This window comes from Dyadobacter alkalitolerans DSM 23607 (assembly GCF_000428845.1).
In the GTDB taxonomy this organism is placed as follows: domain Bacteria; phylum Bacteroidota; class Bacteroidia; order Cytophagales; family Spirosomataceae; genus Dyadobacter; species Dyadobacter alkalitolerans.
Genome location: NZ_AUAS01000002.1, coordinates 1 through 57,671, shown reverse-complemented (window position 1 = coordinate 57,671; position 57,671 = coordinate 1). Strand labels below are relative to the sequence as shown.

Below are 57,671 nucleotides of genomic sequence, written 5' to 3'. Positions count from 1 at the left end.
CAGTCAGACAGTCGCTTTGGGCCGGACTTCGTCTCCGCTCAGTCAGACAGTCGCTTTGGGGCAGAACTTTTGGCTGTGCGCAGTCGGGTAATAGCATTACGCTACTGTCAGACTGAGCGGAGCCGAAGTCAGAACGGCGGTTCGCTATCGGGGCCTTTGTAATCGAAATTACTCAGATCATTCGCTCTGCTTCTCAGCGTTCCGCCTGCGGGAGCGGGTTTTCCCTGGCTTTCGAATGAGGCGATGGGGTTTGTGGTTGGGATAGGACGGTCTACAGAAAATGGTGCCGGGGTGAATTGGGAGTCGAGGTCGGTGAATTTGGTGTATTTTCCAATGAACCTTAACTGAACCGTATCCAGTGATCCTGCACGGTTTTTGGCAACGATCACTTCACCGATCCCGGCAACGGAATTTCCTGATTCGTCTTCTGTAATACCATAATATTCAGGACGATATAAGAAAAGAACCATATCCGCATCCTGCTCGATCGATCCTGATTCCCTTAAATCCGAGAGCTGAGGCCTTTTTTCACCGCCACGCGTTTCAACGGCCCGGCTAAGCTGTGATAGTGCGATCACCGGCACATCCAGCTCTTTTGCCAGGTTTTTGAGCGAACGCGAGATCATGGCAATTTCCTGTTCCCTGTTTCCTGCACCTTTGCCACCCGTATCTCCCGTCATCAACTGAAGATAGTCAATCACGATCATTTGAATGTCGTGCTGGGCTTTCAGACGGCGGCATTTTGCACGGAGTTCGAGAATGGACAGGGCAGGGGTATCGTCAATGTAAATGGGTGCATTGGTGAGCCGGTGAATGCGGTGGTGCAATTGCTCCCACTCGTGTGGCGCAAGGCTCCCTTTCCTGATTTTTTCGCTGTCAATCTCTGCCTCAGCCGATATCAGACGATTAACGAGCTGAACCGAGGACATTTCGAGTGAGAAAATGGCAACAGGCATATTGAAATCCACGGCAGCATTACGGAGTGAAGAAACGACGAATGCCGTTTTTCCCATACCCGGACGGGCCGCAAGGATCATTAGTTCCGTCTTCTGCCAGCCAGAGGTGAGCCTGTCGAGGGCGCTGAAACCGGATGGCACACCGGTAAGACCATCCTTATTATTCTTTTTCTGATCGAGTTCTGCTAATGCCTGTCGCATCAGCGCGCCCATATCAGCGTAATTTTTCTTGATGTTGGATTCGGAGATCTGGAAAAGGCTCTGCTCGGTTTTGTCCAAAAGCCTGAAAACGTCTGTGGTGTCTTCAAAAGCCTCGCGCTGGATTTCCGAAGCCACCTTGATCAGCTCTCGCTTGATAAAAGCCTGGGAAATAATGCGCGCATGAAATTCAATGTTGGCGGCGGAGTTCACTTTTGAAGTCAGCTCCATGATATAAGGCGCACCGCCTACCAGTTCGAGCTCTCCGGTGCTGCGCAATTTCGAAGTCACCGTCAGCATGTCAATTGGCTCCGAATCAGCGAAAAGCGTGATGATGGCGGTGTAGATCCGGACGTGTGCTTCCTTATAAAAACTGTCTGGCCGGAGAATGTCCGCAACAGCTGTCAGCGCATCCTTTTCAATCATTAATGCACCCAAAACAGCCTCTTCCAAGTCTACCGCCTGAGGAGGTAACTTGCTGAAAGTCTGATCAGTACCGGGCGTTCTGGCGCCCATTGGCTTGCGCCCCTGATTGTTCTGTTTTGAGCCTGATTTCGAGAAATTGCCGGATGCCTTGTCGTTTTCCATGTTACTACAAAGTTAAGGAAAGCAGCACCGGTAAGAAAGCAGGAAAGGTTAAGTTCAGTCAAAAATTTTTTTTCAGGAATTGATCCATTTTGTCCGGCTCTGATAATGAAAGAGTTGATTAAAATAAGGTCATTTTTCGTTTTCAAATATCAAATCATAATTGTATTTCTCATGTTTTGTATTACAATTGTTCGTTATTATTACTAAATTTTAGAACAAATAGAGAAACACTAAACTTTAATTCATTTGCTGGAAAAAATCATCACGCTCGAGGACGTTTCAATGGTTGATTTTTTGGGTATTCACAATGCGAATATCAAGGAAGTTGCAGCCGCTTTCCCTGGAAGCAAAATTATTTCACGCGGAAACGAGATCCGCATTCAGGGCACCGCTCCTGAGATTATCCGTATCACCGATGTAATGGATTCACTAATAGCCCATTATCAAAAATACGGCAAGGTTACCAATGACAATGTGAAAGGTTATTTAAATGGCGTTGTTAAATCGCCCGTTGCCAGTGCAGAAGATGATGCGGATGTGATCATTTATGGCAATAAGGGGCTGGTTGTGAAGGCCAAAACGCCAAACCAGAAACTGCTGGTGGAGCAGGCGGAAAAATTCGACCTGGTGTTCGCGGTAGGACCAGCCGGAACGGGAAAAACATACACCGCTGTGGCCATTGCCGTGCGGGCTTTGAAAAATAAGGAAGTCAGAAAAATCATTATAACACGTCCAGCCGTTGAGGCAGGCGAAAACCTGGGTTTTTTGCCGGGTGATTTGAAAGAAAAAATTGATCCTTACCTGCGCCCGATCTACGACGCGCTGGATGATATGATCGCACCGGAAAAGCTGAAACTGTATCTGGAAAGTCGCACGATTGAGATTGCGCCGCTGGCTTACATGCGCGGACGGACATTGAACAATGCATTCATTTTGCTGGACGAAGCACAAAACACGACGCCCATGCAGATGAAAATGTTCCTGACCAGGATGGGCCCCAGTTCCAAAGCCATCATTACCGGTGATAAATCTCAGATTGATTTACCTAAAAACCTGAAATCAGGGTTAATTGATTCATTAGCAGTCCTGAAAGGGATCAAAGGGATCAGTTTTGTTGAGCTGGATGGGTCCGATGTGGTAAGACACCGTTTGGTAAAAGATATCCTTGCAGCTTATGATAAATCCGAGCAGTAAGCTTCTGCTGACCTTTTTACTATTCATTATCTCAAAAGCGTTCGTGCTGGCGCAGGATAGCGATTCGTTGCTGAAACGCTGTGCCAGCACAGAACTGGACGCTTTGACCATTTCCAGATTTCCGGCTTTACAGCAACTCAGAATCAAGTCTGAACAAGCCATCCAGAAAAGAATTCAGGCCAACCGCACTTCGCTAAGGACAAATGCGGACGAGATCATAACGATTCCGGTCGCGGTGCATGTCGTTCATAGTGAAGAAGATATGACCATCGGCGGGGCGAATAACGAAAACATTACTGATGCCCAGATCCTGAGCCAGATAGATGTTTTGAACGAAGATTATGGCAACAGTTCCGGTTACAAAGGTTTTTACACTGATTCCCTGGGGGTTGACACGCGCATCCGCTTCAAACTGGTAACCGTTTTGCGGACTTACAATGAAAAGAACCAGTTCAGTCCCATTACCGAAGCGGACGATCTGGCTGAAATTTCGCCTGCATGGGCAACCAGCCGTTATCTCAATATATGGGTCTGCCGCCTTTCTGACCGTTATTTGGGAACTTCCCAATTTCCGGTTGTCACTGAGTTGAATGATCTTACCAGGGGACTTTCTACTTCCGAAGATGAGGCAGTCAGGGCATTAACAGACGGCGTAATTATCGATTTCCGCTACTTTGGCAGAAACTCACCGGCCATCACCAGTTCCATTTATAATCTGGGCCGCACCACCACGCATGAAGTGGGACATTGGCTGGGACTGATCCACATCTGGGGAGACCGGAACTGCGGGACCGACCACTGCGATGACACACCGATTGCTTTTACCAAAAATGAAACGACCGATATTTCCTGCACACCCGTATTTTCTGAATGTCGGGGCGTTACGACGCGGAATATGATTGAGAATTACATGGATTATTCTCCTGACGGGTGCATGAGTGTGTTTACCAATGATCAGAAAGAGCGGATGCATGCCGTCCTCGAACTCAGTCCCAGGAGGGCCAAACTGGTGGAATTTTCAAAGATTAGCGGTGAAGATCTCCTGGTTGAACTGTCTCCAAATCCGGTAAGCGAGACATTAACGGCCAGCGTTTTTACGCCAAATTTCCAACTTTTCACGGTTGAAGTTTTCAATCAGCGGGGTCAGCTCATCACTTCCGGTGCCACTAACCTCAGTTATCTCGACGTTCAAAAATTCCCAAGCGGACTCTATTATTACCGGGTTTCATCCGGCGGACAAACGGTCACCAAACGGTTTGTAGTTCGTTAATATGCTGACACGGTCGCCATTTGTCGGGATTGTATTGTCTTACATTACCGGCATTTTCCTGAGCGAAATCATTCCTCATTCTGGAGGAACACCAGCGTTGCTTCTGTCGCTGGCGCTTTTTCTTCTAGCCGTCTGTTTTATTTTTTATATCAAAATCCTGAAACCAGCATTCGGGATTGCATTGGCGTTGTTTTTTGTTTCGCTGGGCGCATGGACGATGCAGACTTTCGAGCAACATAATGAAGCGAACATTAAAGTGCTTGCAAATGCTGGATATGGTGCGTATGAAGCGGAAATTAAGAGCTTACCAGAGAAACGCACGAAAACGCTTCGCTATGAAGCGCATATCACGGGCATAAAGGTGCGAGAAAAGTGGAGTGAGGTTGATTTGAAAGCATTGATCAACATTAGCCACGACGCGAGCAACATTCCGGAACCCGGCAACACGATCGTAGTCCATGGCACGTTAGAACGCCCGATGGAAGCCGGAAATCCAATGCAGTTTGATTACCGGCAATATCTGCGAAACAAAGGAATTGTGTGGACCGATTACCTGACGGAGCGTTCGTTTCAAATCATGCCCATTGCTGACCATTCCTTTTTTCTCAACCAATGGAGCGACGGCATTTCAAAATGGGCTGCGCAAACGTTCAGGAAAAATGTGGACGACGACGAAGCCTATGGATTAATTAAAGCCATGTTATTAGGCAGGAGAGACGATCTCCGCTCTGACCAGATCAGCGATTACACGACATCCGGGACCGTTCACATTCTTTCAGTTTCGGGCATGCATGTTGCGATCATTTTCCTGGTTATCAGTCACTTGTTGGGCTGGATGAAGCGCTGGCGGGTCGGGAAGATTGCTTATTTATCGCTAATGATCGGGTTGCTTGGCTTTTATGCATTGGTAACAGGCTTGCCGCCGTCGGTGCAGCGGGCAACGCTCATGTGCATTGTGTTTGTTGTTGCGGAGGTTTCTGGCCGGAAACAAAACGCCATGAATACGCTTGCATTGTCTGCATTGTTGATCTTGCTCATGGATCCGGCTGCCCTTTACGATGTAGGGTTTCAACTTTCTTACCTGGCCATGAGCGGAATATTCTTGCTCTATGAGCCTTTGGACGCCATTTTTGCACCGCAGAATAGGATTCTGAAATTTGTCTGGCAGATCTCAGCATTGTCTTTTGCGGCACAGTTGGCCACCTTCCCGCTGAGCTTATTTTACTTTCATCAATTTCCGACTTATTTCTGGCTGGTTAATCCGTTCGTGATCGCCTTTACAAACGTCTTGTTGCCGGCTGCGCTGATACTCTTGCTGGTGTCGCCGTTGAATATCCTTTGGCTTCAAATAGTTATCAATAAAGTCGTTTGGCTTTCGGCTTACCTGACGAACGTGGCCGTTTCTGTGCCTAAATCCTTGCCCGGATATTTATTGGAGAACCTTAATCTGGATAAAATAGAAGTGGTTTTGTTATATGCGCTCCTGTTCACAATCTGGTACGCATATCAGTCGAGAGCATATCAATATGTAAAAGTTTCCTACTTGCTGGTCATGCTTTTCTCAACCTATTCTGTTTCTAAAAGCATTCAGATGCGCGATTCGGACCGAATGGTCATGCATCGGATTCCTAAGCACGAGGTCGTAAGCATTAAGCAGGGTAAATCGCTTTATATCGTGAGTGACAGGAATTTTGCGAAGGATTTGGACGCATACAATTTTTGTGTTAAAAATTATGCGACGAGCCAGGAAGTGGAAGAAACGGTGTTTATTACTGCGCAGTAATGCGTTATTGAACGGCGTAGACTGCCGAAATCTCGCCAGCTATTTTCCGGTCCCAGGCTGCTTGCGCCCTGGCATTGAGGCCGTGTCCCGTTTCGCCGTCATAGCGTTCCTGATCCGTGTTCATTTCACGGAATGCTTCCAGGAACTGATACTGGATCTCGCTATCGTAGTCTTCAATCGTGAGGTCGGCTTTAATTAGTCGGGCTTTAAATTTCTCAACTACGAGCCTGGTAATGTCAAAATGGATTTGTTCGTGGCGTAATGTGCTTGCATTCCTGTATTCTGGTCGGCCCCATGACATGCTTTTTACCATGAATGTTTTCAGCCCGATTTCCACCACCAGATCATCGTCCTTCGGGTAGGAGCGTCCTTCGTAGCCAAAACTGGTAAACACCGCCGCCGCATACCGGCTGCCCGGCTTTGCATTCCGGACTTTAAAATCGTCCCATATCAGCGGCCTTTTGGGAGAATAAAATACCGTATCAGGGTCATTATTACTGATTTCCTTAAAAACCAACTGAATGTTCCTGGCCAGCGCTGGATTTTTTCCAGCATTCAGCGTCATCCACTTTTGAAAGTGCGCAATGGATTGGTCTAGCAGTTGCTTCACGAGCTTTTCATACACAAAGTCCCTTTCAGGTCGTGTGTAGTTTGCTGCAGTTTGATAATTCGTGAGCTCCACAGGCTGCATGTTCCGGTACCAGCGGAATTTCACAGACAGCTTCACTTCGCCGGTCACCTTGTTGGGGCCAACACGCTTTTCGTTTAGCGAAAGCTCTTTGATGCTGATATAAAGCGGAAGGTAAGTCTGCTGATTTTTTGGTGCGGCGAAGGACCAATAACTAAACAGCTCTTTATCCACCTTGCCCGGCAATGCAACAGGCGTTTCCTTACCCAGCACAATCACCTTTCCCAGTCCTGACCCTGAAATAACGCGCTGATCTTCAACTTCCTGGACAAAAAATTTATAGCTCTTGACTAATGATGCCTGATCCATTGCAAGTTTCAACACAACCTTTTCCTGTTGTGAAAAAGCAGGCAGGCATGTGAAAAACAGTGAAAGGACAAGCAAAAAACTTCTGATCATACTTCGAAATCTTATGTTGAATCCCGTTTTCAATTCGATAAGTTTGTATAAAAATTATTGAAGAAACGAATGACATTATCTACAACGAAATTGCGCCCGGAATTTGATGATATCTACATGGAATTAGCAAAAAATCTGGCGTTGCGTTCACATTGTATCAAAGCACAGGTGGGTGCGGTATTAACAAAGGACACCCGCATTATTTCAATCGGTTACAATGGTCCTCCTGCCGGCACGCACAACTGTGATGAAGAATTTCCGGAAGTGGGTTGCCCGAGAGATGCAAAAGGAAGCTGCTCACTCGCATTACATGCAGAACAGAACGCTATCTTATTTGCAGTAAAAAATGGCTCAAATATCGAAGGATCGACGCTTTTCGTAACATTAGCGCCATGCATTGCCTGCGCCAGGGTTATTTATACAATGAAAATCAAAAAAGTAATTTTCCTGCATTCATACGCCGCTTACAAGGGAATCGCAGTGGAGGAGGGAGTGGAGTTTCTGAAGCGTTTCGGCGTTGAAGTGGAGCAGTATGTTATTAATGAATAAAGACCGGGCTTGTAAGCCCGGTCTTTATTCATTAATGATGATGCACTCCTCCAGCACCATGCACATGCCCGTGGCTGATTTCTTCTGCTGTCGCTGGACGGATTGAGATGATTTGTCCTTTGAAATGCATTTCTTTTCCTGCCAATGGGTGATTGAAGTTCATGACAACGATGTCGTCTTTGATCTCAACAACCTGACCATGCATTCTTTCGCCGTCTTCGTTGGTCATCGGAATAATGTTACCGATCTGCAATAATTCGTCCTGGTTAACGTCTTCCATCTGGAAAACTGCCTTTGGCAATTCGACAATGGCTTCTTCATCAAACTCGCCGTAACCTTCTTCCGGGGCCACCGTGAATTCGAATATATCACCGGCAACAAGTCCCTCGATCTGGTTTTCGAAACCCTCGGGAAGGCCGCTGATGCCTTGTATGAAGTACATTGGATCTTCTTCCGTAACCACTTCAACGACATCTGTTTCGCCGTCTGTGTCAGGAATTCTCAGGCTGTATGTTAACGCTATCACGTTATTTTTTTCGACTTTCATTTGCTAGTTTGATTAAAATAATTGTTGTTGTAAAAAATTGTTCCAAGTAGAGCAGGGAAAACAAACGTACGGCAAATTTGCCAAAATGCCATTTAGATGAATTTTTTAGCACACATTTTGCTATCAGGAAATAAGGAACGCGTGATGATGGGCAATTATGTGGGCGATTTCATAAAGGGCCGTCTGACAGATGAAAAGACAGCCGAATGGGACCCGGATTTTGTCACCGGCTTGAAGCTCCACCGGCACATTGATTTTTTCACAGACCAGCACGAAATTGTACGCGAGGCCACGCACAAGGCCGCATTGTCGCAGGGAAAGCTGGCAGGAATTGTGATGGATATCTATTTTGATTATTTTCTTGCCCAGCATTTCGATCAGTTTCAGGCTGGGTCGCTCTTTACCTACACCCGCAACATTTATGCGCTGATCAGGAAGAATGAGCACCTTATTCCCGAGCATATGACGCGTATGGTGCAGGCCATGATCCATGAGGACTGGCTTACAAGCTACGCCACCCTGGAAGGCGTGGAGCTTACCTTTCACAGGATGTCCAGGCGGGCAACTTATCTTGCGCCGCTGCGGAATGCGATGTTGGAGTTGCGCGAGAATGAGGAGTTTTACAGGGATAAATTTTTACGCTTCTTTCCGGAACTTCAAAAACAGTCCGAGGAGTTTATATTAACACATTAACATTATTGCTTACCGGCGCACCCTATGGCCCAAACACCGGACATTGTCCTGAAAGAGATCAGAAGTAAGAAATTCAGGCCTATTTATTTTCTGCACGGCGACGAGCCTTACCACATCGATTCCATTGCCGAAGAACTGGAAAAACGCGTTGTTCCTGAATCTGAAAAGGGTTTTAATCAATTCGTTTTGTATGGAAAGGATACGGATGTGGCTGGTGTGCTTAGCTATGCCCGGCGGTTTCCTTTCATGGCGGAAAGGCAGTTGATCCTCGTGAAAGATGCCAATAAGCTGGGCGGCATAGAGCAGAAGGAGCAGCAGGCCAGGTTGGAGGATTATGCACTCAATCCGCTGAACAGCACGGTGCTGGTTTTTTGTTTTCATGCCAATGCTGATGAGCGTAAGACATTCATCAAATCCATCAATACCAATGGGGTTGTGGTGCAGTCTAAAAAGATGTATGACAACAAGTTACCCGAATGGGTAGCTTCATTTTGTCAGCATGAGGGCGTCAAAATAAGTCCTAAGGCTGTGCAGATGTTGGTCGATAACATTGGAAACGATCTGAAACGATTGTCGAACGAGATCCGGAAAATCCTGGTTAATCTCCGTTTGGACGAGGGCATAGATGCTGCTGCGATTGAACGGTTTGTGGGCATTAGTAAAGAATATAATGTGTTTGAATTCCAGAAAGCATTGATGACGCGTGATGTCATGAAAGCCAATCAGATCGCAACCTATTTCTCTCAAAATTCGAAGGACAATCCGCTGGCTCCCATCCTGATCATTCTTTTCGGGTTTTATACAAAAGTGCTGCTTGCGCACGCCAGCAAAGATAAATCAGAGAAAGGGCTTGCGACCGAATTGGGGGTTAACCCTTATTTTGTAAAAGATTACCTGCTGGCTATCCGCAATTATCCGCTTCCCAAAGTGGCCAACATCATACATTATCTTCGCGAATGTGATGCACGGCTGAAAGGGCTCGACGGTGTGAGCGTTCCGGAAGGTGAACTGCTTAAAGAATTGGTTTTCAAAATTGTACATTAAAGTCATCATGCAGCAAGAAACAGGTTTTGGCTTGTTTGCAGTTGCGGTATATTTGGTAAATGAATAGTGAGCATAAGGTCTTAATCCCCGTTCCGGCGCTTTTTAGCTTTGAAGAATGTCTGTGGTTTCTTAACAGGAATTATGATGACTGTCTGCATATCATCAAAGGCGATACCATCTTTAAGGCATTGGAAGTGGGAGCGGAAATGCTGCTGGTGTCCATCCGCGAGCATTCGGATTTCCTCGAACTGGAAATTCTCAAAGGAGAAGCGACGCATGAAAATAAATCCTATCTCATTGGTTATGTGTGTGAATGGTTTGATATGGATACCAACATTCAGCCGTTTTACGACTTGCTGAAAGCCGATGGACGCATTGCCTACATGGCCGAAGATTATAAAGGCCTGCGGATGATTGGCATTTCAAATCTTTTCGAAGCCATTTGCTGGTGCATTATCGGTCAGCAGATTAATTTGTCCTTTGCCTATAAAGTGAAGCGGAGGCTGGTGGAACATTATGGTAAGCGCATTGACCATGAAAATGAATCCTACTACGTTTTTCCTGAGCCCGAAGTGCTCGCAGCAGCTGATCCGGACCTTTTGAAGGATATGCAGTTCTCGAAGCAAAAATCGGATTACGTGATTGGCATTGCCAGGGCGTTTGCAAACGGAAGCTTAGATAAAGAAGCAATTCGCGCATTACCCGACTTTGCAGCACGTAAAAAAGCATTGACGGATCACAAGGGAATCGGTGTATGGACGGCTAATTATGTTTTAATGAAGTCGTTGCAGGAACCAGGCGGCATTCCGCACGGTGATATCGGTTTGTTGAATGCACTTTCCAATCACAACATTATCCAGGACAGAAGTGAAACAGGCAAGATCGATGCACTTTTTCAGCAGTTTGCAGGCTGGGAGAGTTACCTGGTCTTTTATCTCTGGCGGAGCCTCACTTTCAAGGTTTTAGCGTAATGTGCTGTTTTGGTTTCCACTTCAAGTAAGCTTCCCGCATACAATGTCCGCATGGTCGGAAACCTTGCGCCAGTGCCTCTTTCTCTGAATTGAAAAACACCCGGTTCTTCATTTTCATGCGCTTTCCCGAATTACATTGAAATGTTCCGTAAATTTTGAGACGAGCATTTCCGCCATAACAGATTACGTGATCGTCAATTATTTTCTTCAACCTTCTGCTCGTTTGAAACGACGGAGGTCCGAGGTCCGAGTGCCTGATCATCGCTTTCAGCTTAATGCGTCGTGAAAAATGATTCCCAGCGTGAAGCGGTTGCCGTAAGTCACTTCGGAAACCCCATGCTTCATATTGACGCGATAGTAACCCTTCGTTCCCTTCACAGGTTTGAAATTGGTTGTGAAGACCAGTATGTCTCCTTTCTTGGGTTTCAAAACGATGGCTTTCGACTGAGCGCGCGGCGTTTGTTGAGTCAACACAAATTCTCCTCCTGTATAATCCTTCTCAGGATCGCTAAGGAAAATAATCAGCTGAATAGGAAAGAACAGATCTCCGTACAAGTCCTGATGCAACGTATTGTGCCCGCCTTCGTCGTATTTCAGGATCAAAACCGTAGGTTTGGTTTGTTGCTGCTCGTGACACTTTGTCTGAAAGTCTTGGAAATCAGCCGGGTAATGTTGGTCAATGTTAAGGACTTGCATCCACTTATTGGCAACCGGGGCGAGTTTGGAATAAAAGCTTTCGCGTAATAGCTGGATAATGTCCGGCAGCGGATATTGAAAATATTTATATTCTCCTAACCCAAACCGATAACGCTCCATCACGATCGTCTTTCGATAATGTGCTGGTTCATTGTAAGATGCAATCAGTTCATCGCATTCCGAAGGCGAAAGGACCTGTTCTATTAGTCCGTATCCTTTACTGTGCAGCTCTTCGGTGATGCGTAACCAATCTGATGTTTCAATGTTCTTCATTCGTCTGACTTCTGTTTGATCCGATCTAATATTGATAGGACAAAAATAGATGCCGAGGGACCGCTGAAAAACCTGAATCTTGCTAGCTTTTAGTTATCATATACATTAGGAAGAAAGCACCGACTCGTCCTTGCGCTCACCGATCTGCTGGCGCCACATGGCATAATACAAGCCTTTTTCATCCAGCAACGCATGATGGCTTCCAGTTTCCACTACATGTCCTTTTTCCAGCACGTAAATGCGATCCGCATGCATAATGGTCGACAACCTGTGCGCGATCATGACCGTAATGTGCTGACGCTGATCGGTAATGTTGCGGATTGTGTTGGAAATTTCTTCTTCGGTCAACGAATCCAATGCAGAGGTTGCTTCATCGAAAATCAGCAAATGCGGCTCACGCAGCAGCGCACGGGCAATGGATAAACGCTGGCGCTCACCACCCGAAAGTTTTAATCCGCCTTCGCCGATCACCGTATCAATGCCGCTTTCAGCTCTCGACAGCAAGTTATAACAAGCCGCTTTCAGCAACACATCGTTGATCATTTCATCCGTTGCACCGGGGTTTACAAAAAGCAGGTTTTCTTTGATTGTGCCTGAAAACAGTTGTGTATCCTGCGTTACAAAGCCAATTTTATTCCTGATTTCATCAAAATCAATGTTGTTACCATCTATGCCATTGTAATATACAGCTCCTAAAATGGGATGATAAAGGCCCACGAGAAGCTTAACCAATGTCGTCTTTCCCGAGCCGGACGGTCCAACGAATGCAATGGTCTCGCCCCGTTTAACGTCAAAAGAAATATCTTCCAAAGCGGGCCGGTTAGCAGATTGATGCTGAAACCTGACCTGTTCAAATCGCAGCTCTTCTATGTCTGTAATCACCTCGGGATTTACAGGCTTGCGTTCAACGGGCCTGGCCAGCAATGTTTGCAGATTATTCAGTGACGCTTCGGCCTCGCGATAGGAGAGGATCACATTGCCCAGTTCTTGCAAAGGCCCGAAAATGAAGAACGAATAAAACTGCATCATCATCATTTGCCCTACGGTAATCCGGTCCCGGAAGACGAAGAACAGCAATGCGAACATGATACATTGTTGAAGGAAATTCACGAATGTGCCTTGTATAAAGCTTATAGAGCGGATGCTTTTTACCTTTCTGAGTTCCAGTTTGAGGATTTTGAACGTCGTCGTGTTCAGGCGGGTTATTTCCTGATTGGTCAGGCCGAGGCTTTTGACCAGTTCAATGTTCCGCAGCGATTCGGTCGTGGACCCAGCCAGCGCTGTAGTTTCTTTGACGATGTTCTTCTGGATTGACTTGATTTTTTTGCTCAAAACACTCGTCAGAACGGCCAGTATCACCGAGCCAACCAGGTAAATAAGCGGCAATGAAGGACTGAGCTTAAAGGCAACGACAACCACAAACACGATTCCTACCAATGTGGCAAAGAGCACGTTAACGAAGCTGGTAATGAATTTTTCACAATCCGCCCTAACCTTTTGCAGCACCGAGAGTGTTTCACCGCTGCGCTGGTCTTCAAAATCCTGGAACGGGAGGCGTAATGCATGGCGTAACCCATCTGTATAAAGGTTCGCGCCAAACTTCTGGATCACGACATTGACGACATAATCCTGAAATGCTTTGGCGATCCTTGAAACCATGGCTACGCCAATGATCATGAGCAGGCCGATGAGGATGCCCTTGAAAAAAGCGTCGTCCAGGCCATTATCACGGTAATATTGTGCTTTGTTGGCGTAAGGGTCGATGAGGTAATTACCGAGAATGTAGGGGTTCAGGAGCGAAAAGACCTGATTGATGGCTGCGAGTACAAGCGCCAGGAAAATGAGGGCTTTGTACCGGCTAAGGTATTGTATTAATAATTTCATGGTGAATGAGAGGCGAACCAGCGATAGACTATTATGGGAAACCGAAAATCCGGTAATTTAATTCTCGAAGAACGCAGAAGAATGCAGACAGGGCAATAAAAAAGACATCCGTTCGGGATGTCTGATCTTTGGTAGCGGGGAGCAGAATCGAACTGCCGACCTTAGGGTTATGAATCCTACGCTCTAACCATCTGAGCTACCCCGCCGTGTTATTGTGGTGCAAAAGTATGTTAAAAAAAATTAAAGTCCAATGCGTTTTTTCAATTTTCGCCCTAAATTTTCGTTTGGATAAAAGAGCAAAAATTAACTTTGATGACATTTATTGTTGAATTATGCTATATTACAGCTTTTAAAATCAGCATATAAGGCGGTACTGTTGTGGTTAACCCTTTTTAATTTTAGTTCATATGGAAAAATATAAATTTGTTACTGAATTTGAATTGCGATCCTCTCCAAAAGTACTCTTTCCATATATATCGACGCCCTCGGGACTGGAACAATGGTTTGCTGAAAAAGTCACTGTACTGCCCGATCACCGGTTTGACTTCCAGTGGGACGGCGACAGCCACATTGCCAGACAGACCGGTTTGCGTATCAATAAAGCAGTAAGATTTGATTTTGAAAATACAAGTGATGATAATCTGGACAACAATCATGTGGAACTAAAACTTGAAGTTAGCGAGTTAACCCAGACAACATTCCTGCGCGTGACCGACTATTCGTCCAACCGCGATGAGCGCGAGATGGCTTCGCTTTGGGATGGCTTTATTGATAATTTGAAAGATATCGTTGGTAGTTGATGAAAAAGCTTGATAAGCTTATATTGATGTCCTTTTGGGGGCCGTTTGTAATAACAATGTCCGTCGTGGTTTTCGTCTTTCTGATGCGGATCATGATTTTTTACATAGATGATTTCGTTTCCAAAGACCTTGGGATAACGGATTACGCGCAATTATTCTTCTTTTTCAGCCTGATCACGGTTCCTACCGCGCTTCCGCTGGCCATGCTGCTTTCATCGCTGATGGCATTCGGTAACCTGGGTGAATTCTTCGAGCTGACCGCTATAAAGAGTGCGGGAATATCAGTTGTGCGTGCTATGGCGCCGCTTTTCATTGTCGCAGTTTCCGTAAGTGCATTCTCATTTTATTTCAATGATCGAATTTCTCCGTGGGCTAATTTGAAGGGTTACAGCCTTTTATATGACATCAAGACCACGAAAGCCACATTGAAGATAAAGGAAGGGATTTTTTACAACGATCTCCCTGGGTTTAGCATTAAGGTCGATAAGAAGGAAGAGAATGGTAAGTTGAAGGGAATGGTGATCTATAAGCATAGCAATCGTTCGTATGAAGTGGGGAATACCGAAATCATACTGGCGGACTCGGGCCGGATGTATTCCATCAATGATAACCGTTACCTGGTGATCGAGCTTTATAACGGAACGCGTTACACGGATGAGGTGAGTTCGGGCACTGCGCGGCCTGCGTATATATCTTCACCGATAGGTGGCGGCAGCATGCCGAATTACTCCAATTTCAGTCGCAATTCGTTCAAGCACTTCCGTTTGACGGAAAGCCTTTCGTCGTTTGGTATGAAGCGCACGGATGAAGGACAGTTCAAATACCACGAGTTCATGAAGAACATCAGCGACCTGACTTCAACGGCTGATTCGCTCCGTAATTCCTATAATGAGACGCGGAAAAACCTCGTAGCCGGCAGCCAGCAATATTATTCCTACAATTATCGAGAAGGAACCGATAAAACGCTGAAAAAAGGCCCCTGGATTGATTCTTTGCTGAATAAACCTGTTTCGGACAGCTTGAAAAAGGAGATTTTAATGAATACAAAAAGCGCGGCGAACAGTATGCTGAGCTACACCAAATCACAGAAGGATTACTTGCAGACGAAGCTGAAAGATGCAACCAAGTACGAATTGGAAAAACACCATAAATATACCAATGCATTATCCTGCCTGATCATGTTCCTGATTGGCGCGCCGCTGGGTGCCATCATTAAAAAAGGCGGGTTTGGGGTGCCGGTCCTGGTATCCATTATTTTCTTTATCCTGCTTTATGTCCTGACCAACCAGGGAGACAAATGGGTAAGGGAAGGGATGCTCGCTGTGCCCGTAGGCGCGTGGATGGCTAATACAGTGCTCCTTTTGACCGGATTATACTTCATCGACCGGGCCCGGAGTGACTCGCGGTTGTTTGAAAAAGATGTCTATTTGATGTTTGTCAAAAGAATAAAAGAAAGATGGGTAAGTAGATTTGGAAAAAGGACGCTTATTCAATCATAGTAAAATTATATTTTTATTTCAGGCCGAAAATCGTAATTTTGCGTCCTTATTTACAGCAGGGTGCTGTGAAAAGTCCAAAAATAATTAATCTGTTGTTACAATTATGTATTTAACCGCGGAAAAGAAGACCGAGATCTTCGAATCAAAAGGTTTTAAGAAAGAAGGCGGAGACACTGGATCTGCTGAATCACAAATTGCTTTATTTACGTATCGTATCAATTATTTGAACGAGCACTTAAAAACGCACAAAAAAGATAACGATACAAGACTTGGTCTACTCAAAATGGTAGGTAAGCGCCGTAGATTGTTGGATTATCTGTACAAAAAGGACATTAACCGCTACCGTGCGATTATTGCCGAACTGAACATACGTAAGTAATTTAAAATCAGGGAACTTCATCTACATGAAAGTTCCCTGATTTTTTGCGGAATTAACAAATTTGGAACGTCAGGATGGCGTTTCGCAGCTACAAAAAACAATATTTTATGCTCTTTAATATAGTTACCAAGACTATACCCTTGCCAGACGGAAGGGAAATCACCATTGAAACAGGGAAATTAGCAAAGCAGGCCGACGGTTCGGTTGTAGTTCGTTTGGGCAACACCATGTTGCTGGCGACAGTCGTGGCTAATAAAGATATTAAAGAAGGTCTTGACTTCTTACCATTATCAGTTGATTATCAAGAAAAATTCGCATCTGCGGGACGTATTCCCGGAAGCTTCCAGCGTCGTGAAGGCAAGTTGTCTGATCCGGAGGTTTTGACAAGCCGCCTGGTGGACCGCGTTTTGCGTCCGTTGTTCCCGGATGATTATCACGCAGAAGTTCAGGTTAACCTTATGCTGATGTCGGCTGATGCAACTGCATTGCCTGATGCATTGGCAGCTTTGGCAGCTTCTGCTGCACTTGCCGCTTCGGATATTCCTTTCGGCGGACCGGTTTCAGAAGTTCGCGTTGCGAAAATTGATGGCCAGTATGTTGTTAACCCAGGTTCAGTGGAGCTGGAACGTGCAACATTGGAGCTGATGGTAGGCGCAACCTACAATGATATCGCGATGGTAGAAGGCGAAATGAGCGAAGTGTCTGAGGAAGAGGTTGTGGAAGCATTGAAAGTAGCTCATGAGGTTATCAAGCAGCAATGCCTTGCTTTGAAAGAGTTCGAAGCGGCAGTTGGCAAAACAGAAAAGAGAGAATACGTAGGTGATGCAGCAGACGAAGTGCTTGAAGCTCGTTTGAGAACATTTGCTTATGATAAAATATACAAGGTAACCCAGTTGGGCTCTACCAACAAAACAGTTAGGAAAGAAGGTTTCAAAGCAGTTTGGGAAGAATTCATTGCTTCGGTTCCTGAGGATGAAGAAGGTTTTGACAAATCCCTAGCAAAACGTTATTTCAATGACCTGGTTTGGGAAGCGTCACGTCGCCTGGTTTTGGATGAAAGGATCCGTCTTGACGGTCGTAAACTGGATGAAGTTCGTCCTATTGCTTCTGAAATCGACTTCTTGCCAAATGCACACGGTTCTGCCTTGTTTACAAGAGGAGAAACGCAGTCATTGACAACGGTAACATTGGGTACGAAAAATGACGAGCAGATTGTTGATACGCCGATGAAATACGGTTACAGCAAATTCATGCTGCATTATAACTTCCCTGGATTTTCAACTGGTGAAGTGAAACCGAACCGTGGTCCTGGCCGTCGCGAGGTGGGTCATGGTAACCTGGCTTTGCGTGCATTGAAAAAAGTATTGCCCGTTGCCGAAGACAATCCATACACAATACGTATCGTATCTGATATTCTTGAATCAAACGGTTCGTCTTCGATGGCGACGGTTTGTGCGGGTTCTCTTGCGTTGATGGATTCAGGTTTGAAGATCAAAGCGCCGGTTTCCGGAATTGCTATGGGTCTTATCTCAGACGAAAAAACAGGCAAATATGCGGTTCTTTCCGACATTTTAGGTGACGAAGATCACTTGGGAGATATGGACTTCAAGGTAACCGGAACTGAAAAAGGAATTACGGCTTGCCAGATGGATATGAAAGTAAACGGACTTTCGTATGAAGTTTTGACAGAGGCGCTGATGCAGGCGAAAGCAGGCAGATTGCACATTCTGGGTGAAATGAACAAGACGATGACTGAAAGCCGTGCCGATCTGAAACCACATACACCACGTGCTGTCGTGATCAAGATCGACCGTGAAATGATTGGTGCCGTAATCGGGCCTGGTGGTAAGGTTGTTCAGGATATCCAGAAAGAATCCGGCGCTACGGTTTCTATCGAGGAAAAAGATGGAGCAGGATTTGTAAGTATATTCTCTGCCGATAAGACTTCGATGGATAAGGCAGTTGCCCGTATCAAAGGAATTATCCTGGTGCCGGAAATCGGAGAGATCTATTCTGGTAAAGTGAAATCAATCATGCCGTTTGGCGCGTTTGTTGAATTCTTGCCAGGAAAAGACGGCTTGCTTCACATATCCGAAATCAAATGGGAACGTCTTGAAAAAATGGATGGTGTTCTTGAAGTAGGAGAGGAAGTTCAGGTTAAATTAGTAGAGATCGATAAGAAGACTGGTAAGTACCGTCTGTCACGGAAAGTATTGCTGCCGAAGCCAGAGAACAAAAATGATTAAAATAGTGTTTTTGGAAACAGGGGCAATATTTAATGTCGTTATATATAAAAATAATAAAAGATAGATGAGACAGCTAAAGATCAGTAAGCAAATTACCAACCGTGAGAGTCAGTCGTTAGACAAGTATTTGCAAGAAATCGGGAAGGTGGATTTGTTGACGCCGGACGAGGAAGTGACGTTAGCTCAGAAAATTAGGGATGGTGATCAGCTTGCATTGGAAAGACTTACTAAAGCGAATCTTCGCTTTGTGGTGTCTGTGGCCAAGCAATATCAGAATCAGGGCTTGTCATTGGGCGACTTGATTAATGAAGGTAACTTGGGTTTGATTAAAGCTGCTCAGCGTTTTGACGAAACAAGAGGTTTTAAATTCATTTCTTACGCAGTTTGGTGGATTCGCCAATCTATTCTGCAAGCGCTTGCTGAGCAGTCGAGGATTGTACGTTTACCCCTTAACCGTGTAGGTTCTTTAAATAAAATATCAAAGACTTTTTCAGAACTAGAGCAGCGTTTTGAGCGTGAGCCTTCTCCTGAGGAATTGGCAGAAGTGCTTGAAATTTCTTCCTCCGAGGTTGTTGATACGATGAAAATTTCGGGCCGTCACGTGTCTATGGATGCTCCGTTTGTTCAAGGTGAGGAAAACAGCCTTCTGGATGTGTTAGAGAATGATCTGGAAGACAAGCCCGATTCCGGTTTGGTGAATGAATCATTGCGTAAGGAAGTTCAGAGAGCACTTTGCACATTGACACAGCGTGAGGCGGACGTTATCGCATTGTATTTCGGTTTGAATGGCGAGCATGCCATGACGCTGGAAGAGATCGGTGAGAAGTTTAACCTTACCCGTGAACGCGTTCGTCAGATCAAAGAAAAGGCGATCAGAAGATTGCGCCACGTATCGAGAAGCAAGGCGTTGAAAACATACCTGGGTTAATCTCAGCTGATCATGTTGCAATTAACCAGTGATTTAATACAGTATTGATTAAATAGCCTCTTAATGAGGCTATTTTTATTTACAGATATGGCCATTTTACAACCTTTGGTGGATCTCGCCGCCATTTGCTATGCACAGGGAATCCGGCACGTCGTGGTCTCTCCCGGCTCACGCAGCGCTGCGCTTACGCTCGCATTTACGCGCTTCGGGCGCTTCACATTACACGTGTGCATGGATGAGCGCTCGGCGGGCTTCATAGGCCTGGGAATAGCGCAGCAAACAGGCGTTCCAGTGGTGTTAATATGCACATCCGGCAGTGCAGTGTACAACTTTGCGCCGGCTGTCTCTGAGGCGTTTTTCCAGCAAATACCGCTGGTTGTTATTTCCGCTGACCGGCCGAAGGAATGGTTGCATCAATACGATGGGCAGACGATCTATCAGAGCGAAATATTTGGCAAACACATCAAGCGTTCCTTTGAATTCTCGGCTGATTATGCGCACGCAGATGTGCAATGGGCCATTAATAGGATGTCAAACGAAGCAGTAACGCTGGCAGCAACGGTTCCGGCAGGTCCGGTGCACATCAATGTTCCGATCAGAGAGCCATTCTATCCTGCGCCGGGTGATGAAATGATTCCGTCTCCGAATTTGAGGATTATCCAGCGCCAATCGGCGGAGAAAATCCTTGCCCAGGAGGAATGGAATGCATTGCTGGATGCGTTTGAAGACTGCCCGAAAATACTGATCGCTGCCGGTCAGCAAATGCCCGATCAGGCGCTGAGCAATGTGCTGAATAAGATCTCGGAAGAGTGGGACATCCCGGTCCTGGCTGATCATATTGCAAACATTTCCGGAGCAAAGATCATCCGCAACCACGATCTGTTTCTGGGAGGAAGTAATGTCAAGGAACTGGTGCCTGACCTGCTAATTACATTCGGTTTGTCATTCATTTCAAAAGATTTTAAACAATTTATCAGGAAGAACCCACCCAAGCTGCATTGGCACATCGGAGAAGACGCTTTTCTGGCCGATCCAACGCAATCTTTGACAAGAACGGTTCCTGTTTCTCCTCAATATTTTTTTAAAAATCTATTTGAGAAGCTTGATTATCAGCTATTTGTACAGAATTCGGATCCTGAAACAGACTCAGCCTACCTTACCGCTTTTGTTAATAATGATACATTAGCAGCTACTACAAGAGATAAATATTTAGGTAATCTATCTTTAGTATCTGATTTAACATCGTTAGATCTCCTATTTAAATATACTAATAATAATATTCAGTTACATGTTGCGAACAGCATGTCTATCCGCTACGTCAATTTGCTAGACCTCGGCAGCAGCATTAATGATGTCTTTTGTAATAGAGGAACGAGCGGAATCGACGGTTGTGTGAGCACTGCTATTGGTGCTGCGCTGGTCAGTGAGCAGGACACTTTGTTGGTTGTCGGAGACGTTGCGTTCATGTACGATCGCAACGGTTTGCTGATTAACTCACTTCCGGAAAATCTTAAAATTGTGGTGATCAATAATGCCGGTGGAAATATCTTCCGGATGATCGACGGCCCGTCCAGCTTGCCCGAGGTTGAGACTTATTTCGAAACCAGACATACATTTTCAGCCAGGCGCACTTGCGAGGATTCTGGCATTGCCTATTTTAATTGTAATGAAATAGGATTGTTAGAGACCTCTATCAATTCGTTTCTAGACAACAAAGGCATCAGCTTGTTGGAAATCTTTACTGATCCTTACGAGAATGAAAGGGTTTGGAAAGGATTGAAAAAGTTGGGTAAGGAGTAATAGGTGAGAAGTATTTCACAAGAAAGATCAGCGACAGTTTTTTGCAGATTCAGCCATTGAAATGGAGTCCTTCAAAACAACGCCTTGGTTCCAGATCCTGCAAGCTTCCGTAAGGTTCTTTTGCTGGAAGTAAGCTTGGCCTGTAAGTCCATAAAGCATATCGACCGGCTCGGCAATATCGATGGCTTTTGTGAATGCTTTAATCGCCTTGTCGCGCGCGCCTGCCTGCTGATAATAGATGCCGAGATTGCGGAAGGCGTATCCGTTTTTGGGTAGCCTGTCAAGCGATTTTTCGATGAGTTCCTTGGCTTGCTCCGGCGAACCTGTCTGCAACAGGACATAGCCTTTGTTGTTGAGCGAATAAGGATCGTTGGGCGTTGCTGCCAGAACCTTATCAAAGTAGGAAAGTGCCGTTTTCCAATTCCTTTCTTTTGTCGCAATTAATCCCAGATTGTTGAGCGCTTCGGGTTGAACCGGATTCAAAGCCAGGGCATTTTCAAAATCTTCCTTGGCTGCTTTCCAGTTTTTAAGGCCGTAGTATATAGCTCCCCGGTTGACATACGCTTCAACATTCAGCTTCTGTAATTGGATCGAGCGATCGTAGTCGGCAAGTGCAAGGGATGCATTGCCTTCCGCACCCAGCAGATTTCCACGCACAAGGAAAAACCGCGATGAATCCTTATAATCTTTTTCAATCTGCTGCAAGTCCTGCTTTGCTTCGCGCAAACGTCCCAAATCAAGCCCTGATTCTGCCCTAACGAGATTCGCCTGTGTGAGTGTAGGGTCAATTTTAATTGCTTCTGTCAAAATCTCGTGGGCATCTTCCGGCCTGCCCATTTTCAATAAAGTTATCCCTTTATTGAGGTAGGCGTCCGAAAAATCTGCATTTTTGGCAATTGCTTCGTCGTACAGACGTAATGCTTCGGCATAGTTCTTTTGACTAAGAGCCTTGTTACCTTTCAGAAAGAAGTCAGCGGCATCTTTCTTATCCTGACCAGAACAAGCGCAAAGAATTAGCACTAATAATATTGGTATTTTATTTAGTTTAATACTGATAACCATAGAGTTGCAACAATTTATAAAATGAGATATATTAAGGATATACCCAACGACAAATTTAAGATCGGCCTTTATCAATGGAACAATAAATACATTATCAAAATCGAATCCGGCATGTATGAGCAAACTTACAAAATCGATGACTACGAAATTGAAAGTCCGGCAGAAATAGAACGCTGCATGGACGTATCGTTTATTGCTTCGATTACCTCCCGTTTTGATGCAATGCATGATGATTTTTCGGAGTCTTTACGGCGTAATGAAGTGATCTTCTGAGGTTATAAATAATGCCTTTATTATCAACGTATACGGTTTTAGTACACTTTTCGTTAGATAGCAAACAATTTTAAGAGGTAAGAGCGCACCAAAATACTCTTTAAAAAGATATGGTTAATGACATTAATTCAAATCAAAAATTCACCAACTCAGTCTCTATGGTTTTTAAACACGGCGCCTCCACTTTTGGAATGCTTTTATATGTTGGCGCATCTTCGGTTTTTGCTCAGAATACATTAAGCGTAACCGAACCGGAAGCCCATTTTCGAAATGGCCTGGAATATTATGAAAAGTCTAACTACGTCGCAGCCAGGCAGGAATTCAACGAGTTTTTAGGCACAGATGATAAGTTGCTGAGCACCACGGACTATAATAAGGTTACGGCTGAATATTATGTGGCAGTTACAGGCTTGTATCTGAACTATCCCGAAGCGGAAGTACAAGTGGACCGTTTCGTGAAAAACCATTCAGAACATCCGAAAGCACAGCAGATTTATGGAGATCTCGGCCGGTATTACTACGAATCCGGACAATATGAAAAGGCCATTACTTATCTGGATAAAGCTGTTAATGTAGGAGGAAGCGGCGCGAATAAGTTGGAAAGCACGTATCAGTTGGCCATGTCTTATTATAATACGCAGCAACTGGATGCGGCGCTGCCGTTGTTTAACCAGGTCAAAACGGAGACTTCTTTCGCCAATGCAGGCGATGCTTCGTTTTACGCCGGTGTGATCAATTACCAGAAGAACAAATTCGAAGAAGCCTATCAGGATTTTCAGCGGATCGAGGATCATCCTTACTATAAGAACGAGGCGCCAAACTGGATTATCTCATCTTTATATCAATTGAAGCGTTACGATGAGCTGCTAGCTTACGGCGAGAAGATCTTAAAATCGCAAAGAGGCAATACTAAACTGGATGACGTTGCATTGTACGTAGCAGAAGTATATTACGAGAAAGGTGATTATGCTGCCGCAGTAACTTCTTACGAGCGTTACAAGCGAATGAAACCAGGCGTTGTGCCTCCGACAGTGGCATTGCATTATGGTCATGCGCTTTTCAGAAGCGGTAACTATGAAGGTGCAATAACAAACTTGAAACCCGTCGGACCGGGCAAAGATTCTGTTTCGCAGTACGCCTCATATATCCTGGGAATCAGCTACTTAAAGACTTCTAAATTAACTTATGCTTTAACAGCATTTGACAATGCCGCTAAGCTTGACTTTAACCCTGTTGTTAAAGAAGAAGCCGCTTATAACCATGCAAAGGTTCAGCTGGAGTCGGGGAACAACAATGAGGCCGTAAAGGAGTTTAACGACTTCATGGCAAGATATCCTGAAAGCAAACATACAGAGGAAGCCACCGAATTAGTAGCAGAAGGATATGCCAGCGCAAGCAACTCGGTTGGGGCAATAAAGTACATTGAGGGCCTTTCTAAGCGGAATGCTAAAATAAATGGCACCTATCAGAGGCTTACTTACAACCAAGGCGTGTTGGATTTCAATGCGCAGAAGTTTGATAACGCTATTGTAATGTTTGATAAGTCCATCAAGTTTCCTATTGATGAGCAACTTTTCATTTCTGCAACATACTACAAAGCGGAGTCCACATATGGTTTGAACAAAGTTGACGAAGCTGCCAACCTGTACTCGCAGATCTCAAAAAATCCGAAGGCAGGCATTTATGCAAGAAAGAGCTTGTATGCTTTGGGATACATTTACTATAACCAGAAAAAATACGCTCAGGCATTAACATACTTTAAGGAGTTTACGAACAACATTGAAGGCATCGAGCCGGCGATGATTGAAGATGGCTTTTCCCGATTAGCGGATTGCTACCTGGCTGCCAAGAATTACAATGAGGCAATTAAAACCTACGAGCAGGTTTCGTCCAAAGGTAAAGTGGATAAGGATTATGCATTGTTCCAGAAGGCCCGTGCTTATGTATACATGAACCGGGAGCAGGAAGCACGCAGACAGTTTGATTTGCTGATCAGCCAATATCCGCAGTCGAGATATCTGGATGATGCCTATTTCCAGCTGGCCGACATTGATTTCCAAAAACAGAGCTATTCTGCTGCTGTGAAAGGTTTCACGAGAATGATCAATGAGAAGCCGAAGAGCAACGCGATCCCCGCAGCATTGCTTCGTCGTGCGCAGTCGTACTATAACTTGCAGGTGTACGAACAAGCAATCGTCGATTTCCGTAAGATCTTGACTGAATATGCTGACTCCCCATCCGCAAACAGCGCTTTGGAAGGGATTCAGGAAGCCTATACGGCTGTTGGACGTCCCGAAGAGTTTACCCAGGTGTTGGGCGTTGTAAGGAAAAACAATCCGGGTAACGAGAAGCTCGAAGAAGTGGAGTTCGACAATGTGCGTAACCTTTATTATGCAGAGAAATATGAGAACGCGATCAATGCGTTGCAGGGCTTCATTCAGAGTTACCCGGCGAGTAAGCATCAGTATGACGCGAACTATTTCATCGCTTCTTCTTACGACAAGAGCGGCAAAGTGAATGAAGCATTGCAATATTTCACTAAAGTGGTTCAGCAGAACAAATCGACGTTTGTTGCCGCAGCTGCCCAGCGCTCCGCAGAATTGGAAATCGCCCGTGGCAATTACAACAATGCGGTTTCAAACTTCCGGGTGCTGCTCCGCAATTCAGAAAGCAAGAAAGAACAGGCGCAGGCCTGGGTTGGCTTGATGGACACCTACTATACATTGAAGAGCTACGACTCCACATTGTATTATGCCAAAGAAGTCATCAATAGCGGTAACCTGATCCCGGGTGCGGTTGGCAAAGCCCAGCTGTATGCGGGTAAAGTGCCCTACGACCGTGGGGATCTGACAAAAGCAGCCGAAGAGTTTAAAAAGATCGCTGCTACGTCAAAAGATGAATACGGCGCCGAGGCTAGTTACTGGGCAGCAACGATTCTTTTCAAAAACAAGAAATTCAAAGAGGCTGAGACGGCGATCATTGAGATGGGCAAGAATTTCGAGGGATATGATTACTGGCGTGTAAGGTCTTTTATACTGCTTGCTGAGGTGTACGTAGGATTGAACGAAATGGGACAGGCTAAGGCCACATTAACCTCCATTATCGATAATTCCGACGATAAAGAAGCAGTTGAGCTTGCTAAGGAAAAATTGGCTCAGATCAGTAAATAAAAAGATTCATTCCTGCGGGACTAACAGAAAATATTAAGACTCATGACGAAATCCACCGCGATACGTTCTTCCTTATTTCTATTGACACTTGGCTTTTCTTCCCAGTTCGCTCTGGCGCAACGGGGGGAGATCGAAAGCCAGACCTATGAGATTGTAAAAGAAAAAAGCATTGAATTCGCCCCTGCAAACCGGGTGTATGATAAAGTAGATCCGATAAAAGGTGAAACGGGCAAGAAAAAAGTTGATTACCAGATCATTGATCCGCAAATCGACCTTTCGTCGCCAAAGCTGACGCCAAGCGTAGCAGCTTCATCGGACGAACAGAAACGCAAGGACGAACCGGATGTGCTCAATAACTATGTTAAACTTGGTGCTGGGAACTACGGCCGTTTCCTGGGCGAAGCATTTGTAGGCGGCCGTCCTTCCGAAGATCTGGTTTTTACTACGCAGTTGAAACATTTGTCAGCCGCCAATGGTCCGGTTGATAACAAGAACTCTGCTAATGCATCCACCAATTTCAGAATAGGCGGTAAATACATTCGCAGCAAGTATAAGGTAGAGGCAGCCCTGGACTATGATCGTAAGAACTACTATTTCTACGGCTACCAGCCACAGCCCGAAACTGTTCAGGTGAACCGGGACAGCATCCGTCAGACGATTAACAGGTTTGGCGTAGCATTGGGTTTTGAAAATACAGATGCTTCTGTGCTGGTTGATTATTCCGTTAAAACGAGCCTGCACACACTGCGCGACCGTTATGAAGCTTCTGAATTGGACTGGGGGACCAAGTTAATGGCTTCCGTGCCGCTATCGGAATCGTTTAATGCATTATTGGAAGCAGACGCCTTCGTGACCCAACGTGTAGACCGTTTTACTTATAACAGGAATCTGTTCCGGGTAAAACCAACATTCAAATACACATCCGACCTGTTCTCGGTAACCGCGGGGATTAATGTGGCCAACGAAACAGACAGCGAATTGGAGATCAACAGAACGAAAGCATTCCCGGTCCTGAACATTGACGTTGCACCTTTTGACGGGCTGCACGTTTTCGCCGGCTGGAATGGAGATATGGTGAGGAATACTTTGAAAAGTATGCTGGGCGAGAACATGTGGCTGGCTCCCAACGTTCAAATACTTAACACTGATAAGGACTCTGAAATCAGTGCAGGGGTAAAAGGTGAGGGACTTGCCGGTTTCAATTATGAAGGTAAAGTTGCTTACACGCAATACAGAAATTTTTATTATTTCAACAATTCGCTGGCCGACACATCCCAATTCTCGATCATTTACGATCCTGGCAAGACAAAAGTGCTGAGCATTTCCGGTCAGGCAGGTTACAACTTTAATGATCTGTTCAAAACCTCTGTTAAAGTAAACTTCTTTGATTACTCTGTTGCAGACCTTGAAGAGCCTTGGCACCGTCCTGATCTTACGCTAAACTGGTTTAATGCGCTTGCGATCAGCAAAAAATTATTCGTAACAGCGGATTTTTATATGCTGAGAGGAATAAAAGCAAAAAATTTCCAGAGCGGCGAGGTGACCAAATTACCTGTTATTGCGGACCTGAATTTCAAGATTGATTATCTGTTAACCAGGAACTTCTCTGCATTCGTAGCCCTCAACAATGTGTTGGGTAAGCAATATCAGCGTTACCAGTATTACCCGCAGCAAGGACTAAACTTTATTGGAGGATTATCGTTTTCTTTTTAACTTCGCTGAGTTAACTGAAAAAACATTCATGATAGCAGTCGAAACAGTCATCCGAAAACTTGTAGGTGAATATGAATTTGTAATCATTCCAGGATTCGGAGCATTGCTTTCGCACCAGATCCCGGCTGCTTATGATTCAATGTCGCAGACTTTTTCTCCTCCTGCTAAGAAGCTGGCATTCAATGAGTTTCTTAAACTGGATGATGGACTCTTAGCCAATTACATTTCGCGTCATGAAAGCTTGTCGCATTTGGAAGCAGTTGAATATGTAAAAGGTTACACGGATGAACTTCGCCATAACCTCGAACAACACGGCCGGGCGCAGATCATGGGGATTGGGGATTTCAGCAAGAATATCGAGGGTAAGCTGGTTTTCGAGCCGAACACGGAGAAATATTTCAAAGATGAATGGTATGGTTTTGAGAAGATCAGGGCTAAGCAGGTTGATAAAAACATAGTTCCGATTGCAGTTGCAGACACTTACATTGCTGAGGAACAAGTTGAAGTCATTGAATCAGAAGAGGATCGAACAGGTACATTTAAGTGGGTAAGATGGGCCGCTGCGGCAGCCATAGCCACATTGATCTGCGGTTTGAGTGTGTTTTTGGTTAATTCAAGAAGCGGAGACATTCAAAGCACATTGAACCCGTTCACCGAGTTGTTTGCCAGAACAGAAGCAACAAATGAGGAGAAATCGGAGACGACCGTTGTTGAACCGGAAACTGTTCAACCAACCGCACAACCGGTATCAATTACTGATTCTGTCGCTGTAACCAACTTGCCGGTTGAAACTGCGAAACCTTTAAAGAATGATTCGGTTAAAGCAAAAATTGCAATCCCGGCGGTTAAGCCAGAACCGGTTGCAACCATCGAGCGAGCATCATCTTCTAAGTTCTATGTGATTGCAGGAACATTTAAAGGAATCAAGCAAGCCAAAGTGCTTTTGGCAGAGTTAAAAGAGAAAGGATTTGAAGACGCCAGCATTTTGCCTCCCGACCGGTTCGGCAAGAAGGTGAAGGTAGCAACAAACGGCTACGGCACCGAGACCGATGCTTACCGCGCCTCTAACAAATTGAAAGGAGTGATCGGAGAAGCGGGCTGGGTTTACAAGAAAAAATAATCTCAATAAACATAGAGAAGGAAGCATTAAAGTGCTTCCTTTTTTCGTAACACACGATTTTTTTTAATTTTACGTTGTTGAAATAGCAAAATAATAGCAAATATAATGATTGTATTACAAGCCGAAGATCGTCAGAGAATTGCAGTGTCCTGGGCTATGTCCATCGGGATCACCATCGCAATGCTGGGCATATTCTTCTTTATCAGGCTGAACAGTTCAATACCAAAAGTGGCTCCTATGGAGCTTTTTGTGGAAGTGAACTACGGAACAGATAAGGTGGGCCGCGGAGATGTGCAGACGTTTAACAAACCCAACGACAGCAAGGTCGCTGAAAATATGCGGGCAGATGCTGATGAGGTGAAAAAAGTTAAGTCCGTTGCGACACCCAAACCAACACCGCCGACTCCTCCGAAGATTGAGCCGGTGAAACCCACAAAAACGGTTGCTGAGAAGCCTGTAATTACATCCAAAGCTGAGAGCCCGGTGGAAGCGCCTGAGAAGAATGAGAGCAAGAAATCGACCGGTTCAGAAGCTTCATCTGCCCCGGCTGCCAAGCCGACTCCTGAAAAGGCGGTAAATAAGGATGCATTGTTTACAAAATCATCCGGAAGCAAGTCAGGAAGCAATGGCACAAATGGTACAAAAAGCGGCGTGGGTGGCAATAACAATGGCGATGATGCAGACGGCGTAGGTGACAAGGGTTCTAAAACAGGAAGCTTGTTTGCCAAGACATATAAGGGTGAAGGCGGCGGTGGCGGAACGGCGGTAGGGTTAAGCCTATCCGGTTGGAGCTGGTCGAGAAGGCCGGTTGTGGATGATAATTCGGATGCTACGGGCGATATTACATTCAAGATCACCGTAGATAAGAATGGCCGTGTGAAGAGCATTATCACGCAGAACACAACAGTTACCGATTATTCAGTTGTTAATAAATACAAAAGCGCAGTGCGCGATTTGACCTTTATCCCAAAGTCATCAAACGTGCCAGACGAATCGGTAGGAACGATCACATTTAAAATCCGTTCCCAATAGTCTTCAGAATGAATTACCAGGAAACATTGGATTATCTGTATAGCCGCTTGCCGGTTTTTCAGAACATTGGGGCCCGTGCTTTTAAGCCGGGCCTTCATACTACCCGGGAGCTTTGTAATTTTCTCGGAGATCCCCAGAATCATTACCCAACCATCCATATTGGCGGAACTAATGGCAAAGGGAGCACATCTCATATGCTTGCTGCTATGTTGCAACACGCGGGTTATAAGGTTGGGCTCTACACATCACCCCATTTAAAGGATTTTCGGGAAAGAATCCGGGTTAATGGTCACTTTGTAACAGAAGAGTTCATTATTGACTTTATCAGTGAAAATAAATCTAACATTGAAAGATTGTCGCCTTCATTCTTTGAAGCGACTGTTGCCATGGCATTTTCGTATTTCTCAAAAATGGAAGTGGATGTTGCGGTAATCGAGGTTGGGATGGGCGGAAGGCTGGACTCAACCAACATTATAACACCAGAACTGTCCATAATCACCAACATCAGCCTGGATCACACGCAGTATTTAGGCGAGACGCTGGAAGAAATAGCCGCTGAGAAGGCTGGCATAATTAAACCAAACATTCCAGTTATAGTCAGTGAAAAGCAGTCTGACTCTATCAGTCGTGTTCTTTCCAATGCAGCCCTAAATGTGGATGCACCGATTATATATGCGTCAGAACAGTATAATGTGCAGAAAAAAAGTCTTCGGGATGGCTTGTTGGAAGTAGATGTAATTGAAAAAGAAACGCTTACGAGTATCTTTGAAGGATTGCGTTTAGACCTTACCGGTGCTTATCAGCTAAAGAACATTGCAGGCGTTGTAGCAGCAATTCAGACATTAAGAGAAATGGGTTGGACGCTTTCTGACTCGCAAGTAAGGGCGGCTCTTTCGGCTGTCACCAAAATTACAGGCTTAAAAGGGCGCTGGCAAAAGCTCCGCGAAAAGCCGGATGTTTATTGCGATACCGGCCATAATACCGCCGGATTAGCGTCCGCATTGGAGCAGTTTGAAAGCGTCGCAACCGGCGCGCAGCGTTTTGTTGTGGGCTTTGTTGGCGATAAGGACATCACTTCCATGCTGCAATTATTTCCCTCAGACGGCGTATTTTACTTTTGTCAGCCGTCCAATTTGCGTGCACTGGATGTCAAAGAGCTGACACAGCTGGCCGCTTCCTATGGCCTGGAAGGAAGGGGTTTTTTGAATGTGAATGATGCATTGGATACTGCAATTGCCGAGTCCGATCCACAGGACACTATCTACGTGGGTGGAAGCACTTTTGTAGTGGCCGACATCAAAGATTTGTAATCGATTATTGAATAGAATGACCAGAAGAAAGTTAGAACACTACAAGTTTAGCGCCGACGCCGCGAATGTTATTGAAGCAGGAAAACCCTTATATACCCAAATCAAAGGCCATTGGAATAGTTTATACTTTGAAAATGATCACCCCGTTGTCGTTGAGCTTGCCTGTGGGAAGGGTGAATACACCATTGGATTAGGCAAGCAGTTCCCGGAAAAGAACTTCATCGGGATGGATATCAAGGGAGACCGCATCGCAAGGGGCAGTCTCATTGCGACTGAGAACAAACTCACTAATGTTGCCTTTTTGCGGGCAGGCATCCAGTATGCAGATGAATTTTTTGAAGACAATGAGCTCGGTGAGATCTGGCTTATTCATCCGGATCCGCAGGTTAGGGATCGGGACGAGAACAAAAGGCTGACAAATGCTGAATTCCTAGCGCGCTATGCAAAATACTTAAAGCCAGGAGGCAGGTTTTACCTGAAAACAGACAGCACCTTCCTATACGAGTACAGTCTTGAAAAGCTGAGCGAATCGGGAAGCTTTACGATCATCGAACACACGGCCGATCTTTACGAGTCGCATCTGCACGACGAGCATTATGGGGTCAAGACACATTATGAAAGCATATTTGTATCGAAAGGATATACGATCAAATACATTAAAGCAGTTGTCTCTTAAAGAAAACGGCCTTTTTATCAATCGATAAAAAGGCCGTTTTCTTTATGCTCATCTATTTCTTACTTGCCGATCAGGCTTGCGAAGTAGTAAACTGTTCTTACCAATTGAGATACGTAAGACATTTCATTGTCGTACCAAGCCACAGTTCTAACGATCTGTGTATCACCAACTTTCTGAACTCTTGTTTGCGTAGCGTCGAAAAGTGATCCGTAGTTGATACCGATGATGTCGCTGCTCACGATTTCATCTTCTGTGTATCCGTAGCTTTCGTTAGATGCCTCTTTCATAGCAGCATTGATCTCTTCAACCGATGTTTCTTTTCCAAGAATAACAGTTAATTCAGTCAATGAACCAGTCAATGTTGGTACACGTTGTGCAGAACCGTCCAGTTTTCCTTTCAATGCAGGAAGAACAAGCCCGATTGCTTTCGCAGCACCCGTGCTGTTAGGAACGATATTCTGTGCAGCTGCACGAGCTCTTCTCAAATCACCTTTTGGATGCGGTGCATCTTGTGTGTTCTGATCATTTGTATATGCATGGATGGTGGTCATCAAACCATTCACGATGCCGTATTTCTCTTCCAACACCTGAGCCATTGGCGCAAGGCAGTTGGTTGTACAAGAAGCACCGCTGATGATGGTTTCAGAACCGTCCAGAATGTCATGATTCACATTGAAGACGATTGTTTTCAGGTCGCCGGTAGCAGGAGCGGAGATAACCACTTTTTTCGCACCAGCTTTAATGTGCGCACTTGCAGACTCCTGGCTTGTAAAGAAACCTGTACATTCCAGAACAACGTCTACTTCATGTGATGCCCAGGGAATTTGAGCAGGGTCACGTTGTGCATATATTGCGATATTTTCTCCGTTGACAACAACTGAATTGTCAGTAGATTTTACATCAGCATCAAAACGGCCATGGGCAGTGTCATATTTAAGCAGGTGGGCCAGTACTTTTGGGCTGGTAAGGTCATTGATAGCAACTATATCGATGCCTTCCATATTATAAATCTGACGGTAAACCAGACGGCCGATCCGGCCGAATCCATTGATAGCAACTTTTACTTTAGACATGTCTTTCTAGTGATTGTTTATTACTGACGCGAAATTAACAAAAATGTGCCCTTATTTAAAGGATTTGCGTAAAAAAGTCAGTCAAAGATCAATTTTCTGATCACTAATTATATTAGTAAAATTAAGCAAATACTATTATTGTTAGTAGATCTGAATTTTTACTAAATCTATTAGTATTTATTTCTGTGCAATTTGTTTACTCTGTTTGATTTATGTCTTTATATTTGTCTGCGAGGGTAGGGCAGCTGACTTCACCATAGCGGACACCTATCCAGCAGACTTTGGGGTGAAATATTGTCTATTTTAAAGATTTGGTGATAACCGCTTTTTTTCAGCTTTGATTTTACAATATCGCATAACTAACTATAATACAGTACTTTAAAACACTTTAACTAATCCATTACTTAAACATGTTTGTTGCAGAAAAGATTGAGTCTTATTGGTCAGACCGGGAATTATTAAAGGATCCTGCCGCCGTGAATTACATCAAGGAAGTCATTGAGGAAGTCGATAAAGGCAGACTACGTGTGGCCGAACCGCAGGAAGATGGTTCATGGAAGGTAAATGAAGCGCTGAAAAAAGCCATCATTTTATATTTTCCTATTCAACAGATGTCCGTTAGCGAGGTTGGCATCTTCGAGTATCATGATAAAATGAAACTGAAGACAGGTTATGACAAATTAGGCGTCAGAGTTGTACCACCAGCCGTTGCGCGCTACGGTGCATACATATCGAAAGGTGTTGTACTGATGCCGTCGTACGTTAACATTGGCGCGTACATTGATGAAGGCACAATGGTTGACACCTGGGCAACTGTCGGAAGCTGTGCACAGATCGGCAAGCACGTTCACCTGAGCGGTGGCGTAGGGATTGGCGGCGTGCTGGAACCTGTACAAGCTGCACCTGTTATTATAGAAGATGGTGCGTTCATTGGTTCACGTTGCATTGTGGTAGAAGGAGCGCATATTGGTAAAAGGGCCGTTCTGGGGGCAGGCGTAACGATTACCGGAAGCTCCAAGATCATAGACGTAACAGGCTCTGAGCCCGTGGAGTACAAAGGTTTTGTTCCGGCAGACTCAGTGGTTATCCCCGGAACCCTTCCAAAGGAATTCGCCTCGGGAACCTATCATGTTCCTTGTGCATTGATCATCGGAAAACGCAAAGCCAGCACTGATCTTAAAACATCCTTAAACGATGCATTGCGTGAAAACAATGTGACAGTTTAAGTTGATAAATTGATATTAATGAAGAGCGTTATCCTGGTAACGCTCTTTTTTTGTGTTCCAAATGTTTGAATGCCTACAAGAAGCTATATATGATGCCATTTATTAATGTAAATAGCATATTGTTTACATTAATAAATAGTTCACTGCACTCATGTTACATTATTAAACTTAATATTTGTAAATAACAATTGCATTTAATAACTTGCATGTAACATTGTAAACTGAGCATTACATGGATTTAAATGATAAAATCAAGCAGATTCTGGCTGACAAAAATATGTCGCCTTCCATATTCGCGGATGAGATCGGCATCCAGCGATCCAGCATGTCCCACATTCTTGCAGGACGTAACAAACCAAGCCTTGATATTGTACAGAAGATTGTCAAGCGCTTCCCTGAAATGGGAACAAATTGGATATTGGATGGTGAAGAGCTTCCAATCGCCTCTTCTGAATTTTTAGCGACCAGTCAATCCAGCCATTTAGAAACACCCACAACCGATAAAAGTCAGGCGGCACGGGATTCAAGCCTTGCTTCGAAATCAGGTGCAGGTAATAGGTATTTTAATGGCCCGTTGCCGATCTCAGCTAACAACACGTCCGATACTCGCCGGATTGAAAAAATTCTTATATTCTACTCAGATGGAACGTTTGAGGAAGTAAAATAGAACCTTTTAACAACGTTAGATATTCTGCCACTAATTTAGTCGATTCTATTTAAGCAGCAGAATAGTCCCCGTCAGGCTCGTTTCGGCGGTTTTGATCATATACGGATAGCTTCCTGCCGGAACTGGCGTATTGTCTTTGTATTTTCCGTTCCAGGGCTCCTGATAACCCTGAGAGCCATAAATTACCTCTCCCCATCGATTGTAAATACGTATTTCAACGATCTGATCTTTGGCGTTGAATATTTCAAAACGATCATTATGGCCATCGTCGTTTGGTGTAAACGAGGTAGGAATATGCATTTTAGCAATCACATAAACTTCCGTCGATGCTTCGGCCTTACACCCATTTTCAGATTCTACAACAATAGTATAACGTGTATCAACGAGCGGGCCAACAACGGCATCACGTTCGTCATTTACCGACACCAAGCCATCCGGTGGTGACCACAAATACTTATATTCATTCGGTTCAGAAGGTTCAACCCTAGGCTGCAATGTAACTTTGGAGCCTTCCACTACGCCCTTTCTTGCCGGGAGCGTTACGGAAACGGATTCTTTTGCTATCAGTATCGTATCCGAGCCAGTGCATCCGGTTGCTTCATCTGATATTAGGAGAGAGTAAGATCCGGAATCTTTCGCTTCCAATGTGCTCTGCTTCTCATTCAGGACCGCGTTGTCTCTGCTCCATGAAAGTACCAGTCCATTCTTAACACTTCCTCCGTTAGCAACCAATTTTGCAACCTCACCCTCGCAAATGATATTTTTATCCGCCGAAATAATTGCCTCAATGGGTGGAGCAAGGGAAACATTGACCATTAGTGACGATGTATCCCGCGAACATTTCTGAGTGTAGCTTTTTATCACCGAGTAAACACCCGTGTCACTCACGGCGATGGCCGCTTCCGTGGCACCGGGAATGTTTGAGCCGTTGCGCTGCCATTGATATGACCAATCGGCTGAACTTTCCGTTTGTAATGTAACGGGCCGTTCAGGGCAAAAGGAAACCTCAGTAACAGGCGAGGCATTCAGCATAATCACCGGCTGCTCCGGCTGATCATCATTGCAATCGATCACAAGCAGCTGAAAGTCTCTCCGGATCACACCAATTTTTTTGCCATTTCTGTATTCTTCCACCTCCACTGCAAACACATACAAGCCCAGCCGGTTTGCCGTCACGGTGAGTTTTCCAGTCTTGTCGATAGCCAGCGGGCGCGGGCCAGGAATAATATTGGATAAAGAAATCCCATTTTCCCAATCTACAAGCGGGTAGCCTGATTTCGGAGCGTTATTGCCATTAATCATATTAGGCGTTGTGTAACCCCTGTATGGCGTTACCAAAGCGTAGCGAAGTTCGTCACCATCCGGATCGGACGCTGACATGTTCATTGAAAACGCCCGGTTACTACAGATATATTGACCATTGGGAGCTGAAAACGTCGGAGAAGTATTGCGGGTGGTAACGGGTGGAAATTCAAGGTAGAACACCATACCCATCTCTCCGGGATACTTAATGTTGTTGACGTCCGTATTACGGCAACATCTTTCCCAAACAATATAATAACCCTCCGGATCATTATAGTCCTGCTCGGGCAATGTAACAGTTCCCTTATAAGTGCCAATCACGGTGCTTAACGACCGGGCACTTGCGCATGCTTTGTTTTGATATTGGATGATTTCAGAAGATAGGTAGCGCACGCGGACCTGCTGCATAAAATTGTTGTCACGCTTCCGATAGATGTAAACATCCGCTGCTGCATCCCGGTTTCCGTTTCCGTCGGGCGACGGTTCTACCAAATTATTCTTGTCCCAGAACTGAATCAGCGTAATTTCAAAATTCCCAGCATTAGCAAGCGGACGCATCAAAAGCTCGCCTCCGACGATATGATCGGCATTTGCTTGCAATGAAAGAAGAATTAACAGTGGTAGAAACCACAAAAACTTTCGTAAATATCTTACCATCAACCCAACTGTTAAGTCCCCTACGTTCGCATAAAATTAATGATTGCCAAGCAAATGCTATAGCAGGCAGCCAAAAAAATTGATAATGGGAATTTCAAATAAAATACTTCTCACGTCCAATTTTGATGCATTACCGGACAGTGCAGGACAGTATGAAATCGAATTCCGCATACTATTGCGATTAATACAATTCGAATCATTTATTGCATTTATTAAGTAATGATTCATGTGCAGCAGCAAGATCAAGCAGCCCTCCAATCAAAATTTTCATAAGTCGTCTCATCTTTTCAACTCTTAAACACCTTAGCGTATGAATGAAATTCGACAATCAAGACTGGGCATTTGTCTACGGCTATTTGGGAAGATAGCGCTGAGCCAAATTCTGGTTGGTGCTGCCCTAACCGGGAGCTCAGAAGCAGGAACAGCCTCGAACCACTTTAAGGGACGCTTTGCTATGGTAGCAGACCGCTCCATTAAAGGAAAAGTGGCCGATGACAAAGGGCTGGGCCTGCCCGGAGTAAGTGTCATCCTCAAAGGTTCCAGTACCGGAACCGTAACCGATTCGGAGGGGAGTTATAGTCTGAACATTCCGGAAACTGGGGAAAATGTTTTGGTCTTTTCCTTCGTCGGGTACGTACCAAAAGAGATTATAGTGGGAAATCAATCGGCTGTGGATGTGGAATTGCTGGTTGATACCAAGGCATTGGAAGAAGTGGTCGTGGTTGGTTACGGTACGCAACGCAAGCGCGACATTACTTCGGCGGTGTCGGTGATCAGTATGGAGGATATTGGTGAAGTGCCCAAGTCCAATGTTACCCGGATGCTGCAAGGACAAGCTCCGGGTGTTATTATTAAACAGAAAAGCGGAACGCCGGGGCAGCAATTTGAAGTGAAAGTGCGCGGGATTAGCTCATTAGGCGCAGGAAGTGATCCGTTGTATGTGATTGACGGATTTCCCGTCGGCATATCAGCCGGGCAGAACCTGAACCCCAACGACATTGAAACCATATCCATCCTGAAAGATGCGGCTGCAACTGCCATCTACGGCGCACGCGGTTCCAATGGCGTGGTCTTGATCACAACTAAATCTGCCAAAGATGGAAAGACAAATCTCAATATATCAGTAGATTATGGCATCCAGAATGTTCCGGAAAGCCGCAAAACCAAGGTGCTGAACGGACAGGACTTCGCGCAATTTAAGCGAGAGGTTTTCATAGGGCGATATGTTCTAGCTAATAAAAAGCAACCCGAAGAATCGGAGATCCCCATTGATTTCAGAAATCCAGCAGACACAAAATATTCGACCAACTGGTTTGACTTGATTTTGCATAATAATGCACCTTACAAAGACATTAACCTAACATTATCGTCCGGAAAAGGTCCGATTAAGTCTGTTGTTTCTGCCGGTTATTACAAGGAAGACGGTGCTTTGCAGTACACTGGATACGACCGCGCATCATTACGCACCAATCTCGCCGGTGAAGTGAACAAGTTTATTACCATCGGGATGAACATTGCCGGAAGTTACTCGCGGTCCAGTTTGTCCAGCACCGACGGCCGTAATGCGCAGGTTGGCTTAACATTGATTGCCGATCCACGCTATCCGGCCTATGACGAAAAGGGTGAGCTGATTCCTTATTACAATGGCGTCGGTGACATTTTCGGCTTTCCCAACCCGCTGTATATGCTCAAAAACATCAACAGGAACAGGAACATTGCGGATGTGCTTGCAAGCGGTTACGTAGAACTCAACATTGCCAAAGGACTCAAATTCAGATCTTCTGTCAATGCCAAGATCAACTACAACACCTATAAGGAATACATTCCTTCGACAATCGGCTTGCCCGTGCAGACCGGAACAAATGGTGCGCCTCCGCGTCTCGCGACAGAACGGGACGATGCGGAAGAGTTGAAGAACTACGCTACTGATCAGGTTTTGACCTATACACCAACCCTTGGTAAAGATCACAGCATGGAAGCAACGGTAGGTTATTCGGCGCAGCAGGAAGTGGTTAAGGGCTTATATGGATCCGGAAATACATTCCCGGACGACCTGACGCCGTTTTTGGGTAGTGCAACCATTCGTTCTTCCAATTCTATGGAACGTAAATGGACAATGCTGGCCTACATTGCGCGGTTAAACTATGCATTCAGGGACAAGTATCTGTTCTCCGCCACTTTCCGGCGCGAAGGCAGTTCCAGGTTTAGTGAAGGACATAAATTTGGCAATTTCCCGGCCGCTTCTGTGGGATGGAGAATTTCGGAAGAATCATTTATCCCAAAAACACCCTGGCTCACAGAACTGAAACTGCGCGCGAGCTGGGGTATGACAGGAAATAACACGTATCGTGTGAGCGCGAACAACAATTTTGGTGTCGGTCAGAATGCAGGTGATGATGGGAATTATGAAAGTTTGTCATTCCTAGGCGTCAACAACTACATTCTCGGCAACACATTGGCCTCCGGCAAAACAGTGACGCGCTTCGCTAACCCCGAGCTGACCTGGGAAACTTCCAACCAGCTGGACATTGGTTTGGATCTCGCAACATTCGATAACAAGCTGGTTTTCACAGTTGAATATTATAAAAAAATCACAGATGACATGCTTCTTGGATATAGCATTCCAGCAGTTTCCGGATTCACCTCTACACTGAAAAATCTCGGTAAAGTGGAAAACCAGGGCATTGAAGTGGCTGCTAATTACCGCATCAAGGTAGGTCAGGTCAATTTGAGGACAAATGCAAACATTACATTCAACCGCAACAAAGTGCTGGCCATCCGTGGACAAAATGATTTTATCCTGCAAGGAAGCCAATATGGCGGTTACAACATTCAGCAGGTGGGTCGTCCGATCGGGATGATCTTTGGTTATCGTAAACTGGGCATCTTCAATACACAGGCTGAGATCGATGCCGCACCATTGCAGGAAGGTGCGGTGCCGGGCGCTATGATCTTTGCGGATCTGCATGGCGCAGCCGACGGCGGACCCGATGGCATTGTGTCGTATGATACAAAGGACATGACCGAAATTGGTAACCCAAACCCAAAATTTAACTGGGCCTGGACCGTGGGTGCTGATTACAAGCGTTTTGATGTGAGCGTTTTATTGATGGGTGCCTATAAATATGACATTTACAGAAACATCGAGGCGTCTACCATGAATATGGATGGTGTTTTCAATGTTTTGGAAAAAGCCAAAGACAGATGGCGATCTCCTGAAAACCCCGGCTCAAATCCGGGCGCTAAAAACTCACAGGGCGGAACGGACTATTTCAAATGGTCACGCGAGAGCAGCGAGCGCTATGTGTATGACGGAACGCATATGTGGATCAAAAACGTAACGATCGGCTACACACTTCCAAAGTTGAACGGCATTCTTTCTGATGCACGGATATTCGTAAATGCGGCCAATTTGTTGCTGATAACCAAATATCCGGGCAACAACCCTGACGCTGGCGTAAGGGGCGGAACGGAGCTCAACAATGACGATGAGTCTTATCCCGTTCCCAGAACATTCTCCGCAGGCCTGAAAGTCAACTTCTAAATCCCATGAAAATGAAAAAAATTACAGCAATAGGTTTGGTCGTACTTCCGCTGCTTCTGGCTTCATGCGGCGAAGATTTCCTTAACCAGACGGATCCGACGAAGGTGAATGTAGACTTGTTCTATAAAAATGAGGCACAGGCTAAGCAAGCGTTAAATGGTGTTTACGCACAGTTGCAATCTATAACCAACACCGCTTATCTGGCAGGTGAATTTCAAACGGACAACACAACCATTGACCTCAACCCGTCCGATCGCGGCGGCGCGGGCGGTTGGGAAGCATTTGAGTTTTCAACCGTCAATTCGGGCAACGGTGAGATTGCGGCGATCTGGAACAATTACTACGCCGCCTTATACAATGCGAACCTGACATTGGAGCGAATCGCAGATGCGGACATTCCGGAGACACCCAAAAAGGAAATTGAAGGCCAGTTGAAATTCCTGAGAGCTTATCTGTATTTTAATCTGGTCCAGTATTTCGGTGATGTGGTGATTGTAACCAGCACATTTGCGGTTCCTGAGCCTACTTTTGACCTCACCCGGTCACCACAGGCCGATGTGTGGGCGCAGGTTGAAAAAGACCTGAAAGAGGCAGTCGCTTTGCTGCCGGAGAAATATGCCTCATCCGGCGACAAAGGTCGGGCAACGAAGGGCGCAGCTTTGTCGCTTCTTGGCAAAACATATCTGACTACTAAAAAATATGCGGACGCCATAACTACGCTTAAAGAAGTCACTAAGCTCGGTTATACTTTGAATGCTAACTATGCCGATAACTTTGATCCTGCGCCTGCCAAGAAAAACGGCCCGGAGTCGATATTTGAGATACAGTATCAGGGAGACAACGACCTGGGCGAGCAGAGCAACTTTCAGTATGTGTTCGCGCCCAGGGTTTCGAAAGGCGCGGTTACAGGTTTTTCAGCGGGTGCAAACGGAGGACGTAATTCACCCACCAATGATATGATTGCGGCATATGAAGCGGGTGATCTGCGCAAGGACCTTTCGCTTAAAACCAGTTTCACGCTGGATGGCAAAGTGTATCCCGTTCCGTATGTCAGCAAATACAACTATCCCCACACCATTGTGCAACGGACCAATACAAACTGGCCGGTTCTGCGTTATTCGGATGTGTTATTGATGTTAGCAGAGTCCATCAACGAACAAAGCGGGCCCACAGCCGAAGCAGCAGATTATCTGAACCAGATCAGAAAGCGTGCCGGATTGGCTGCATCAAAAGCCACCGGCAAGGCAGATTTCCGGGCCGCGGTGCTGAAAGAAAGGAGAGTTGAGCTTGCATTTGAAAATCACCGCTGGTTTGATTTGAAAAGAACAAAAACACCCGGTGAATGGGCGGCATTCATGAATGCGCATGGAGCAGCCGAAAGGGCCAAGCCAACCGTCGACAGGGGCAATGTGCCTTTCAATTCCACGGATTATGTTTTCACAGAAAATGAATATCTGCTGCCGGTCCCTGCACCTCAGATCCTCATCAATGCTAAGTTGACGCAGAACCCGGGATACTAAGGTGACTTATAATCTCTCTTGCTAAATCAAAAGGGAAAAGCGCTGATGACGAGCGGCTTCTCCTTATTGATTTAGCAAGAAAATCATTCATTTTTTCGTTGAGTAATAGGCTTCCAAGTTTCCTGCTATTGGAATTTTTCTAAAAAACCCCGGTAATTAAATATTTAAGCAAGACAGAACAGGATAGTCTGACAACCGATTCGTTCTAGTATTGTATAACATTACAGGCCAATGCCTGTATCATATTCCTGATCCACTAATCTTCCGCATTGTGTTACTTGAAGCAACCGAAACTTTCTGGCTTTGGCAATTTTTAGGACGATTGCATCCCATGATGGTCCATTTTCCCATTGGATTGCTATTCGTCGCATTGATTCTGGAATTAATAGACTGGAAACGAAAATCAGCACGCCTGCGTGACGCGGTCAACATTATGACATGGATCGGCGTTGCAAGCGCCGCTTTATCTGTCACATTCGGTTTGTTACTGTCGGACGCAGAACAATCCCAGGGCGAGACATTTGAAATACACCGGTGGGCCGGCTTCATTACATTAGCGCTGGCTATCCTGGCGACGATTTCGCTACGCAATGCCAACAGGAACATTTACCGAGCCCTGCTTTTCGTGACCGTTTTTGGTGTTTCCCTGGCGGGCCACTATGGTGCCATGATCACGCACGGAGACGATTACCTTACCAGCGTCATGCCATCTTCTTTGGAGCCAGAGCAGGAACAGTCTAACGAAGATCCCGCGGACTTTGTGCTTACGAACAATGGTGCGCTTAACCCGCAGCAGGTTCAGGACCTGAGTGTGGAAGTCAGGACAATTTTAGCTCATAATTGTTACAGCTGCCATGGCGAAGCAAAATCCAAAGGCGATTTGCGGCTGGACAGCAAGGATGCAATCATGAAAGGGGGAGAGAATGGCGTTGTCGTTGTTCCCAATCACCCTGATAAAAGCGAGATAATCAGGCGCATTTCCCTTCCCAAAGGCGATAAAGAAGCCATGCCGACCAAAGGCAAGCGGCTTACTGAAAGAGAAATCAAAGTGCTTAAATACTGGGTTGAGAAAGGCGCATTATGGCCGGATGGCAAGCAGAAAAGCATTTATCGCGTCGCTGCCCTTGAACCGCGGATGCCGGTCCTTCCGGCTCCGAGCGGCGACATCGTCCTTCCGGTAGACCGTTTGGTCAATGCGTATTTTCAAAAAAACAAAATTGCCTGGAAACCGGCGGTGAATGATCGCATTTACATTCGCAGGGTTTACCTGGACATTATCGGTTTATTGCCGCCGCCTGAAAAGGTGGAAGCATTCGTTGCGGACGAACGGCCCAATAAAAGAGAATTGCTGGCAAAAGAACTCCTGAACCGTTCAGATGACTATGCCCAGCATTGGATGTCGTTCTGGAATGATGCGCTGCGGAACGACTATTCGGGAACGGGATACATTACGGGTGGCAGGTTTGACATTACCAAATGGCTCTACTCATCCTTGCAGGTTAACAAGCCTTACAACTGGTTTGTGAAAGAGCTGATCAGCCCCGTCAAAGGTTCGGAAGGTTTTATTAAGGGAATCAAATGGCGTGGGACGATCAATTCCAGTCAGCGCACCGAAATGCAGGCCGCGCAGAATGTGTCGCAGATTTTCCTGGGACTTAATCTGAAATGTGCGTCGTGCCACGACAGTTTCATCAGCGACTGGAAGCTCGCCGACTCTTACGCATTCGCGAACATCTTCGCTGATACATTACTTGAAATTAACCGCTGCGACAAACCGACCGGAACAATAGCCGGAACAAAAATGCTCTTCCCGGAACTGGGTGAGATCAGCGTGAATGCAAGCACCGAAAAAAGATTGCGCGAACTCGCCGACTTTCTGGTACAACCCAAAGACGGCCGGCTTTACCGCACTGCCGTTAACCGGGTCTGGGCACAACTACTCGGCCGCGGCATTGTCGAACCGGTGGACATGATGGACAACATGCCATGGAGTGAAGACCTTCTCGACTGGCTTTCCTCCGATTTCGTTGCCAATGGTTACGACATGAAAAAATTGATCTACACTATTGTCACATCAAGGACATATCAGCTTCCTTCCTCATCTGTTAAGGAGGCAGCCGACATTATGGCCAATGACTACAAGTTCACCGGCATGGTAAGAAGAAGGCTCACCGCCGAGCAGTTCTCCGACGCCATCAGCACGGCGTTCAACCCCATGTATGCTGACTCGGCGATTGTGTATAAACTGCTTCCAAAAGATATCAAGAAACGCCTGCCATTTGCCCGCGCGGCCTTCGTAAAAAACGACCCGTTCCAGACTTCACTCGGTCGCCCGAACCGGGAAACGGTGAGCACTTCACGGACTTCGCAAGCCAATTTATTGCAGGCATTGGAGTTAACAAATGGGAGCAAATTCACGAACACATTGAAGGAAGGCTCGAAGATCTGGAAGGAGAAATATCCAACTTCTGATTCACTCGTCACAGCGCTTTATCAGAATGCATTGGGACGGACACCGCTCGCAAAAGAGCTCGCAGCAGCAAAACGAATCCTGGGCCCGGCACCGAATGAGGAGAGTATTCAGGATTTGGTTTGGGCGATAGCGCTCGTTCCCGAGTTTCAGTTAATTTATTAAGATTTAAATGTTAAGTATTTTTCAAAAGCATAAATCAATTAGTACTTAACATACATTGTATAATACATTACTTTATTTATGTTTAATACATAATATAAATACAAAAAGTATTGTTAATATGTGATGTAAAAATTAATAATGTGTTAATAGTGAGCTAATAAAAAAATCATTAGAGATGAACACTACCTGGAATAGGAGAGAATTTTTGCAGAGAGCGAGTGCCGCCACAATGGCAGCGCTGGCTGCGGGAGCACCTGTATCAAACATTCTTTCATCTTGCAAAGGCATATCCGGGCCAGAATCTTCGGCTGACACCGTCATTTTATTATGGATGGCCGGCGGCATGGCGCACACAGAAACCTTCGATCCGAAGCTTTATACGCCGTTCGAAAAGGACATGGAAGGCAATCGCGTGCTCAGCACTTTTAAGTCAGTTCCTACTGTTTTAGATGGCATCCATTTTTCCGACGGTTTACAGTCTATTGGAAAAGTGATGGATAGGGGCACATTAATCCGCTCATATGTGGCAGCTGATATGGGACACATTTTACATTCCCGGCATCAGTATCACTGGCACACTTGCTATGAGCCACCGCAAACAGTAGCAGCTCCGCATATGGGTTCCTGGATAGCCAAAGAACTGGGTCCCAAAAATCCGGTGATCCCCGCGTTCGTAGACATTGGACAGCGGTTCACAGTTGGGGAAGCGGAAGAATTAAAGGCCTTTCATACGGCAGGATTTCTGGGCAACGAGTTCGGTCCGTTCTTTATTCCTGACCCAAGCCAGGGCCTCGAAAGTGTGCGTCCGCCGGTGGGTATGGACGCAAAACGGTTTGAGCGCCGGAACCAGCTTTATAATGAGCTCATCAATAACAGCCCGGTAGGAGAATTCGGGAGCGATTACCAGCGCGAATCGCTGAAAAGGTCCATGGAGCAGGCATATGCCTTGCTGAACTCACCCGAATCCAAAGCATTTGACCTTAGTACCGAACCAAAAGAAAGCTATAACATTTACAACACAGGCAAATTTGGCCTGGGGTGCTTACTAGCCCGCCGTCTTACCGAGCAAGGAGCCAGGTTCATCAGCGTAACAACTGAATATGAGCCATTTAAAGGATGGGATACGCATGAGAACGGCCATACAAGATTGCAGGACATGAAAAAACAAATCGACGGGCCGATTGCGCAATTGATCAAAGACCTCGACAAACAGGGCTTGCTTGACCGGACCATGGTGGTGCTTGCCAGTGAATTCAGCCGTGATATGATGGTGGAAGGCAAGCCAGACGCTAAAGTACTGGAACAGGTGCAGCAGCCCGACATTCTTTCAGACCTTAAATTTTATGGAATGCACCGTCATTTTACAGACGGCGGCTCCATGTTAATGTTCGGCGGCGGGATCAAGAAAGGCTTTGTTTATGGAAAAACCGCAGACGAACGTCCATGCAAAACCATCGAAAATCCGATCAAGATAGACGGCGTCCACCAGACCATTTATCACGCCCTCGGCATAGCGGAAGACACGCAGTATGAAGTAGAAAAACGACCGTTTTACACTACACCCGACGGGAAAGGAAAAGCAGTGATGGAGTTATTGTCATAATAGTTAAACTGAGTCAAAATCGCCGGGCGGAATCTGCCTGGCGATTTTTTTATGAGTTATATCCAAAAAAGTCCTGCTAATTAAATATTAATTAAAACCAGACAGAGCAGGATAGTCCGTTGTATCAATCCTTCTAGTATTGCAATATATTACTATAAGAATTAATTTTTGTCCTATACAAATACGAAAATCCGGTTCTTTTTAGTCCTCATTACCAATTCCTAAACCCTTACAAGCTATTCACCTAACCCTTATTCCGATGAAAACATGAACAAACCTCCACGCCGTCAACAAAGAGAGAACGGTCCAGCCCCTGCTAGTCACTAAACCTAAAATTTCTTTTTATGAATCAATCTCGACAATCATCCTATTGTGCCCGGTTGAATTCCCTGATCAAGCTTTCACTGAGTCAAGTGCTCATTGGGACGGCTTGCGGAATTTCGGCTGTTGCAACTCCGCTTTTTACGCCTAATCCTGTATTAAAAAACAAAACCATCTCCGTTGACAAAACCATTAAAGGTAAGGTTAGCGATGAAGCCGGCGAAAAAGTCCCTGGCGTCAGCATTGTACTCAAAGGGTCTACGACCGGTACCGTTACCGACGCCGACGGATCCTACACCATTAATGTGCCTGATGCAGGCGGAACATTGATTTTTTCTTCGGTAGGCTTTCTGTCTCAGGAAGTTGTGATTGGTTCCGGTGCAACCATCGACGTAACGCTTGCAACAGACTCCAAAGCACTCACCGAAGTGGTTGTTGTAGGTTATGGTAGCCAGTTAAAGAGAGAAATTACCGGAGCTGTTCAGACAGTTAGCGCGGCAGACATTAAGGACGTGCCCGTTTCCCAGATCACGCAAAAACTGCAAGGACGTCTTGCTGGTGTGCAGATCAACCAAACCACTGGTAAGCCAGGGCAGGGAATGTCGGTCCGTGTGCGTGGCCAGGTGTCCGTATCAGCAGGAAGCGATCCATTATATGTTATCGACGGTTTCCCGATCACTGGAAACATTGCCGCATTGAACCCGGACGAGATTGAAGATATTTCGGTATTGAAAGATGCAGCCTCAACCTCTCTTTACGGTTCGCGTGCAGCCAACGGCGTTGTGCTTATCACAACGAAACGCGGCAAGCCGGGTGAAACTAATGTCGGGTTTACGGCTTACTATGGAATCCAGAACGTGCCGAAAAAAGGACGCGTTGAAATGTTGACAGCCCAAGAATTCGCACAGTTCAAAAAAGAACTTTTCGAGGACGAGAACAAAGCCGTTCCGGAAGCATTTAAGAACCCGGAGCAATATGCAAACAAAAATAACGACTGGTATGATGCAGTTTTGCGCAATGCACCGATCCAGAGTTACAACCTTACGATCACTTCCAATAAGGACAAATTGAAAACGTCGTTGGTTGCGGGGATATTCAACCAAAAAGGTGTCGTTATAAATAACGATTACAAACGATATTCACTACGGATGAATTCTGAGTACGACGTTTCAGATAAGATACAGATCGGCTTCAACATTGCTCCTCAGTATATTTTTGATAATACCCCCAGAACCGATGGCGACCGCGGAACAGGTATCCTCTTCAATGCATTGCATACATGGCCGGTCATGCCGATTCGTGATGAAAATGGTCAATTAACTAAGGTAAACACCTTTCCAGAGGGAACCGGAAATATTTTCCAGTATCCAAACTGGGTGCGGGCAGCAGAAGAGTTAACTAACGAGAACAAGAACACCAAATTACTTGGTAACACTTATCTTGTTTACAGTCCGATTAAGGGCCTGAAATTGAGAGCCACATTGAATATTGAATACGAGAATAACAAATTTTTCTTTTTCAACCCTTCAACGGCAACCAGTAATATTAACGTAGCAATCCCGACAACGGCCGTTTCTATCCGCCAAAGTCTGGAAAACGTAGGCTGGCTGAATGAGAACACGGCTGTTTACAACCGCAGCTTCGGAGATCACAACTTTGAATTACTGGCTGGATATACACAGCAGCGTTATCGTCAGGATTTTACGCGTATCCAGGCAGATACTTACACGGATGACAGACTTCCAACCGTTCAGGGAGCAATCAACATCAACCGCGGCGGAACACAAACCGGTGCAAACGAATGGGCATTGACTTCATACCTTTCCCGTCTTTCCTATAATTACAAAGGAAAATATTTGTTTACTGCGGCTGTGCGTGCGGATGGCTCGTCCCGTTTCGGATCCGACAACCTTTGGGGAACCTTCCCTTCGGCATCTGCGGGTTGGGTAATATCTGATGAAGAATTTCTTAAAAACGTGAGACAAGTTTCCTTCGCGAAAATACGTGGGAGCTTCGGTGTGATTGGTAACAACAACATCGGTAACTACACGCAATATGCGCTAGTGAACAATACGACAAATGCTGTTTTCGGTGGTAATGTGGCTACTGGTGCTGTTGTAACGTCTTTGGCAAACAGGAACCTGGGCTGGGAAACAACCAAGCAATTTGACCTTGGACTTGATTTGGGCTTATTCAATGACCGGATCCAATTCATTTATGATTTCTACACCAAGCGGACCACCAATTTGCTTTATGCAGTACAAGTTCCGCAGGAGTCGGGTTTCCCATTTTATAATGACAACATTGGTGAGATCAAATTCTGGGGTCATGAATTTTCTTTGACAACCAGAAACCTGGATGGAAAGCTGAAATGGACAACCAATGCAAACATTTCTTTCAATAGAAATAAGGTAATGGAACTTGCACCAGGCATCGATCGTGTTTACGGATCATTCCATATCACACAGGTTGGTCAGCCATTCGGTCAGTTTTACGGAATGGTGAAAGAAGGGTTTTACAGAAGCGCAGAAGATTTGGCTAACTCGCCGATCATTCCCGGACGTTCAGCAATTGGAACAATTAAATTAAAAGATGTGAATGGCGATGGCACCATTACATACGGTGGTGACGCAGATGACCGTACCATTATCGGTAACCCATTCCCTAAATTCACTTACGGAATTGTTAACGATCTGAAATATGGCAACTGGGATTTCTCTATTGCAGGATCGGGCTCGTATGGCAACGAACTTTGGGTGCGTCACCTTTACAGCACGGCAAACCTTGACGGTGTATTCAACATGGTGGCTGGCGTGAAAGACCGTTTCCGTGTTAAAAACACAACGGTTAATGGAATCGGTGTTGCGACTACGGTGATCAGCGAGGGTAATGGAATGTACGGAGCAACTAACAATGGCGGGAACTTCACGGGTATCGAGAGAGACTGGAACAGCTCGCACTTTGTAGCGGACGCTTCTTATTTCACGATCAAGAACATTACGATCGGCTACAACATTGGTAAGGTGAATAAATTCTTCAAGAATGCCCGTGTTTACGGTTCAATCCAGCAGGTTTATGTTTTCACCAAATACTGGGGCGGACCTAACCCTGAAACCAGTTCACAAGGTGATGGTAATGGTGACGGCGGTAACCTTAGCCAGGGCGTGGATTTCTCGAATTATCCGGTTCCACGTACATGGACATTGGGTGTGAACATGAATTTCTAAGCCAGCCAACATTCAATTCAATATTAATTATCAGAAGATGAAAAAAAGATATATAGCGACCTGGTTCCTGACATTTGCGTTAGCAGGATGCCGCGAAGAATTCCTGACAGTTATCCCGGAAACGGCATTGAGCTACGGAATATTTTTCAAAACGGAGTCGGATTTTCAGCAGGCGGTCAATGCTGCCTATGTTCCGTTCCGCCAGATGTACAACGAACGTGCCTGGGTGTTGGAGGAAATGCACTCGGATAATACGTATTACGCAAGAAATACCCTCTACGGTGCGGTGGACGCAACGGAAAACGTTGCCGACTTCGCGGTTCCGACTGCTGGGGGTGTTACTGCAAATGACAACGTACTGGTTCAGTATCGCCTTAATTATCAGATTATTGCAAGAGCGAACCAAATTCTCGCACTGATTGACGGTGTGGATTTTGCAGAAGATCCCAAGAAAAACCTGAAAGGTCAGGCGTTGTTCCTGAGGGCATTTGCATACTTTGACCTTGTGCGGCTGTTCGGAAAGGTGCCGCTTCACCTTATCCCGGTAACCGGACGTGAAGATGCTGCATCGCCGCTGGCCAGCACCGAAGAGATTTATGCACAAATAGAAAAGGACGCAAAAGAAGCCGGTGGCCTGTTGCTGAACAAAGCAAAACAGGAGGCAGGTCGTGCCACTTCGGGTGCTGCGAAAACATTGTTGGCCAACCTTTACATTACCCAGAAAAAATGGGCTTTGGCAGAACCAGTGTTAAGAGATGTGATTACAAACGACGGTTATTCCCTGATGCCGGATTATACCAATGCATTCTCGACAACGACTGCAAACAAGAACAACGCAGAATCGGTGTTTGAGATTCAGTACATGGAAGGATCGGCTGGATACAATGGTAATCAGATCTACCGTTTTATTCCTTCGCCCATTTCCGCTGCCGAAATCGCGCCGCTTACAGGCACGTCTAACCCACAGGCCACTTCACAGGAAAGTAACAACATTCCTACACCGGACCTAATCGCAGCTTATGAAGCAGGTGACAAGCGGAAAGACATTTCCATTGGCTATGTGACTTTGAGCGGCAGTCTTGCGGAAAATAAGACTTATCCATATATCAAAAAATATGCAAAGCCGCACTCACTGCATAACAACACTGGTCAGAACTGGCCCGTTTACCGTTACTCCGAGGTGTTGCTCTTCATGGCAGAAACGCTTAATGAGTTAGGAAAACCAGCCGAAGCAGCCACTTACCTCAACCAGGTTCGTACCCGCGCAGGCCTTGCCGCAACAAAAGCGACATCGCAAGCAACCATGCGTGAAGCGATCTTCAAGGAAAGACGTGTTGAGCTTGCATTCGAAAACAAACGCTGGTTTGACCTGACCCGCACCGGTCGCGTGAAGGAGATTATCGGCGCTTATGGAGCAAAAGTAAAAGCCAATCCACAAGCTTACTACTTCCCAAAAGGAGCCGTTCCTCCGCCAAACGCATTCACAGTCCTGGACGACTATTACGGTCTGCCAGCAGTGGAAGCAGCATTGACGCCACACTTCTAGGAGGACGGTTTGGATGAATTTTGACCGGGTCGCCGGGCGATGAGTGAATGAGTGAATGTTGAATATGGATTCAACGTTTCAATCATTCACTCATTTTAATTTAAGACTGACACATCGACTTTTCCCGACACAACAGGATAGTCAAAATAGCGTTTCATCTTAATATTGTATCTATCAGATTATTTGAAGTTTAAATTTGCTTTATTAAAGAATGTAAAATTCCAATTTCACCCTGAACGAATGCTTTTTTCATATTTACTTAACTCTTAGCTGTAAAATGTACACTAAAAAACAATGGTCTAAACTTCCAATGACACTCGCCGTGCTGCTTGCGGTAGGCGTTTTCTGCGGGGTTATGCTCAGTAACCGAACTGCCAAACACCGTCCGCCCGGTTCGAAGGTGGACAAGTTGAAACTGCCTGATGGCTTCAAAGCAGAACACTTATATAGTATTTCTGAGGCAAAAAATGGCTCATGGGTATCCATGGCTTTCGACGACAAGGGACGTATGATTACGTCTGACCAATACGGATTTCTTTATCGCCTCGAATTGCCACCTATTGGCTCAACAGCAGCTCCAAAAGTGGAAAGGCTGATCGTAGGCGACAAAGCGGACACTGCGAAAGTAAATCTTGGTGCGGCGCAAGGTTTGCTATATGCATTCAATAGTCTTTATGTTGTAGTCAATAACCGGTCAACAGAGAAGATTCCGAACGGCAGTGGTGTTTATCGTTTGCAGGACACGAATAATGATGATCAATTTGATAAAGTCACGTTGCTGAAAGCCACAAAAGGCGAGGGGGAACACGGACCGCACAGCATTATCCTGTCTCCTGATAAAAAATCTCTTTTTGTCGTAGCGGGTAACCATACCGATCTGCCGCAGATGGATTCATACAGACTGACGCCAAACTGGAAAGACGACAATCTTTTTCCGCTGATCAAAGATCCACGCGGTCATGCGAACGATCGTATGGCACCAGGCGGATGGATTGTTGAGACAGATCCGGAAGGAAAAAAATGGGAGTTGATCACAGCCGGCTTTAGAAATTCTTATGACATTGCATTCAACGAGGCGGGTGATCTTTTCACTTATGATTCGGATATGGAATGGGATTTCGGCCAACCTTGGTATCGCCCTACAAGGGTTTGTCACGCAACAAGCGGCGGCGAATTTGGATGGAGAACGGGATCTGGTAAATGGCATCCGTCATTTCCTGATAACCTTCCAGCATTGCAAAACATTGGTCAGGGATCACCTACGAACCTGATTTACCTTAAAGACGCGCGGTTTCCAGAGAAATACAAAAATACCTTATTGGCATTTGACTGGAGTTTCGGGATTATGCATGCCTTGCACCTGAAACCAAACGGGTCAACTTACTCGGCTGAACATGAGGAATTTATCTCAGGTTCACCACTGCCGCTTACAGACGGACAAATTGGTCCTGACGGTGCGCTATATTTCTTAACAGGCGGCCGTCGGCTTGAATCTGATCTTTACCGGGTTTATCACAAAGATTACGAGAAAATTGCTGCCGGTTCAAATGTTGTGAAACCTGTCATTACGCCTGAGCACAAGCTTCGTACGGAACTGGAAAGTTTTCACGCGAAAAAAGATCCTAAGGCAATAGACGCTGCCTGGCCTAACCTGAAACATCCTGATCGTTTCGTTCGCTATGCCGCTCGCATTGCACTTGAACATCAGCCTGTTGAGCAATGGAAATCAAAAGTTCTAGCCGAAAAAGATCCACAGACATTGATCTACGGAGCGTTGGCATTGGCGCGTCAGGGAGATGCAGCTGTGAAAAACGACCTTTATAATGCACTTACAAAGATCGACTATGCTAAGCTGACGGATGCAAAAAAGGCGGATTTGCTCAGAACTTTTGAAGTAGCATTGTTCCGTTTTGGTCAGCCTGATGCAGCAACTAAAACAGCAGTTGTAGGTTATCTGAATCCAAACTATCCATCGAAATCACCTGAAATTAACCGGCTCTACAGCAAAATTCTGGTGTTCCTGGAAGTGCCAAAAACGGCAGAAAGAACATTGGCTTTGTTGAAAACAGAGAAATTTGAAGACAAAGACAACGTTCCGGCAACAGCTTCGTCCGACCTGATCCTGAGAAACCCGCAATACGGTTTGGACATCGCTGGCTTGTTGGCTAAGCTTCCTCCCGCACAGCAGACATTCTATGCGATGGTTTTGAGTGGTGATAAAACAGACTGGACACCAGCATTGCGCGACGAATATTTCAAATGGTTTAACACGGCATTCAGTTACAAAGGTGGAAGAAGCTACATTGGTTTTATTGACAAAGCCCGCCAGCGTGCGCTAGCCAATGCACCTAAGGATAAGTTTGATTACTACAATGATCTTTCGGGAGCTAAATTACTGACAGCGAGCGGAAACGATATTGCCAATGCTTATGCACCGAAAGGACCGGGACGTCAATGGAAAGTTGATGATGCAGTAAAAGTAGTTCAGGATAGCTTGAAACATCGTGATTTCGATCGTGGAAAGCTGATTTTCTCAGCTGTTATCTGCGACAAATGCCATACAATTCAAGGCGAAGGTGCGGATATCGGCCCGGAATTGACTCAGTTAGGAACTCGTTTCAGTGCGAAAGACATGCTAGAAGCGATCATTATTCCGAATAAAGCGGTTTCTGATCAATACGCTTCCACGATTTACACCTTGAAAGATGGTCAGTCCGTATTAGGTCGCCAGATGAATGAGGATGCTAATTTCTATTACATTGCTCAGAACCCTTTTGATTCAAAAACAATCCGGAAAATTTCGAAAAAGACGGTATCGTCGACCAAAACTTCGCCGGAATCGATCATGCTTCCCGGCTTGATCAACAGTCTGAACCCGGATGAATTGAAAGATCTGGTTGCTTACCTGATGTCAGGTGGCAATAAAAATAACCCGATTTATACCGAAGCTTCGGCTCCCAAAGGCGGCAAATAGATCATCGATTTTTTGAGTAGATTATGTTTTATTAAGCTTAATATAGTGGTGCAGGGAATCCTTGCACCACTACTTTTTTATCCAGTTCCACAATTTTCTGCATGCAAATGAAACGTATCGAAAGACGTTCTGTTTTAAAAAATATTGCCGCCAGCGCGGGATTAATGACTTTACCGGTTTCTTTGGCAGAAGCATTTGCCGCATCTCAAAAAGCACTCGGCCCCAAACTGAATGGAAAGATCAATCACTCCGTTTGTAAATGGTGCTATGGAAAGATCCCTCTGGAAACTTTCGCACAGGACTGCAAGAAAATCGGCATAACTTCCATAGAGCTTTTGGGGCCTGCCGAATGGCCGATCATTAAAAAGCACGGACTAACCTGCGCATTGCCATGGGGCGAGGGCCTGACCAGAAATATTGAAAAAGGCTTTAACGATCCAGCCAATCATGAGGAGCTGATCAAAGGTTTTGAAGATGTGATCCCCAAAGTTCGGGCGGCAGGTTATGACAAAATTATTTGCTTTTCGGGAAACCGCCGTGGCATGTCTGACACAGACGGCTTGCGTAATTGCGCGGTCGGACTTAAGAAACTCATCCCGACTGCGGAAAAGCACAATGTAACTTTGGTAATGGAACTGCTGAACAGCAAGGTGAACCACCGGGATTACCAGTGCGACCGGACAGAGTGGGGGGCGGCCCTTTGCGAAATGGTTGGCTCGGAGAAATTCAAGCTTCTTTACGACATTTACCACATGCAGATTCAGGAAGGCGACGTAATTGCGACAATCAAAAAATACCACAAGTACATTGCCCATTATCACACGGGTGGCGTTCCTGGACGGAATGAAATTGACGAAACGCAGGAATTGTATTACCCTACGATCATGAAAGCAATCGTCGAAACCGGTTACAAAGGCTTTGTAGGTCAGGAGTTTATCCCAAGCCGCAAAGACGACATCGCATCGTTGAAACAGGGTGTAACCATTTGTGACATCGCCTGATATTTATTTTAAAAAACTTACTTATATGTCTACGAGACGATCTGTATTAAAGAGTTTAGCCGCAGGCACCGGCGTGCTTTCGCTGTCCGAAGTTTTTGCTGCAAATAGAAAAGCCTTAGGTTCAAAATTAAATGGTAAGATTAATCATTCTGTTTGTAAATGGTGTTATGGAAAAATTCCGCTGGACACTTTTGCAAAAGAATGTAAGGAAATGGGCATTACGTCCATCGAACTGTTGGGACCGGAGGATTGGCCAACACTCAAAAAATATGGCCTGACTTGCGCATTGCCAAACGGCGCCGGAATGGGAATAGAAAAAGGCTTTAATGATCTCGCATTACATGATGAGCTTGTAAAAAGCTACGAAGATCTTTTTCCTAAATTAAAGGAAGCGGGATATTCGACAGTCATTTGTTTTTCGGGCAACCGACGCGGCATGTCCGACATTGACGGTATGCGTAACTGTGCAGTCGGATTAAGAAGGTTGATGCCGTCTGCCGAAAAGCACGGAATTACCATGATTATGGAATTGCTGAATAGCAAGGTGAACCACAAGGATTACATGTGCGACCATACTTCATGGGGCGCAGGCTTATGCGAAATGGTTGGCTCTGAGAACTTTAAGTTGCTTTATGATATTTATCACATGTCCATCATGGAAGGTGACGTGATTGCAACGATCAAAAAATATCATAAATACATCGGACATTATCATACTGGGGGAGTCCCTGGCAGAAATGAAATTGACGAAGGGCAGGAGTTGTACTACCCAGCCATCATGAAGGCCATTGTCGACACCGGCTATAAAGGTTTTGTCGCGCAGGAATTTATTCCAAAACGTGAACCGCTGGCTTCCCTGAAACAATGTGTACAAATCTGTGACATTGCCTGATTAATGAATAGACTTAACGAGAGTGAGATCGTCATTCAAATACGATCTCACTCTCGTTACAATATTTTGAGCTTTTGCCGACAGGCAATTTTCGGGGATCTGCATTGGGAATAATTTTGTGTTTATAGTAAACACGCTTATCGTCGCAGCTGCAATGATGTTCCTCACTGATTATTTTGAAAGCGTCGGGATTGACATCCGGTAATTTCTCGCCACGCCAAAATACACGCGAAGCATCTTTGGTATAAAATTCAGACAAAACCTGAAAAGTTTGCGCATTGGCGTCTTCAACAATTTCAACTTTCGTAGTTTCGATTAGAAAGACTTTTGATTTGTCAACGGAATAGCCATGACCGAGTGGTTTGAATGTTGCCGCATCCACGGAATCTATCCGGATTTCGCCAGCCAGAATTCCTCTTGAATCACTATGGTAAGAACGATGATCGACGGTGCCGATAAACTTTAAACTTTCCGGATCGTCCGAGACAATTCGGTCTCCGCTAAAAACGTGCATGCTATCTTTCCATAATCCACCTTGCACAGCTACATAATGTGCCGCATCATCAGAAATAATTGAATGCCAGGAGTAAACATTGCGCGCGTCTTTTCCCCAGCCAAAGCCCAGCACTTCAAAAGTCTTACCGTCGGCATCTTTGATTCGACCACCGTTAAAATAGACATTCTTTCCGTCACTGGCATAAGAGGAAGCAAATTCAACATTTGGATATTTTTTGCTTAGCGATGCAAATGTTGCTGCATTGGCGCTCGTCAGTTCAATCAGCTCAGCATTACTAAATCCACCATACCAATATGCTTTTCCATTTTTTACATAGTAGCCGCTCGCAGTCAGCACCCCGGGTTTAAACTTAGAATTGGTATCTGAGCAAGAAAATAGGTTCGATAAAAATCCAATTAAACCCATAAGCAGAAAGATTCTTTTGAAATGATGTACGAAAGCCATAATGATATCAGAATTACGTGCATCAAATATGAAAAGATCAAATTAGAAAGCCTTTCAACAACTCTTAAGTGGCCACATTGTTTACCCAAAGGCCCGTTTCCGGACTTTTAGCGATGTAAATCCAAATGATAATGGACATTTACAAATCTTAAAATAACTCGGTTAACGCTCAAAATCAGTCAAGTAAGCTCCAAATGGCCGAAATTGATCGCTCTTAGGATTGAATAGAACAGCCCATCCCGCATCTTAGACCGATATAGCGAATTCTAGCTAGCGTAGAACTAGCCCAGAACAAAGATCGATTCATATGCTACTGAAATCGGTTGACAGTTAGCCCGTTTTCAAGTATCCAGGCGGGTATTGGACATTTCCAAAACGGATTTTTTGTACGGGTACCATTTCAAAGGCAGCGGTCCGGTCCGGTGATGCGCTTGGTGGGGGGTCAGATACCCGAGCGATGCATGGGGCCGCATGGCGTTATAAGTGTTGATGGCTTTCTCGATCGCCTCATATGCGGATGAAAAAGAAAGAAAACCTCTGATGCCAAAGTCTCCTTTCAGCGTGCGGAAGACGCGTTCGGCCATCGCATTTTCATTAGGGTCGCCGCTTTGGGTCATGCTGATAGTCACGCCGTTGTCTCTGAGCCGGTCAACATATTTCCATGAGCAGTACTGGACGCCCCGGTCCGAATGATGGATCAGCGGTTTGTCAGATTTGCCTCGCGCCAAAAGCGCCATTTCAAGGGCCCGCACCGAGCCCTTGGCTTCCATGGTTTTGTCCA

At 45.4% G+C, this 57,671-nt stretch carries 42 protein-coding genes and 1 tRNA gene; 31 read left to right on the top strand and 12 right to left on the bottom strand.

Annotated features, from left to right (window positions below):
- Window positions 1–128 precede the first annotated feature (128 nt).
- Complete coding sequence (gene dnaB, locus G395_RS0103420) at window positions 129–1,742, bottom strand: replicative DNA helicase (protein WP_026628792.1); 1,614 nt, start codon at window positions 1,740–1,742, stop codon at window positions 129–131.
- A gap of 246 nt (window positions 1,743–1,988) precedes the next feature.
- On the opposite strand from dnaB, the gene G395_RS0103415 reads away from it, so the two are divergent.
- Genes G395_RS0103415 through G395_RS0103405 form a run of 3 tightly spaced genes read left to right on the top strand, consistent with a single transcriptional unit; the run spans window position 1,989 to window position 5,989 of the window.
- Window positions 1,989–2,936 carry a PhoH family protein gene (locus G395_RS0103415; RefSeq protein ID WP_026628791.1) on the top strand — a complete coding sequence of 316 codons (948 nt, stop codon included), beginning with the start codon at window positions 1,989–1,991 and terminating at the stop codon, window positions 2,934–2,936.
- Window positions 2,917–4,206: a M43 family zinc metalloprotease gene (locus G395_RS0103410; RefSeq protein WP_026628790.1), complete on the top strand. Its 1,290-nt coding sequence runs from the start codon at window positions 2,917–2,919 to the stop codon at window positions 4,204–4,206. Before G395_RS0103415 ends, G395_RS0103410 begins: the two co-directional genes overlap by 20 nt.
- A 1-nt stretch (window position 4,207) precedes the next feature.
- The gene (locus G395_RS0103405; protein WP_026628789.1) at window positions 4,208–5,989 is read left to right on the top strand and encodes a ComEC/Rec2 family competence protein; all 1,782 of its coding nucleotides are present in this window, start codon (window positions 4,208–4,210) and stop codon (window positions 5,987–5,989) included.
- A gap of 4 nt (window positions 5,990–5,993) precedes the next feature.
- Here G395_RS0103405 and G395_RS0103400 read toward each other — a convergent pair whose 3' ends face one another.
- Complete coding sequence (locus tag G395_RS0103400) at window positions 5,994–7,076, bottom strand: DUF922 domain-containing protein (protein ID WP_026628788.1); 1,083 nt, start codon at window positions 7,074–7,076, stop codon at window positions 5,994–5,996.
- 69 nt (window positions 7,077–7,145) lie between these two features.
- Here G395_RS0103400 and G395_RS0103395 point away from each other — a divergent pair, with 69 nt between their 5' ends.
- On the top strand, window positions 7,146–7,625 hold the full coding sequence (locus tag G395_RS0103395; protein ID WP_026628787.1) for a deoxycytidylate deaminase: 480 nt from the start codon (window positions 7,146–7,148) through the stop codon (window positions 7,623–7,625).
- Window positions 7,626–7,656: 31 nt separating this feature from the next.
- Here the strand turns inward: G395_RS0103395 and G395_RS0103390 are convergent, their stop codons facing one another.
- The gene (locus tag G395_RS0103390) at window positions 7,657–8,172 is read right to left on the bottom strand and encodes an FKBP-type peptidyl-prolyl cis-trans isomerase (RefSeq protein WP_026628786.1); all 516 of its coding nucleotides are present in this window, start codon (window positions 8,170–8,172) and stop codon (window positions 7,657–7,659) included.
- A 96-nt stretch (window positions 8,173–8,268) separates the two neighbouring features.
- Here G395_RS0103390 and G395_RS0103385 point away from each other — a divergent pair, with 96 nt between their 5' ends.
- The 3 genes from G395_RS0103385 to G395_RS0103375 are packed head-to-tail and all read left to right on the top strand — an operon-like array spanning window position 8,269 to window position 10,880.
- Window positions 8,269–8,865 (top strand): acyl carrier protein phosphodiesterase, encoded by a 597-nt coding sequence (locus tag G395_RS0103385; protein ID WP_026628785.1) that lies wholly within the window; start codon window positions 8,269–8,271, stop codon window positions 8,863–8,865.
- Between the two features lie 24 nt (window positions 8,866–8,889).
- Window positions 8,890–9,909, top strand: coding sequence for a DNA polymerase III subunit delta (gene holA / locus G395_RS0103380; RefSeq protein WP_026628784.1), 1,020 nt, complete (start codon window positions 8,890–8,892; stop codon window positions 9,907–9,909).
- 59 nt (window positions 9,910–9,968) lie between these two features.
- The gene (locus G395_RS0103375) at window positions 9,969–10,880 is read left to right on the top strand and encodes a DNA-3-methyladenine glycosylase family protein (RefSeq protein ID WP_026628783.1); all 912 of its coding nucleotides are present in this window, start codon (window positions 9,969–9,971) and stop codon (window positions 10,878–10,880) included.
- Here the strand turns inward: G395_RS0103375 and G395_RS0103370 are convergent.
- From G395_RS0103370 to G395_RS0103355, 4 genes are all read right to left on the bottom strand, one after another.
- Complete coding sequence (locus G395_RS0103370) at window positions 10,864–11,091, bottom strand: Ada metal-binding domain-containing protein (protein ID WP_229203942.1); 228 nt, start codon at window positions 11,089–11,091, stop codon at window positions 10,864–10,866. The genes G395_RS0103375 and G395_RS0103370 overlap by 17 nt on opposite strands.
- 56 nt (window positions 11,092–11,147) lie before the next feature.
- Window positions 11,148–11,849, bottom strand: a complete 702-nt coding sequence (locus G395_RS0103365; protein WP_026628781.1) for a 2OG-Fe(II) oxygenase — start codon at window positions 11,847–11,849, stop codon at window positions 11,148–11,150.
- A 105-nt stretch (window positions 11,850–11,954) separates the two neighbouring features.
- Window positions 11,955–13,733 (bottom strand): ABC transporter ATP-binding protein, encoded by a 1,779-nt coding sequence (locus G395_RS0103360; protein ID WP_026628780.1) that lies wholly within the window; start codon window positions 13,731–13,733, stop codon window positions 11,955–11,957.
- 129 nt (window positions 13,734–13,862) lie between these two features.
- Window positions 13,863–13,939: transfer RNA gene (locus G395_RS0103355), tRNA-Met, on the bottom strand.
- Window positions 13,940–14,140: 201 nt separating this feature from the next.
- Here G395_RS0103355 and G395_RS0103350 point away from each other — a divergent pair.
- The 6 genes from G395_RS0103350 (at window position 14,141) to menD (ending at window position 21,385) form a co-directional block, all read left to right on the top strand.
- The gene (locus tag G395_RS0103350; RefSeq protein WP_026628779.1) at window positions 14,141–14,533 is read left to right on the top strand and encodes an START-like domain-containing protein; all 393 of its coding nucleotides are present in this window, start codon (window positions 14,141–14,143) and stop codon (window positions 14,531–14,533) included.
- Window positions 14,533–16,032, top strand: a complete 1,500-nt coding sequence (locus G395_RS0103345; RefSeq protein WP_026628778.1) for an LptF/LptG family permease — start codon at window positions 14,533–14,535, stop codon at window positions 16,030–16,032. Before G395_RS0103350 ends, G395_RS0103345 begins: the two co-directional genes overlap by 1 nt.
- 103 nt (window positions 16,033–16,135) lie before the next feature.
- Complete coding sequence (gene rpsO, locus G395_RS0103340; RefSeq protein WP_026628777.1) at window positions 16,136–16,411, top strand: 30S ribosomal protein S15; 276 nt, start codon at window positions 16,136–16,138, stop codon at window positions 16,409–16,411.
- A gap of 107 nt (window positions 16,412–16,518) precedes the next feature.
- Window positions 16,519–18,657: a polyribonucleotide nucleotidyltransferase gene (pnp, locus tag G395_RS0103335; RefSeq protein ID WP_026628776.1), complete on the top strand. Its 2,139-nt coding sequence runs from the start codon at window positions 16,519–16,521 to the stop codon at window positions 18,655–18,657.
- A 64-nt stretch (window positions 18,658–18,721) separates the two neighbouring features.
- Window positions 18,722–19,585, top strand: coding sequence for a sigma-70 family RNA polymerase sigma factor (locus tag G395_RS0103330; RefSeq protein ID WP_015810559.1), 864 nt, complete (start codon window positions 18,722–18,724; stop codon window positions 19,583–19,585).
- 63 nt (window positions 19,586–19,648) lie between these two features.
- A complete protein-coding gene (gene menD / locus G395_RS0103325; RefSeq protein WP_229203941.1) occupies window positions 19,649–21,385 on the top strand; it encodes a 2-succinyl-5-enolpyruvyl-6-hydroxy-3-cyclohexene-1-carboxylic-acid synthase in 1,737 nt (578 codons plus the stop codon).
- A gap of 27 nt (window positions 21,386–21,412) precedes the next feature.
- Here the strand turns inward: menD and G395_RS0103320 are convergent, their stop codons facing one another.
- Window positions 21,413–22,405, bottom strand: a complete 993-nt coding sequence (locus G395_RS0103320; protein WP_229203940.1) for a tetratricopeptide repeat protein — start codon at window positions 22,403–22,405, stop codon at window positions 21,413–21,415.
- A 63-nt stretch (window positions 22,406–22,468) separates the two neighbouring features.
- Between G395_RS0103320 and G395_RS0103315 the strand changes: the two genes are divergently transcribed.
- The 7 genes from G395_RS0103315 (at window position 22,469) to trmB (ending at window position 31,741) form a co-directional block, all read left to right on the top strand.
- A complete protein-coding gene (locus G395_RS0103315; protein WP_026628773.1) occupies window positions 22,469–22,720 on the top strand; it encodes a hypothetical protein in 252 nt (83 codons plus the stop codon).
- 158 nt (window positions 22,721–22,878) lie between these two features.
- Complete coding sequence (locus G395_RS0103310; RefSeq protein WP_035360428.1) at window positions 22,879–25,890, top strand: tetratricopeptide repeat protein; 3,012 nt, start codon at window positions 22,879–22,881, stop codon at window positions 25,888–25,890.
- 42 nt (window positions 25,891–25,932) lie between these two features.
- Window positions 25,933–27,603, top strand: a complete 1,671-nt coding sequence (locus G395_RS0103305; protein WP_035360345.1) for a TonB-dependent receptor — start codon at window positions 25,933–25,935, stop codon at window positions 27,601–27,603.
- A gap of 28 nt (window positions 27,604–27,631) precedes the next feature.
- The gene (locus G395_RS0103300; RefSeq protein WP_026628770.1) at window positions 27,632–28,723 is read left to right on the top strand and encodes an HU domain-containing protein; all 1,092 of its coding nucleotides are present in this window, start codon (window positions 27,632–27,634) and stop codon (window positions 28,721–28,723) included.
- 105 nt (window positions 28,724–28,828) lie between these two features.
- Window positions 28,829–29,755 carry a hypothetical protein gene (locus G395_RS0103295; protein ID WP_026628769.1) on the top strand — a complete coding sequence of 309 codons (927 nt, stop codon included), beginning with the start codon at window positions 28,829–28,831 and terminating at the stop codon, window positions 29,753–29,755.
- A gap of 8 nt (window positions 29,756–29,763) precedes the next feature.
- Complete coding sequence (locus G395_RS0103290) at window positions 29,764–31,065, top strand: bifunctional folylpolyglutamate synthase/dihydrofolate synthase (RefSeq protein ID WP_026628768.1); 1,302 nt, start codon at window positions 29,764–29,766, stop codon at window positions 31,063–31,065.
- A 16-nt stretch (window positions 31,066–31,081) separates the two neighbouring features.
- Window positions 31,082–31,741, top strand: a complete 660-nt coding sequence (trmB, locus tag G395_RS0103285) for a tRNA (guanosine(46)-N7)-methyltransferase TrmB (RefSeq protein WP_026628767.1) — start codon at window positions 31,082–31,084, stop codon at window positions 31,739–31,741.
- Between the two features lie 59 nt (window positions 31,742–31,800).
- Here trmB and gap read toward each other — a convergent pair whose 3' ends face one another.
- Window positions 31,801–32,814 carry a type I glyceraldehyde-3-phosphate dehydrogenase gene (gene gap / locus G395_RS0103280; RefSeq protein ID WP_026628766.1) on the bottom strand — a complete coding sequence of 338 codons (1,014 nt, stop codon included), beginning with the start codon at window positions 32,812–32,814 and terminating at the stop codon, window positions 31,801–31,803.
- A gap of 410 nt (window positions 32,815–33,224) precedes the next feature.
- On the opposite strand from gap, the gene G395_RS0103275 reads away from it, so the two are divergent.
- Both G395_RS0103275 and G395_RS0103270 read left to right on the top strand, forming a co-directional pair.
- Window positions 33,225–34,040 (top strand): 2,3,4,5-tetrahydropyridine-2,6-dicarboxylate N-succinyltransferase, encoded by an 816-nt coding sequence (locus G395_RS0103275; protein ID WP_026628765.1) that lies wholly within the window; start codon window positions 33,225–33,227, stop codon window positions 34,038–34,040.
- A gap of 232 nt (window positions 34,041–34,272) precedes the next feature.
- The gene (locus tag G395_RS0103270) at window positions 34,273–34,707 is read left to right on the top strand and encodes a helix-turn-helix transcriptional regulator (RefSeq protein ID WP_026628764.1); all 435 of its coding nucleotides are present in this window, start codon (window positions 34,273–34,275) and stop codon (window positions 34,705–34,707) included.
- Window positions 34,708–34,752: 45 nt separating this feature from the next.
- On the opposite strand, the gene G395_RS0103265 is transcribed toward G395_RS0103270, so the two are convergent.
- Window positions 34,753–36,666, bottom strand: coding sequence for a T9SS type B sorting domain-containing protein (locus G395_RS0103265; protein ID WP_026628763.1), 1,914 nt, complete (start codon window positions 36,664–36,666; stop codon window positions 34,753–34,755).
- A 310-nt stretch (window positions 36,667–36,976) separates the two neighbouring features.
- Here G395_RS0103265 and G395_RS0103255 point away from each other — a divergent pair, with 310 nt between their 5' ends.
- The 9 genes from G395_RS0103255 to G395_RS0103215 all read left to right on the top strand — a co-directional run bounded on the left by G395_RS0103255 (window position 36,977) and on the right by G395_RS0103215 (window position 55,929).
- Window positions 36,977–40,210, top strand: a complete 3,234-nt coding sequence (locus G395_RS0103255; protein WP_084439375.1) for a SusC/RagA family TonB-linked outer membrane protein — start codon at window positions 36,977–36,979, stop codon at window positions 40,208–40,210.
- Between the two features lie 11 nt (window positions 40,211–40,221).
- Window positions 40,222–41,730: a RagB/SusD family nutrient uptake outer membrane protein gene (locus G395_RS0103250; protein ID WP_026628761.1), complete on the top strand. Its 1,509-nt coding sequence runs from the start codon at window positions 40,222–40,224 to the stop codon at window positions 41,728–41,730.
- A 331-nt stretch (window positions 41,731–42,061) separates the two neighbouring features.
- Complete coding sequence (locus tag G395_RS0103245; RefSeq protein WP_229204004.1) at window positions 42,062–44,365, top strand: DUF1549 domain-containing protein; 2,304 nt, start codon at window positions 42,062–42,064, stop codon at window positions 44,363–44,365.
- Window positions 44,366–44,540: 175 nt separating this feature from the next.
- A complete protein-coding gene (locus G395_RS0103240) occupies window positions 44,541–45,968 on the top strand; it encodes a DUF1501 domain-containing protein (RefSeq protein WP_026628759.1) in 1,428 nt (475 codons plus the stop codon).
- A gap of 344 nt (window positions 45,969–46,312) precedes the next feature.
- Complete coding sequence (locus tag G395_RS0103235; RefSeq protein WP_051349953.1) at window positions 46,313–49,516, top strand: SusC/RagA family TonB-linked outer membrane protein; 3,204 nt, start codon at window positions 46,313–46,315, stop codon at window positions 49,514–49,516.
- A gap of 37 nt (window positions 49,517–49,553) precedes the next feature.
- Entirely contained in the window at window positions 49,554–51,062 is a 1,509-nt protein-coding gene (locus G395_RS0103230) for a RagB/SusD family nutrient uptake outer membrane protein (protein ID WP_026628757.1), read from the top strand.
- Between the two features lie 277 nt (window positions 51,063–51,339).
- Complete coding sequence (locus G395_RS0103225) at window positions 51,340–54,036, top strand: PQQ-dependent sugar dehydrogenase (protein WP_026628756.1); 2,697 nt, start codon at window positions 51,340–51,342, stop codon at window positions 54,034–54,036.
- A 107-nt stretch (window positions 54,037–54,143) separates the two neighbouring features.
- Window positions 54,144–55,037 carry a hydroxypyruvate isomerase family protein gene (locus tag G395_RS0103220; RefSeq protein WP_026628755.1) on the top strand — a complete coding sequence of 298 codons (894 nt, stop codon included), beginning with the start codon at window positions 54,144–54,146 and terminating at the stop codon, window positions 55,035–55,037.
- Between the two features lie 25 nt (window positions 55,038–55,062).
- A complete protein-coding gene (locus G395_RS0103215; RefSeq protein ID WP_026628754.1) occupies window positions 55,063–55,929 on the top strand; it encodes a hydroxypyruvate isomerase family protein in 867 nt (288 codons plus the stop codon).
- 31 nt (window positions 55,930–55,960) lie between these two features.
- Here the strand turns inward: G395_RS0103215 and G395_RS0103210 are convergent, their stop codons facing one another.
- Complete coding sequence (locus G395_RS0103210) at window positions 55,961–56,782, bottom strand: DKNYY domain-containing protein (RefSeq protein ID WP_169719994.1); 822 nt, start codon at window positions 56,780–56,782, stop codon at window positions 55,961–55,963.
- Between the two features lie 449 nt (window positions 56,783–57,231).
- Window positions 57,232–57,671 (bottom strand): integrase core domain-containing protein (locus G395_RS28435; protein ID WP_035360343.1); only part of this gene is annotated, 440 nt, incomplete at its 5' end.

Excerpts from the sequence above, each read along its gene's own strand:
- G395_RS0103290 (WP_026628768.1), top strand. The coding sequence starts at position 29,764 with ATGAATTACCAGGAAACATTGGATTATCTGTATAGCCGCTTGCCGGTT.
- G395_RS0103385 (WP_026628785.1), top strand. The coding sequence starts at position 8,269 with ATGAATTTTTTAGCACACATTTTGCTATCAGGAAATAAGGAACGCGTG.
- G395_RS0103275 (WP_026628765.1), top strand. The coding sequence starts at position 33,225 with ATGTTTGTTGCAGAAAAGATTGAGTCTTATTGGTCAGACCGGGAATTA.
- G395_RS0103360 (WP_026628780.1), bottom strand. The coding sequence starts at position 13,733 with ATGAAATTATTAATACAATACCTTAGCCGGTACAAAGCCCTCATTTTC.
- G395_RS0103295 (WP_026628769.1), top strand. The coding sequence starts at position 28,829 with ATGATTGTATTACAAGCCGAAGATCGTCAGAGAATTGCAGTGTCCTGG.
- trmB (WP_026628767.1), top strand. The coding sequence starts at position 31,082 with ATGACCAGAAGAAAGTTAGAACACTACAAGTTTAGCGCCGACGCCGCG.
- G395_RS0103345 (WP_026628778.1), top strand. The coding sequence starts at position 14,533 with ATGAAAAAGCTTGATAAGCTTATATTGATGTCCTTTTGGGGGCCGTTT.
- pnp (WP_026628776.1), top strand. The coding sequence starts at position 16,519 with ATGCTCTTTAATATAGTTACCAAGACTATACCCTTGCCAGACGGAAGG.
- holA (WP_026628784.1), top strand. The coding sequence starts at position 8,890 with ATGGCCCAAACACCGGACATTGTCCTGAAAGAGATCAGAAGTAAGAAA.
- G395_RS0103410 (WP_026628790.1), top strand. The coding sequence starts at position 2,917 with ATGATAAATCCGAGCAGTAAGCTTCTGCTGACCTTTTTACTATTCATT.
- G395_RS0103400 (WP_026628788.1), bottom strand. The coding sequence starts at position 7,076 with ATGATCAGAAGTTTTTTGCTTGTCCTTTCACTGTTTTTCACATGCCTG.
- G395_RS0103265 (WP_026628763.1), bottom strand. The coding sequence starts at position 36,666 with ATGGTAAGATATTTACGAAAGTTTTTGTGGTTTCTACCACTGTTAATT.
- G395_RS0103330 (WP_015810559.1), top strand. The coding sequence starts at position 18,722 with ATGAGACAGCTAAAGATCAGTAAGCAAATTACCAACCGTGAGAGTCAG.
- G395_RS0103350 (WP_026628779.1), top strand. The coding sequence starts at position 14,141 with ATGGAAAAATATAAATTTGTTACTGAATTTGAATTGCGATCCTCTCCA.
- G395_RS0103220 (WP_026628755.1), top strand. The coding sequence starts at position 54,144 with ATGAAACGTATCGAAAGACGTTCTGTTTTAAAAAATATTGCCGCCAGC.
- G395_RS0103255 (WP_084439375.1), top strand. The coding sequence starts at position 36,977 with ATGAATGAAATTCGACAATCAAGACTGGGCATTTGTCTACGGCTATTT.
- G395_RS0103405 (WP_026628789.1), top strand. The coding sequence starts at position 4,208 with ATGCTGACACGGTCGCCATTTGTCGGGATTGTATTGTCTTACATTACC.
- dnaB (WP_026628792.1), bottom strand. The coding sequence starts at position 1,742 with ATGGAAAACGACAAGGCATCCGGCAATTTCTCGAAATCAGGCTCAAAA.
- G395_RS0103390 (WP_026628786.1), bottom strand. The coding sequence starts at position 8,172 with ATGAAAGTCGAAAAAAATAACGTGATAGCGTTAACATACAGCCTGAGA.
- menD (WP_229203941.1), top strand. The coding sequence starts at position 19,649 with ATGAGGCTATTTTTATTTACAGATATGGCCATTTTACAACCTTTGGTG.
- G395_RS0103270 (WP_026628764.1), top strand. The coding sequence starts at position 34,273 with ATGGATTTAAATGATAAAATCAAGCAGATTCTGGCTGACAAAAATATG.
- G395_RS0103315 (WP_026628773.1), top strand. The coding sequence starts at position 22,469 with ATGAGATATATTAAGGATATACCCAACGACAAATTTAAGATCGGCCTT.
- G395_RS0103395 (WP_026628787.1), top strand. The coding sequence starts at position 7,146 with ATGACATTATCTACAACGAAATTGCGCCCGGAATTTGATGATATCTAC.
- gap (WP_026628766.1), bottom strand. The coding sequence starts at position 32,814 with ATGTCTAAAGTAAAAGTTGCTATCAATGGATTCGGCCGGATCGGCCGT.
- G395_RS0103300 (WP_026628770.1), top strand. The coding sequence starts at position 27,632 with ATGATAGCAGTCGAAACAGTCATCCGAAAACTTGTAGGTGAATATGAA.
- G395_RS0103365 (WP_026628781.1), bottom strand. The coding sequence starts at position 11,849 with ATGAAGAACATTGAAACATCAGATTGGTTACGCATCACCGAAGAGCTG.
- G395_RS0103235 (WP_051349953.1), top strand. The coding sequence starts at position 46,313 with ATGAATCAATCTCGACAATCATCCTATTGTGCCCGGTTGAATTCCCTG.
- G395_RS0103245 (WP_229204004.1), top strand. The coding sequence starts at position 42,062 with ATGATGGTCCATTTTCCCATTGGATTGCTATTCGTCGCATTGATTCTG.
- G395_RS0103230 (WP_026628757.1), top strand. The coding sequence starts at position 49,554 with ATGAAAAAAAGATATATAGCGACCTGGTTCCTGACATTTGCGTTAGCA.
- G395_RS0103250 (WP_026628761.1), top strand. The coding sequence starts at position 40,222 with ATGAAAAAAATTACAGCAATAGGTTTGGTCGTACTTCCGCTGCTTCTG.
- G395_RS0103375 (WP_026628783.1), top strand. The coding sequence starts at position 9,969 with ATGAATAGTGAGCATAAGGTCTTAATCCCCGTTCCGGCGCTTTTTAGC.
- G395_RS0103305 (WP_035360345.1), top strand. The coding sequence starts at position 25,933 with ATGACGAAATCCACCGCGATACGTTCTTCCTTATTTCTATTGACACTT.
- G395_RS0103240 (WP_026628759.1), top strand. The coding sequence starts at position 44,541 with ATGAACACTACCTGGAATAGGAGAGAATTTTTGCAGAGAGCGAGTGCC.
- rpsO (WP_026628777.1), top strand. The coding sequence starts at position 16,136 with ATGTATTTAACCGCGGAAAAGAAGACCGAGATCTTCGAATCAAAAGGT.
- G395_RS0103310 (WP_035360428.1), top strand. The coding sequence starts at position 22,879 with ATGGTTTTTAAACACGGCGCCTCCACTTTTGGAATGCTTTTATATGTT.
- G395_RS0103215 (WP_026628754.1), top strand. The coding sequence starts at position 55,063 with ATGTCTACGAGACGATCTGTATTAAAGAGTTTAGCCGCAGGCACCGGC.
- G395_RS0103225 (WP_026628756.1), top strand. The coding sequence starts at position 51,340 with ATGTACACTAAAAAACAATGGTCTAAACTTCCAATGACACTCGCCGTG.